This window comes from Paractinoplanes rishiriensis, from assembly GCF_016862375.1.
In the GTDB taxonomy this organism is placed as follows: Bacteria; Actinomycetota; Actinomycetes; order Mycobacteriales; family Micromonosporaceae; genus Actinoplanes; species Actinoplanes rishiriensis.
This window is the reverse complement of sequence record NZ_BOMV01000004.1, coordinates 1-52957: the sequence shown is the minus strand read 5'-3', so window position 1 is coordinate 52957 and position 52957 is coordinate 1. Positions and strand designations below refer to the sequence as shown.

The 52957-nt window shown below is 71.2% G+C and carries 47 protein-coding genes and 2 pseudogenes; 21 read left to right on the top strand and 28 right to left on the bottom strand.

The window, feature by feature from the left end; all coding sequences use genetic code 11:
- From Ari01nite_RS01980 to Ari01nite_RS01970, 3 genes and pseudogenes are all read right to left on the bottom strand, one after another.
- Positions 1 to 212: pseudogene (locus Ari01nite_RS01980) on the bottom strand (oxidoreductase); the annotation flags it as partial.
- Entirely contained in the window at positions 182 to 781 is a 600-nt protein-coding gene (locus Ari01nite_RS01975; RefSeq protein WP_203778780.1) for a sulfite oxidase-like oxidoreductase, read from the bottom strand. The gene Ari01nite_RS01975 and the pseudogene Ari01nite_RS01980, both read right to left, overlap by 31 nt.
- Positions 782 to 1075: 294 nt before the next feature.
- Positions 1076 to 2857, bottom strand: coding sequence for a S8 family peptidase (locus Ari01nite_RS01970; protein ID WP_239162411.1), 1782 nt, complete (start codon positions 2855 to 2857; stop codon positions 1076 to 1078).
- 97 nt (positions 2858 to 2954) lie between these two features.
- Between Ari01nite_RS01970 and Ari01nite_RS01965 the strand changes: the two genes are divergently transcribed.
- Positions 2955 to 3674 carry a hypothetical protein gene (locus Ari01nite_RS01965; RefSeq protein WP_203778779.1) on the top strand — a complete coding sequence of 240 codons (720 nt, stop codon included), beginning with the start codon at positions 2955 to 2957 and terminating at the stop codon, positions 3672 to 3674.
- Between the two features lie 49 nt (positions 3675 to 3723).
- Here the strand turns inward: Ari01nite_RS01965 and Ari01nite_RS01960 are convergent, their stop codons facing one another.
- Positions 3724 to 5676, bottom strand: coding sequence for a S8 family serine peptidase (locus tag Ari01nite_RS01960; RefSeq protein WP_203778778.1), 1953 nt, complete (start codon positions 5674 to 5676; stop codon positions 3724 to 3726).
- 95 nt (positions 5677 to 5771) lie between these two features.
- A complete protein-coding gene (locus Ari01nite_RS01955) occupies positions 5772 to 7373 on the bottom strand; it encodes a S8 family serine peptidase (protein ID WP_203778777.1) in 1602 nt (533 codons plus the stop codon).
- A 206-nt stretch (positions 7374 to 7579) separates the two neighbouring features.
- Here Ari01nite_RS01955 and Ari01nite_RS01950 point away from each other — a divergent pair, with 206 nt between their 5' ends.
- Positions 7580 to 8296 (top strand): hypothetical protein, encoded by a 717-nt coding sequence (locus tag Ari01nite_RS01950; protein ID WP_203778776.1) that lies wholly within the window; start codon positions 7580 to 7582, stop codon positions 8294 to 8296.
- A gap of 70 nt (positions 8297 to 8366) precedes the next feature.
- Here the strand turns inward: Ari01nite_RS01950 and Ari01nite_RS01945 are convergent, their stop codons facing one another.
- Positions 8367 to 10202: a glycoside hydrolase family 25 domain-containing protein gene (locus Ari01nite_RS01945; RefSeq protein ID WP_203778775.1), complete on the bottom strand. Its 1836-nt coding sequence runs from the start codon at positions 10200 to 10202 to the stop codon at positions 8367 to 8369.
- A gap of 380 nt (positions 10203 to 10582) precedes the next feature.
- On the opposite strand from Ari01nite_RS01945, the gene Ari01nite_RS01940 reads away from it, so the two are divergent.
- From Ari01nite_RS01940 to Ari01nite_RS01915, 6 genes are all read left to right on the top strand, one after another.
- On the top strand, positions 10583 to 11311 hold the full coding sequence (locus Ari01nite_RS01940; RefSeq protein ID WP_239162410.1) for an NUDIX hydrolase: 729 nt from the start codon (positions 10583 to 10585) through the stop codon (positions 11309 to 11311).
- Positions 11308 to 12246: a serine/threonine-protein kinase gene (locus Ari01nite_RS01935; protein WP_239162409.1), complete on the top strand. Its 939-nt coding sequence runs from the start codon at positions 11308 to 11310 to the stop codon at positions 12244 to 12246. The genes Ari01nite_RS01940 and Ari01nite_RS01935 overlap by 4 nt, the downstream gene beginning before the upstream one ends.
- 16 nt (positions 12247 to 12262) lie before the next feature.
- Positions 12263 to 13222 carry a hypothetical protein gene (locus tag Ari01nite_RS01930; RefSeq protein ID WP_203778774.1) on the top strand — a complete coding sequence of 320 codons (960 nt, stop codon included), beginning with the start codon at positions 12263 to 12265 and terminating at the stop codon, positions 13220 to 13222.
- A complete protein-coding gene (locus tag Ari01nite_RS01925; RefSeq protein WP_203778773.1) occupies positions 13219 to 14628 on the top strand; it encodes an adenylosuccinate synthetase in 1410 nt (469 codons plus the stop codon). Before Ari01nite_RS01930 ends, Ari01nite_RS01925 begins: the two co-directional genes overlap by 4 nt.
- Positions 14534 to 16369, top strand: a complete 1836-nt coding sequence (locus tag Ari01nite_RS01920) for a serine/threonine-protein kinase (protein ID WP_203778772.1) — start codon at positions 14534 to 14536, stop codon at positions 16367 to 16369. The genes Ari01nite_RS01925 and Ari01nite_RS01920 overlap by 95 nt, the downstream gene beginning before the upstream one ends.
- 152 nt (positions 16370 to 16521) lie before the next feature.
- Entirely contained in the window at positions 16522 to 16815 is a 294-nt protein-coding gene (locus tag Ari01nite_RS01915) for a DUF1540 domain-containing protein (protein ID WP_203778784.1), read from the top strand.
- A gap of 278 nt (positions 16816 to 17093) precedes the next feature.
- Here Ari01nite_RS01915 and Ari01nite_RS01910 read toward each other — a convergent pair whose 3' ends face one another.
- The 4 genes from Ari01nite_RS01910 to Ari01nite_RS01895 are packed head-to-tail and all read right to left on the bottom strand — an operon-like array spanning position 17094 to position 18328.
- On the bottom strand, positions 17094 to 17522 hold the full coding sequence (locus Ari01nite_RS01910) for a type II toxin-antitoxin system VapC family toxin (RefSeq protein ID WP_239162408.1): 429 nt from the start codon (positions 17520 to 17522) through the stop codon (positions 17094 to 17096).
- 40 nt (positions 17523 to 17562) lie between these two features.
- Positions 17563 to 17802, bottom strand: coding sequence for an AbrB/MazE/SpoVT family DNA-binding domain-containing protein (locus Ari01nite_RS01905; RefSeq protein WP_203778770.1), 240 nt, complete (start codon positions 17800 to 17802; stop codon positions 17563 to 17565).
- Positions 17803 to 17850: 48 nt separating this feature from the next.
- The gene (locus tag Ari01nite_RS01900) at positions 17851 to 18111 is read right to left on the bottom strand and encodes a hypothetical protein (protein ID WP_203778769.1); all 261 of its coding nucleotides are present in this window, start codon (positions 18109 to 18111) and stop codon (positions 17851 to 17853) included.
- 22 nt (positions 18112 to 18133) lie between these two features.
- Complete coding sequence (locus Ari01nite_RS01895; RefSeq protein WP_203778768.1) at positions 18134 to 18328, bottom strand: hypothetical protein; 195 nt, start codon at positions 18326 to 18328, stop codon at positions 18134 to 18136.
- 45 nt (positions 18329 to 18373) lie between these two features.
- On the opposite strand from Ari01nite_RS01895, the gene Ari01nite_RS01890 reads away from it, so the two are divergent.
- The 4 genes from Ari01nite_RS01890 to Ari01nite_RS01875 are packed head-to-tail and all read left to right on the top strand — an operon-like array spanning position 18374 to position 21213.
- A complete protein-coding gene (locus tag Ari01nite_RS01890; protein ID WP_203778767.1) occupies positions 18374 to 18757 on the top strand; it encodes a PPOX class F420-dependent oxidoreductase in 384 nt (127 codons plus the stop codon).
- A 17-nt stretch (positions 18758 to 18774) separates the two neighbouring features.
- Positions 18775 to 19362, top strand: coding sequence for a TetR/AcrR family transcriptional regulator (locus tag Ari01nite_RS01885; RefSeq protein ID WP_203778766.1), 588 nt, complete (start codon positions 18775 to 18777; stop codon positions 19360 to 19362).
- 10 nt (positions 19363 to 19372) lie between these two features.
- On the top strand, positions 19373 to 19789 hold the full coding sequence (locus tag Ari01nite_RS01880) for a hypothetical protein (protein ID WP_239162413.1): 417 nt from the start codon (positions 19373 to 19375) through the stop codon (positions 19787 to 19789).
- Positions 19790 to 19791: 2 nt separating this feature from the next.
- Complete coding sequence (locus tag Ari01nite_RS01875) at positions 19792 to 21213, top strand: multicopper oxidase family protein (protein ID WP_203778765.1); 1422 nt, start codon at positions 19792 to 19794, stop codon at positions 21211 to 21213.
- Here Ari01nite_RS01875 and Ari01nite_RS01870 read toward each other — a convergent pair whose 3' ends face one another.
- Positions 21214 to 21762, bottom strand: coding sequence for a CGNR zinc finger domain-containing protein (locus Ari01nite_RS01870; RefSeq protein WP_203778764.1), 549 nt, complete (start codon positions 21760 to 21762; stop codon positions 21214 to 21216).
- Between the two features lie 73 nt (positions 21763 to 21835).
- On the opposite strand from Ari01nite_RS01870, the gene Ari01nite_RS01865 reads away from it, so the two are divergent.
- A complete protein-coding gene (locus Ari01nite_RS01865; RefSeq protein WP_203778763.1) occupies positions 21836 to 23083 on the top strand; it encodes an MFS transporter in 1248 nt (415 codons plus the stop codon).
- Here Ari01nite_RS01865 and Ari01nite_RS01860 read toward each other — a convergent pair.
- Together Ari01nite_RS01860 and Ari01nite_RS01855 are read right to left on the bottom strand one after the other, a co-directional pair.
- On the bottom strand, positions 23041 to 23697 hold the full coding sequence (locus Ari01nite_RS01860) for a class F sortase (RefSeq protein WP_239162407.1): 657 nt from the start codon (positions 23695 to 23697) through the stop codon (positions 23041 to 23043). The genes Ari01nite_RS01865 and Ari01nite_RS01860 overlap by 43 nt on opposite strands.
- Positions 23694 to 24515: a DUF4397 domain-containing protein gene (locus Ari01nite_RS01855; protein ID WP_203778762.1), complete on the bottom strand. Its 822-nt coding sequence runs from the start codon at positions 24513 to 24515 to the stop codon at positions 23694 to 23696. The genes Ari01nite_RS01860 and Ari01nite_RS01855 overlap by 4 nt, the downstream gene beginning before the upstream one ends.
- A gap of 146 nt (positions 24516 to 24661) precedes the next feature.
- On the opposite strand from Ari01nite_RS01855, the gene Ari01nite_RS01850 reads away from it, so the two are divergent.
- The gene (locus tag Ari01nite_RS01850) at positions 24662 to 25240 is read left to right on the top strand and encodes an RNA polymerase sigma factor (RefSeq protein ID WP_203778761.1); all 579 of its coding nucleotides are present in this window, start codon (positions 24662 to 24664) and stop codon (positions 25238 to 25240) included.
- Positions 25194 to 25901, top strand: coding sequence for an anti-sigma factor (locus Ari01nite_RS01845; protein WP_203778760.1), 708 nt, complete (start codon positions 25194 to 25196; stop codon positions 25899 to 25901). The genes Ari01nite_RS01850 and Ari01nite_RS01845 overlap by 47 nt, the downstream gene beginning before the upstream one ends.
- Positions 25902 to 25937: 36 nt before the next feature.
- Here Ari01nite_RS01845 and Ari01nite_RS01840 read toward each other — a convergent pair whose 3' ends face one another.
- From Ari01nite_RS01840 to Ari01nite_RS01810, 7 genes are all read right to left on the bottom strand, one after another.
- On the bottom strand, positions 25938 to 27083 hold the full coding sequence (locus Ari01nite_RS01840) for a DUF5925 domain-containing protein (RefSeq protein WP_203778759.1): 1146 nt from the start codon (positions 27081 to 27083) through the stop codon (positions 25938 to 25940).
- Positions 27084 to 27167: 84 nt separating this feature from the next.
- Positions 27168 to 27608 (bottom strand): nitroreductase family deazaflavin-dependent oxidoreductase, encoded by a 441-nt coding sequence (locus Ari01nite_RS01835; RefSeq protein WP_203778758.1) that lies wholly within the window; start codon positions 27606 to 27608, stop codon positions 27168 to 27170.
- Positions 27609 to 27617: 9 nt separating this feature from the next.
- Entirely contained in the window at positions 27618 to 28775 is a 1158-nt protein-coding gene (locus Ari01nite_RS01830) for a VWA domain-containing protein (RefSeq protein ID WP_203778757.1), read from the bottom strand.
- The gene (locus tag Ari01nite_RS01825) at positions 28772 to 31030 is read right to left on the bottom strand and encodes a DUF5682 family protein (RefSeq protein WP_203778756.1); all 2259 of its coding nucleotides are present in this window, start codon (positions 31028 to 31030) and stop codon (positions 28772 to 28774) included. Before Ari01nite_RS01825 ends, Ari01nite_RS01830 begins: the two co-directional genes overlap by 4 nt.
- Positions 31023 to 32084: an ATP-binding protein gene (locus tag Ari01nite_RS01820; protein WP_203778755.1), complete on the bottom strand. Its 1062-nt coding sequence runs from the start codon at positions 32082 to 32084 to the stop codon at positions 31023 to 31025. The genes Ari01nite_RS01825 and Ari01nite_RS01820 overlap by 8 nt, the downstream gene beginning before the upstream one ends.
- Positions 32081 to 34882, bottom strand: a complete 2802-nt coding sequence (locus tag Ari01nite_RS01815) for an SWIM zinc finger family protein (protein ID WP_203778754.1) — start codon at positions 34880 to 34882, stop codon at positions 32081 to 32083. The genes Ari01nite_RS01820 and Ari01nite_RS01815 overlap by 4 nt, the downstream gene beginning before the upstream one ends.
- A 252-nt stretch (positions 34883 to 35134) precedes the next feature.
- On the bottom strand, positions 35135 to 36451 hold the full coding sequence (locus Ari01nite_RS01810; protein WP_203778753.1) for an EamA family transporter: 1317 nt from the start codon (positions 36449 to 36451) through the stop codon (positions 35135 to 35137).
- Between the two features lie 94 nt (positions 36452 to 36545).
- On the opposite strand from Ari01nite_RS01810, the gene Ari01nite_RS01805 reads away from it, so the two are divergent.
- Complete coding sequence (locus Ari01nite_RS01805; RefSeq protein ID WP_203778752.1) at positions 36546 to 37058, top strand: MarR family winged helix-turn-helix transcriptional regulator; 513 nt, start codon at positions 36546 to 36548, stop codon at positions 37056 to 37058.
- A 9-nt stretch (positions 37059 to 37067) separates the two neighbouring features.
- Here the strand turns inward: Ari01nite_RS01805 and Ari01nite_RS01800 are convergent, their stop codons facing one another.
- Positions 37068 to 38075 carry a glutathione S-transferase family protein gene (locus Ari01nite_RS01800; RefSeq protein WP_203778751.1) on the bottom strand — a complete coding sequence of 336 codons (1008 nt, stop codon included), beginning with the start codon at positions 38073 to 38075 and terminating at the stop codon, positions 37068 to 37070.
- Between the two features lie 103 nt (positions 38076 to 38178).
- Here Ari01nite_RS01800 and Ari01nite_RS01795 point away from each other — a divergent pair, with 103 nt between their 5' ends.
- Positions 38179 to 40215 carry a sensor histidine kinase gene (locus tag Ari01nite_RS01795; RefSeq protein ID WP_203778750.1) on the top strand — a complete coding sequence of 679 codons (2037 nt, stop codon included), beginning with the start codon at positions 38179 to 38181 and terminating at the stop codon, positions 40213 to 40215.
- Positions 40212 to 40850: a response regulator gene (locus tag Ari01nite_RS01790; protein ID WP_203778749.1), complete on the top strand. Its 639-nt coding sequence runs from the start codon at positions 40212 to 40214 to the stop codon at positions 40848 to 40850. Before Ari01nite_RS01795 ends, Ari01nite_RS01790 begins: the two co-directional genes overlap by 4 nt.
- Here the strand turns inward: Ari01nite_RS01790 and Ari01nite_RS01785 are convergent.
- A complete protein-coding gene (locus Ari01nite_RS01785; RefSeq protein WP_203778748.1) occupies positions 40839 to 41990 on the bottom strand; it encodes an MFS transporter in 1152 nt (383 codons plus the stop codon). The genes Ari01nite_RS01790 and Ari01nite_RS01785 overlap by 12 nt on opposite strands.
- Before the next feature lie 38 nt (positions 41991 to 42028).
- Between Ari01nite_RS01785 and Ari01nite_RS01780 the strand changes: the two genes are divergently transcribed.
- Both Ari01nite_RS01780 and Ari01nite_RS01775 read left to right on the top strand, forming a co-directional pair.
- Positions 42029 to 42478 carry a helix-turn-helix domain-containing protein gene (locus tag Ari01nite_RS01780; RefSeq protein ID WP_203778747.1) on the top strand — a complete coding sequence of 150 codons (450 nt, stop codon included), beginning with the start codon at positions 42029 to 42031 and terminating at the stop codon, positions 42476 to 42478.
- Positions 42479 to 42545: 67 nt separating this feature from the next.
- On the top strand, positions 42546 to 43592 hold the full coding sequence (locus Ari01nite_RS01775) for a calcium:cation antiporter (RefSeq protein ID WP_239162406.1): 1047 nt from the start codon (positions 42546 to 42548) through the stop codon (positions 43590 to 43592).
- A gap of 88 nt (positions 43593 to 43680) precedes the next feature.
- Here Ari01nite_RS01775 and Ari01nite_RS01770 read toward each other — a convergent pair whose 3' ends face one another.
- Positions 43681 to 44469: a LacI family DNA-binding transcriptional regulator gene (locus tag Ari01nite_RS01770; RefSeq protein ID WP_239162412.1), complete on the bottom strand. Its 789-nt coding sequence runs from the start codon at positions 44467 to 44469 to the stop codon at positions 43681 to 43683.
- 99 nt (positions 44470 to 44568) lie between these two features.
- Positions 44569 to 44727: pseudogene (locus Ari01nite_RS49555) on the bottom strand (LacI family DNA-binding transcriptional regulator); the annotation flags it as partial.
- A gap of 695 nt (positions 44728 to 45422) precedes the next feature.
- Here Ari01nite_RS49555 and Ari01nite_RS01765 point away from each other — a divergent pair.
- Positions 45423 to 46820: a DUF1996 domain-containing protein gene (locus Ari01nite_RS01765; RefSeq protein ID WP_203778744.1), complete on the top strand. Its 1398-nt coding sequence runs from the start codon at positions 45423 to 45425 to the stop codon at positions 46818 to 46820.
- A gap of 28 nt (positions 46821 to 46848) precedes the next feature.
- Here the strand turns inward: Ari01nite_RS01765 and Ari01nite_RS01760 are convergent, their stop codons facing one another.
- The 4 genes from Ari01nite_RS01760 to Ari01nite_RS01745 all read right to left on the bottom strand — a co-directional run bounded on the left by Ari01nite_RS01760 (position 46849) and on the right by Ari01nite_RS01745 (position 52167).
- On the bottom strand, positions 46849 to 47394 hold the full coding sequence (locus Ari01nite_RS01760) for a DUF305 domain-containing protein (protein WP_203778743.1): 546 nt from the start codon (positions 47392 to 47394) through the stop codon (positions 46849 to 46851).
- 88 nt (positions 47395 to 47482) lie between these two features.
- Positions 47483 to 48271, bottom strand: a complete 789-nt coding sequence (locus Ari01nite_RS01755; RefSeq protein WP_203778742.1) for an endonuclease/exonuclease/phosphatase family protein — start codon at positions 48269 to 48271, stop codon at positions 47483 to 47485.
- 18 nt (positions 48272 to 48289) lie between these two features.
- Positions 48290 to 48664, bottom strand: coding sequence for a VOC family protein (locus tag Ari01nite_RS01750; RefSeq protein ID WP_203778741.1), 375 nt, complete (start codon positions 48662 to 48664; stop codon positions 48290 to 48292).
- Positions 48665 to 48723: 59 nt separating this feature from the next.
- A complete protein-coding gene (locus tag Ari01nite_RS01745; protein ID WP_239162405.1) occupies positions 48724 to 52167 on the bottom strand; it encodes a galactose-binding domain-containing protein in 3444 nt (1147 codons plus the stop codon).
- Positions 52168 to 52957: the final 790 nt, after the last annotated feature.

Genomic DNA, 52957 nt, shown 5'->3' with positions numbered 1-52957 from the left:
CCTTCGGTCCACGCCGAGGCGATCGAATAGCTGCGCTGCGCGGTGTAGCCGTCGTCCGCGGTGAGCCGGACGTCGACGTGCTGGCCGGGCAGGTGACCGGGCCAGCCGGGCACGTCGAACACCAGCGTCCGCGCGGTCGGGGTCTCCCACCGTGCGGCCGCCAGCGTCGCGACCTGCCAGGTCAGTCGCCCTGGTACCGCTGCTCGAGCCATGGGTCTCCGTACATGTGGTAGCCGGCGGCCTCCCAGAAGCCCGGCTCGTCCTCGTGCATCAGCCGCAGGCCGTCGACCCACTTGGCCGACTTCCAGAAGTACAGGTGCGGAACGAGCATCCGGGCCGGACCACCGTGCTCCGGCGCAAGATCCTCGCCGTCGAAACTGTCGACGATCCACGCCTTTCCGTCCAGCAGATCTTCCAGGGGTACGTTCGTGGTGTACCCGCCGAAGCTGTGCACCATGGCGAAGTCGGCCGCGGTCTCGACCTCGTCCAGCAACGTGTCCAGCGCGACGCCGCGCCAGGTGGTGCCCAGCTTCGACCATTTGGTGACACAGTGGATGTCGACCGTCACGTCATCGTGCGGCAGGGCGGAAAACTCGTCCCAGGTCCAGCGGCGTTGCTCGCCCGTCTCGGTGGTCACGGTGAAGTGCCAGCGATCGAGCGGGACCCGCGGGGTCGGCCCGGCCGAGAGCACCGGGAAATCGTGCGTGAGGTATTGCCCGGGGGGTAGCCCGGGGATCGACTCGCGTCTGCGGCCGCCGAACCCACGGGAGATGATGCCCATGGTTCACGAGTAAACCGCATGATCATTTCAGCTACCAGCATTCCTGCCCAGTCGCCATCCCGCCCTTGGCCCTTACCGTCCGGCAATGCGGCGGCCCACTGACCCGCGCCGTCGCCCGGCTCCGCAGCGTCGGCGACAACCGGCCCGGGAACATATCCCCGATACATGCCGCTGGGCGAGGGCCGTCGCGCCGGGGCGGGCGACCGCTGTCGTCCCGGCGGAGATCTTGGCTGCCGGGCCACCGTTTCGGGTGGTGCCGGCGCCAAGAACTCCGGGCGGCGGGATGGCGGGAGCCTAGAACCGGACACTGTCGCTGATTCCGCCGGTGTAGCGGGCGGATTCCGGCACGATGATCCGGTACGTGGAGCCGGGCGGAAGTCCGTTGAGCCGGATGGCCCGCACGGCCGGGTAGGTGAAGATGGTCTGCCAGCCCTCGGCGGTCTGCCATTGAAGCTCGACAATCTGGTTGTCGAAGCCGTCGATGGCGACGGTGAGTTGCTGCGTTCCGGTCCGGACGGCGTAGACGGTGGACTGGATCTTGGTTGGCGCCGGCGGGGCCGGCTCGATCGGGGTCGGTGTGCTCGCGCCCGGTGCCGGCTGGCCCGGCGTGGGCTGGCCGCCCGGCGTGGGCTGGCCGCCCGGCGTGGGCTGGCCGCCCGGCGTGGGCTGGCCACCTGGCGTGGGCTGGCCACCTGGCGTGGGCTGCTCACTTGGCGCGGGCTGGTCGCCCGGCGTGGGCCGGCCTCCGGCGGCCGGCTGCTCGCTTGGGGTGGGCTGCTCGCTTGGGGTGGGCTGCTCGCTTGGCGTCGGCTCGTCGCTTGGCGTGGGCTGGTCGGCCGGGGTCGGCTGCTCGCTGGGTGCGCTCGGCTCCGGGGTCGGCTGGCCCCCGGCCGGCGGGGTCGGCTGCTCCTCGGTGGGCTGTTCTGCTGGGTGCGGGAACGCGGCGGTCAGGGCCTCGGCGGCGTCGATGCGGCCGTATCCGAAGTCGGGGTCGCGGCCCGGGGCGCCCAGGTCGACGGCCGAGGACTCGATCGCCTGCTCGATGCGGTCGGGGGTGAGGTCGTGGTCGGCGCTCTTGAGCAGTGCGGCCACGGCGGCCACGTGCGGCGCGGCCATCGAGGTGCCGTTCATGGTGCGGTAGCCGCCGCCCGGGACCGTGCTCACGATGCTGCTGCCGGGGGCGGCCACGTCGACGTACCCGCCCCGGTTGGAATACGGCGCCACCCCGTCGCCGGGCTCGGTGGCGGCCACGGCCAGCACGCCGGAGTCGGCCGCCGGCCAGGCGGTGGGGCTGCCCTCGCGCCGCGAGTTGCCGGCTGCCGCCACCACCACGATGCCCTTGCTGCGCGCGTACGCGATCGCCTCGGAGACCGCGCCCACCTGGCTGGTGGCGCTCACCGACATGTTGATCACGTCGGCGCCGTGGTCGGCCGCGTACACGATGCCGTTGGCCACGTCGGACATGTAGCCGCCGCCGTTCGCGCCGAGCACCCGGACCGGCAGGATGCGCGCGCCCGGTGCCACGCCCGCCACGCCCCGGTCGTTGCCGGTGAGCGCGGCGATGGTGCCGGCCACGTGCGTGCCGTGGCCGTTCGGATCGGTGCCGGTGCCCTCGGTGCCGGTGATGAAGTCGGCGCCCGGCAGCACCTGGCCGGCCAGGTCGGGGTGTGCGGCGTCCACGCCGGAGTCGACCACGGCGACCGTGACGTCCGTGCCGGTAGCGCGCGGCCAGGCCTCGGCGACCCGGATCGTTTCAAGATCCCACTGCCGATTCCGGTACGGGTCGGTGCCCGCGGCCCGGACCGGCACGTCGAGTTCGACGCCGACCGCCCCGGCGGCCCGCCGGCCGTCGACGATCAGCCGGACGGCGGACGCCCGGTCGGTGGCGGTGTGCGCGGTGACAACCGGCCTACCGGTGTGGTCGAGGGCGGTGCTCACCACCCGTACCGGAAAAGTGCGTGAGATGACCGCCGGGAGCAAGCTCTCCGGGGTTTGGTCCGTCGCTGGCGCCGGCGCCAGGCCCGTGGTCGCCACCGCGCCGATGGTCAGTGCGCTCAGCAGTGCCTTCTTGTTCACGGCCTGACGTTTCGGCCGGGGCGGCGCCGCGATGGGGGCGGTCAGGTTGCTTTGCCGTTTTAGAGCGGTTTGTCGGGTCGGATGGAATCATCAGAGCGTGACTGAGGGCGTCTATGTCTCCGAGCAGCATCAAGCGCGGCGCCGGCGGAAGATCGTGAGCGTCGTGGCCGGTGCGGTCGTCGTGCTGGGCGCGGGGTCCTACGGGGCGGCCACCTGGCTGGCCGGGCGGGACGCCACCGCGACGCGGGAACCGGGTGCGCTCGCGCCGCTCGTCTCCGAGCCGCCGATGGAACCCAGCGCCCCGCCGGAGTCACCGTCCGCGTCGCCCTCGATGGAGACGCCCGCGCCCGGGCTGGGTCCGGCCACCAAGGCCGGCGTGCGGCAGTCGAGCCGGCCGTCGCCCACCCCGTCGGCGCCCGTGATGGCCGACGAGGAGCTGGCAAGTGCCCAGGTCAGCCGCCTGATTCAGCCCCGGCCCGCGCGGTCCGGCATCAATGCCGCAAGCCAGGAGAACCGGGTGACCGTACGCCACGAGGTGACGCCGGACGGCGCGAACGTGCGCGTGGTGTCGGCGCGCTACGACCTGACCCAGTCGTGGCAGAAGCTGTGGGTGGCCGATGTCGGCCGGCCGATCGGCAGTGTCCGCTGCACCCAGAACTTCCGGGCCGACGGTCAGCCGGTCGACCAGGTCCGGCCGGGCCTGCTGCTGTGCTGGCGTACCTCGGCGGGGAAGAGCGTCGTCGCGATCGCCACCGGCCGGCCGCAGGAAACGTACGTGGCGGCGGTCGTCGAGCGCGAGTGGTCGGTCCTGCGCTGAACGGCAGAAACCCCCGGGACGTCGTTGTCCCGGGGTTTCCTGATCTTCCCTATGCCACCCGTACGTTGGGGCTGGTCAGGCCGGTCACCGTGGCGGTGTTGGCGACGACCACCCGGTACTGCGTGTTGCCGGGCAGGCCGGTCAGCGTCTGCTCCGGTGCGGTGGCCTTGAAGGTCGCGGTCGCCACCCAGCGGGACCTGTCGAGGCGCAGCACCTGGACCGTCTGGCCGGTGGCTCCGGTCAGTGCGATTTTGAGCGTGCGGGCGGCCGGGCTGGACACCGTGACGGCGGCCCGGACCGTGAAGTTCGAGACTCCCGAGTTGGTCTCCAGCGTGGTGGCGCTCGCCGGGACCAGCAGCTTCACCTGGAAATGACCGGTGGCCGGCTGGCTGAAGGTCACCGTGCCGGTCGGGCTCGTCATGCCGTCGGTCCAGGTCAGGGTCTTGCCGCCGGTGGGGAGGACGCCGATCCGGACCGGGGCGCTCGCGAGCGGCTTGCCGGACGCGGTGACGGTCCAGGTCACGGTGGTGGTCGTGCCGTAGACGACCGAGGAGGCCGACGTGACGGTCCGGATGGCCGGCTTGACCTTGGGAGCGGGCTTGGTCGGTGTCGGGGTCACCGTCTTGGTGGGCGTGGGGATCGTTGTCGCCGTGGGGCTCGTTGTCGGCGTGGGGCTCTTCGTCGGGGTCGGGCTCTTCGTCGGGCTCGGGCTGGGACTGGTCGTGGTCTTCGTCGGGGTGGGCGTCGGTGCGGTGGTGGTCTTGGTCGGGGTGGGCACCGTTGTGCTGGGAGCGAGCGCGTTCAGGGCGGCGACCGCGTCGATGCGGCCGTGACCGAAGTCGTTGTCCCTACCGGCCGGGCCGAGGTCGACGGCCGAGCCGGTCAGCGCCTTCTCGATGGCGTCCGGGGTGAGGCTGGGCTGGTACGCCTTGAGCAGCGCGGCCACCGCGGCCACGTGCGGGGCGGCCATCGACGTGCCGTTGTAGCTGGAGTAGCTGCCCTTCGCGACCGGGACGGTGCTGATGATGCCGCTGCCCGGGGCGGCCACGTCCACGTAGCTGCCGGCGTTGGAGTAGGAGGCCACCCGGTCGGCCGAGTCGGTGGCGGCGACCGCGATCACACCGGCGTCGGCGGCCGGGTAGTGCACCGGGCTGCCGCTCGACCGCGCGTTGCCGGCCGCGGCGATCACCGTGACGCCCTTGCTGCGGGCGTACGCGATCGCATTTGCCTGTGCGGTGTCCTGCCCGCTGCCGCCCAGCGACATGTTGATCACGTTGGCCCCGTGGTCGGCGGCCCAGATGATGCCCTTGGCGGTGTCCGAGGACCAGCCCGAACCGGTCGCGCTGAGCACGCGTACCGGAAGAATCTTGGCGTGCGGCGCGAAGGAGCTGACCCCGGCACCGTTCCCGGTCAGGGCCGCGATCGTGCCGGCCACGTGGGTGCCGTGCCCGTGCGGGTCGGTGCTGGCACCCTCGGTCCGGGCGACGATGTCGGCGCCCGGGAGCACCTGTCCCGCGAGGTCCGGGTGCGTGGACTCGACACCGCTGTCGATCACCGCGACCACGACGCCCGTGCCGGTCGACCGCTGCCAGGCGTCGGTCACCCGGATCTTGTTGAGATCCCACTGCTGGCTGCGGTAGGCGTCGGTCCCGGTCGGCGCGTCGAGTGCGGCGACCCGGGTGTCGAGCTGGACGCCGAGCGCGTTCTCGGCGGTCTGGCCGGCCTTGATCAGCGCGGTCGCGGTCTCCCGGTCGGTGGCCGTGCTGGTGGTGATCACCGGCCGCCCGGCCTTGTCGATCGAGGTGCTGACGACGCGAACCGGCTGGGCGGTCGAGACGGTCTCCGGGAGCAGCTGCGCCGGCGAGGCGGTGAGGCCGTAAGTGACCGGCTGCCACTCCGGCTCCGCCATGGTGTAACCGGCAGTGACGCCGACCGCCGTGGCGCCCGCGACGGCACCGACCGCGAGCGCACCGATCGCGTACCGGCGCAGGTGATTACGCATGGTGTTTCCCTACCTTTGCTGGGGGGTTGAGCCAACTGTCGGCCGGCCTGAGCGCTACTTGGTGATCACCGAGGAGCAGCTGGGTTGCGGGTCGCTCAGGCGACCTGGGCCACCTGGCTGATCAGGCCCGTCACGGCGGTGGTGTTGGGCACGACGACCCGGTATTTGCCGCCGGCGGTCAGGCCGGTGAACGTGTGCTCGCCGCCGGTGGGCACGAACGTGGTGTGGGTGATCCACCGGGCCCCGGCCAAGCGATCCAGCCGGAGCTGCAGCCCTGCCGTCCCGTTGTAGGAGACGACCAGCTCGCCCGGGTTCTCGCCGGCCGACAGGCCCGCCGTGGCCTTGACCGTGAAGGACGAGGTGGGGGAGTTGGCCGCGGAGCGGGTCACGGTGGCCGGCATCGACAGCTTGATCTGGAACCTGCCGGTGGTGGGCATCGAGTACTCGATCACGCCGTTACTGTCGGTAATTACATCGGTGAGGGTGAAGCCGAAGCCGGCCGGCGCGATAGCCAGCTGAGCGGTCTGCCCGGCGAACGGCTTGTTACCGGCCGTGACGACGTATCGCACGGTGGCGGTCTGCCCGTGGATCAGCGTGGTCGGCCCGTTCGTCGCCCGGATCACGGGGATGGCCCGGACCCGGTTCGGCTTGACGGAGGCGGGCCGGACCGGCGTGGGCAGCCTGGTGCCGGTGGCGACGGTCAGCGCGGCGTCCGCATCGACGCGGCCCCAGCCGAACTCGGTGTCCTTGCCCGGGTCGCCCAGGTCCTCGGCCGAGTTGGCAAGCACCAGCTCGACCTGGTCCGCGGTCAGCTTGGGCCGGACCGACTTGATCAGCGCGGCCACGGCGCTGACGTGCGCGGCGGAGGCGGACGTTCCATTGACGTTGCGGTAGCCGCCGCCGGTCGCGGTGGTCGGGACGTCCACGCCCGGTGCCGCCACGTCGATGTTCTCGCTCATCGTGGAGTAGATGGGCGTGGCGTCGGTGGAGCCGGTGGCGGCAACCGAGATCACGCTCGGCTCGGCGCCCGGATACTGCGGCGCGTTGCCTCGGACCCGGCTGTTGCCGCCCGCGGCCACCACCACGACACCCTTGCTGCGGGCGTACGCGATCGCGTTGGTCAGCACGCCGGCCCGGGTCGTCGTGGTGAACGACATGTTGATCACGGTGGCGCCGTGGTCGACGGCGTAGACGATGCCGGCCGCCGTGTCGGACGCGGTGCCGCCGCCCCACTCGTTCAGTACCTTGACCGGAAGAATCTTCACATCCGGGGCGATACCGCTGATCCCGACCTCGTTGCCGGTGGCCGCGGCGATGATGCCGGCGACCTGCGTGCCGTGCCCGTAGGTGTCGGTGCCGTCGTCGTCGGCGCGGGTGATCGTGTTGTAGCCCGGCAGCAGCTGGTCGGCGAGGTCCGGGTGGTCCGCGTCGACGCCGCTGTCCAGCACCGCGACCGTGACGCCGGCGCCGGTCGACCGGGCCCACGCCTGGGGTGCCTTGATCCGGGAGAGGCCCCACTGGTCGCCCCGGCTCGGGTCGTTGCCGGGGGGCACCGCGGCCGCGGTGACGATCGCGTCGGCCGCCTGCAGCGCCCGGCCTTCGGCCGCCTTCTGCTCGGGCAGTCCGAGCGCCGTGACGCCCGTGATCGTCCCGACGGTGAGCGCACCGATCGCAGCCCGGCGCAAGTGGTTCCGCATAAGTCTGACCTCCCCGTTGTGGTTCGAGGAGAAGAGTCGGCCGGACTGAGCGCCACTTGGGGATCCCCAGGTAGCAGGCAGGTTGCACCCAAACTCACAGAGCCTGTTCAGCCGTTTCAGGACGAAAAGTCCGATCCGTGGGGAACATGAAGGACTGAAGGGGGCCGCTGGGTCGGCCCGCAAGTCGAGAACCGGGGGATTTCGAGATGAGCGACAGCGACGGTGGTGCCAGCCGTCTGGCCGCGAGCGAATCCGGCAGCAAGGGGCGGCACGTCCGCGTGGCGGTCGGTGTGACCGCGGTAGCTGCCGTGCTGGGCGCTGCTGCCTACGTGACGACCGATCGACTCACCAGAGAGCAGGGGGCCACAACCGAGGTGGGAGCGTTGGCGTGGCCATCCGCGTCGGTCGGCATTCCGTCGGCCGGCGTCCGATCGGCGCCGGCGTCTGCGTCGGCGACACCAGCGAATGGGGAGATGAAGCCGTGGGCCAGTATGTCGCCCGAGGAACAGAGGCGGATTCGGCAGAAGATCGACGCGGCACACAAAGCGATGGCAAAGGACGGCGTGAAGATCACCCGGCCGTTGGACGGGAAGAAGGCGACGGGCGACGCCATCACACGGACCGGAGGATCTCTGAGTCAAGACGAGGGCATCACCCGGGTCACCACCGCCAAGTACGACCTGACCGGGCAGAAGGAACTGCGCTGGGTGGTGGACGGCGGCAAGAAGACGGGCACGGCCACGTGTACCCAAAAGTTCCGGTTCAGCCGCGACAAGCCCGCGACGGAGCGACCCAACATGCTGATGTGCTGGCGTACCTCGGCGCAACGCAGCGTTGTGGCGGTCACCGTCGTCAAGGAGGGCAAGCCTTCCACCGAGGCGAACCTCAAGGTACTTGCTCGCGAGTGGGGAAAGCTCGGCTGAGCTCGACAACACGGCGGCCCGGAGTCAGACTCCGGGCCGCCGCGTTTCGTTGGTCAATAACAGGGTGGGATCAGAAGGTCGCGACCGTGACGGTCGAACCGCTCGAGACCACCGAGTAGTTGTAATCGTCCTCGTTGAGGTCGTCGGACGTGTTGACTACCGTGACGGTGTAGACGCCCGCAGGCACGGGGTCGCCCGTGAGGCTGAAGTCACCAACTCCCACGTCGAACGAGTCCTCGAGCACCATCGTGCAGATCAACTCGTCATCGCCGATGGGCAAAACGTCCTCGCACTCGGAGACCGCGGACTCGGCTTCGACATCGAGGTCCACGCTGAAGTCCTGGCTGGTCCAAACGTTGTCGGTCAGCATGATGTGCGCGTCAGCGGCGTCCTTGTCCGTGGCGAGTGCGCCGAACGTCAGGCCGGTGAATCCTGCGCCCATGATGTCGATCGTGGTGTTCTCGTCGAAGGGCAGGAGGTTCGGCGTAACGGTGATGCCGTATTCGTAGGTGAACAGCGGAGTGACCAGATCGACGGCGGTCGTCTTGGTGCCGGCCGCGGTGGTGATCGACAGGGTGACCGGTCCCGGAGCGTGCGGCGTCGTGACTCCGGTGATCGACGTGTCGTTGAGGGCCTTGACGTTGTTGAGCGGGCTGCCGCCCAGGGACGCCTTCAGAGTCGCGCCCTCGGAGGTCGGAATTCCTTCGAGATCCGTGAACGTCACGGTGGTGCCGCCCTGCGCCGGACCGGCTCCGGTCGTGGTCTCCGCGTCCGCCACCTCGAGGACCGGTGCGACCGTGTAGAGCGCCGGTTGGGCGACGATGGCACCCTCGTCGGCGCCGTAGATGCAGGCCAGCCACGGCGAGGTGGCAGCGTGCGCGACGACCTCGACTTCGGCGGGCACCTCGACAGCCACCTTGCCGGACGAGATCTTCGTTACCGTGCCCTCGAACGGGTCCGTCGGGGTGCCGACCGGGTCGGTCGCGGGACAGCTGTTCCTGGTGAACAGCACGATCGGAGAGGGACCGGCCAGCGTGTTCAGCGGAAGCGCCACGGTGATGAAGTTGCCGCCGCCGGACGAACCCGCGCTCGGGGTTAGCGTGGCGGACGGAAGCGTCGTGGCGTACGTCGAGTAAGTGGCGTGGCCCTTGCCCAGCAGCACACTGGTGTTGTTCGCGACGCCGTTGTAAACGCACACGGTGTAGCCGGTGCCTGAGGTCAGGGTGGTCGGCACCGTGATCGTGGCGGTGTTCACGTTGGTCTTCGTCGAGGTGGCCGTGATGTTGCCCGAGGACGTGTACTTCTCGGGGCAGGTACCGGTCGTGGTGAAAATGGTGCCGACGGCGGCGTTGGTCCCGATGAAGTTGGTCTGCACCATCGTGATCTGGTTGCCACCGGCGGTGGTTCCGGTGACCGCGCTCAACGGGGCGAAGGGAACGGCGGTCAGCACGCCCGAGGTCAGACCCGACGAGACGAGGTCCGGGTCGCTGCCGGCATCGATACCGTCGGGATCGAGGCCATATGTGCAGAGTTTGTACGCACCGGCGGGCACCGGTGCCGTAACCAAGGTCGCCGCGTTGTCGCCGACTCGGGTCAGGGTCCCGGCGTTGTACACCGGGTTCGTGGCGCTCGGGTTGACGGCGGCCGGCTGCGCTGCGCAGGTCGGTCCCGTGCCGCCGATGAGGCGGGCGGTGTACGTGGTGGATGTGAGGAACGCACCGGTTCCGGCGAGCCCCACCGACGTGCCGCCCTGAGTCCCGATGACCGAGGGCGTCGGCGTGAGGGTGACGTTCGTTGCCGCGAGAGCGGCGGCTGGTGCGACGAACACGGCCGCGGCAGCCGTCGCCGTCGCGAGGGCGCCGCCCGTGAGCAGCCGGGCGCCGTTTCTGTTGCGAGACTTACGCATGCGAGGTCCTCCTACGGTTCCTGCGAACCGTTTTGTGGAATGGGTGAGCCCGCACGGTCTAGGACGGCGGGCCGTCTCGCCGGAAGCGTAACTATTTGCAGCGGGACAATCGCGGAGACTGGCGAAAGTTGCTCTCTTTTGCTTTCGCTTCGGAACTGGCCTCTATCACATTCCCGCGACCGCGTCCGGAAAACGGGACTCTTAGCGCGGTCTGATCTCTTTCGTCAAGACGTTTCAAAACAAAATGCGATGTGGTCGGAGCGCTGATATGTCCCATGCCCGGGTTCGTCGAGCGTACATGGGTTGCGCACAGCCCTAGATCAGGCTAGGTTGTTCTCATATCGAGTAAGACTCAGACCGAGAACAACGGAGGCGCGAGGGTGGGGGAAGCGGAGTTTCTGGCGGGCTACGACCCGCGGGACTATCCGGCCGTCGCCGTCACGGTCGACGTGGTGGCGCTGACCATCCGGGCCGGGGGGCTGTCGGTGCTGCTGGTCGAGCGGGCCGAGCACCCCTTTGCCGGCCACCGGGCGCTGCCCGGCGGGTTCGTCCGGGACGAGAGTCCCGACGCCGCGGCGCTGCGGGAGCTGACCGAGGAGACCGCGCTCGGCCGGGTGCATCTCGAGCAATTGCGCACGTACGGCGAACCGGGCCGTGATCCGCGCATGCGGGTCTTCTCGATCGCCTACCTCGCGTTCGCGCCCAGCCTGCCCGATCCGCTCCCGGGCGGCGACGCGGCCGGCGCGGCCTGGGTGCCGGTCGAGCAGGCCGCCGGCCTGGCCTTCGACCACGACGCGATCCTGGCCGACGGGCTGGAGCGGGCCCGGGCCAAACTGGAGTACACGCCACTGGCGACCGCTTTCGTGACGGACGAGTTCACCATCGCCGAGCTGCGGCAGGTTTATGCCGCGGTGTGGGGCGAGGATCTGCACGCCGGCAATTTCCACCGCAAGGTGCTGTCGGTTCCCGGTTTTCTGGAGAGCACCGGCGCCGTTCAGGAAAAAGGGGGGGAACGCGGCGGGCCGCGCGCCAAGCTCTATCGGGCCGGTGACGCCAAACTTCTGCATCCGGCACTGCTCCGGCCGACCCGCGAGGACGGCGTCCGATGATGACGTTCGCCGAGGCGGTGGCGCGGGTGCGGGCGGCGGGCAGCTACGCCGATCTGAAAGGCGCCGCGAGCTATCGGGAATGGGCCCGGATTCTGCATCCGGACGTCGCCCCGGAAGGGCTGCGGGCGACGGCCACGACCGCCTTCGGCAGGCTTTCCGGGCTTTATGCGGAACGCGACGGGACGGTACTGCGGACACCGCGCGGCGAGTATCGGGTCGGTGCCGTCGTCCATAGTGGCGACATCGCGGATCTGGCTGGGACCCGCGGTGGCGGCGCTCTGGTCAAACTGCCCCGGGAACCGCGGGACAACGATCTGATGGCCGCCGAGGCGGCCGCTCTGCTCCGGCTGCGGGATGGCGACCCCACCTTTCGGCCGTACGCTCCGCGGCTCATTGACAGTTTCCGGCACGAGGACGGTTCCCGGGTGCAGCGGACCGTGAACGTGCTGGAACGGCTCGACGGTTTCGTGCCGCTGAGCGATCTGCGCCGGACCATCGATCCGCGCGACGCGGCGTGGATGTTCCGGCGATTGCTGACCGGGCTCGGCTGGGCCCACCGGGCCGGGGTCGTGCACGGTGCGGTCCTCGAGGAACACGTGCTGATCCATCCGGCGGAGCACGGCCTGGCGCTGGTCGACTGGTGCTATTCCGGCGAGCGGGTCGTCGCGGTGGTCAAACACCGTCGCGACGCCTATCCGCCCGAGGTCTTCACGGACCGCCGCAACACTCCGGCCACCGACGTCTACATGGCCGTCGGCCTGCTCAGACGGCTGGTCGGCGACGGTCTGCCGGCGGCGCTGCAAAGGTTCGCCGACGGCTGTTCCTACGACGCCCCGCGGATGCGCCCGCAGGACCCCTGGGCGCTGCTCGGCGAGTTCGACGAACTGCTGCACAAGCTCTACGGGCCGCGCACGTTCCGGCCCTTCACGGTTTGACGGGGAGGAGAAAGAAATGGGAAGTGGACGATGGTCAACCGACGTCTACACGGCCGCGGCCAACTACCGCGCCGCCAGCGGGACGAGCGCTTTCGCGTACAGCGACGGCGGCGCCCGGAAGGCGCACCCGGCCCTCGACCCGAAAGGGGTCACCGAGCGGGAGAGCCGGGACAGCGAAGAACACCCGCTCAGCACGCCGATCGCCGTTCTGTTCGACGTGACCGGATCGATGGGCGGGGTGCCGCGGGTGCTCCAGACGAAACTCCCGCAACTGCTCGGCCTGCTCACCCGCAAGGGATATGCGACCGACCCGCACATCCTGTTCGGCGCGGTCGGCGACGCCACCTGTGACCGGGTGCCGCTCCAGATCGGACAGTTCGAGTCGGACAACCGGATGGACGAGGATCTGGCCCGGATCGTGCTGGAGGGCGGCGGGGGCGGGCAGAAGCGGGAATCGTACGAGCTGGCCATGTACTTCATGAGCCGGCACACCGCGCTCGACTCGGTGCCCAAGCGCGGCCGCCGCGGTTACCTGTTCCTGATCGGCGACGAGATGCCCTATCCGCGGGTCAATCCCAAGGAGGTACGCCGATTCATCGGCGACGATCTGAAAGAGCCGATTTCCACCGAGGCGCTCATCGCCGAGTTGCAGCGCAGTTTCGAGGTGTACTACCTGATGCCGGCCGCGGCCGGCTGGGGCGGTGACGCCGAGATCCTCACGCGCTGGCGTGAGCTGCTCGGACAGAACGTGCTCGAGCTGGACGACCTGGATGCGGTGTGCGAGACCATCGCGCTCACGGTGGGTCTCGGCGAGGACTCCATCGACCTGGACGAGGGACTCGCCGACCTGGTCGAGGTGGGTTCGGCGCACCACGCGACGGTCGGCAGGGCGCTGGCTCCGCTCCAGCGCAGCGCGGTCGTGCGCGGGCCGGCGCTGCCGGTGGGCACCGGCGAGCCGGGGAACGAACGGCTGTGACCGAGCACGTCGCAGTCGTCGACCTCGGCTACGGCGACGCCGGTAAAGGCACCGTGGTGGACGCCCTCTGCGCGTCCGCCCCGGTGCGGGCGGTGCTGCGCTTCAACGGGGGAGCGCAAGCCGCGCACAACGTCGTCACCGAGACCGGCCGGCACCACACCTTCGCCCAGTTCGGGTCGGGCACGCTGCGCGGCGTGCCGACCCACCTCACCCGCTTCGTGGTCGTCGATCCGTTGGCGCTGGCGGCCGAGGCGACCGCGCTGGGTAATCCGTACTCGTTACTGACGGTGGACGGGGACGCGCTGCTCGCCACTCCGTGGCATCGCGCCGCGAATCGGCGCAAGGAGCGCCGGCGCCGGCACGGTTCGTGCGGCATGGGCGTGGGCGAGGTGATGGCGTACGCGCTGCGGCACGCCGGCGCCCCACGGGTGGCCGACGTGCTCTCCCGCCCGCGACTGCGCCGCCGGTTGGCGGCCGTGGCCGACGCGTTGGGGCCCGCAGCGTCGCAGCCGTCCGGACCTTCCGGTGGCGCTGCGCCGCGGTCGGCCGGCATTTCGCTGGACGATGTCGTCGACGCGTTCGTTGCCTTCGGTGAGACGGTGCGGATCGTCGACGGGTCGTTCACGGATCGGCTGCTCGCCGAGGGGCCGTGCGTGTTCGAGGGCGCACAGGGCGTACTGCTGGACGAGTGGCGCGGCTGGCACCCGCACACCACCTGGTCGACCACGACGTTCGCGAACGTGGCCTCGCTGTGTCCGTCGTTCCTGCGGCTCGGGGTGGTGCGCACCTACACCACACGGCACGGCGCCGGTCCGTTCGTCACTGAGGACAAAACGCTCGAACTACCGGAAATGCACAACGGTGCCGGCGAGTGGCAGGGCGCGTTCCGGGCCGGTCATTTCGACGCGGTGGCCCACCGGTACGCGGTCGAGGTGGCCGGCGGTGTCGACGCGCTCGCGGTCACCCACCTGGACGTGCCGGGCCGCTGCCCCGGTTTGCGGATCTGTGTGTCGTACACGCTCGAGGGTTTGATCTGGCCTCGGATCGTGCCGGGACCGGACCGCGACCTGGGCTACCAGCAGGGGCTGACCGCGCTGCTGGAGCGGGCGCGACCGGGCGCGATGCGGCGGCCGGACGACTGGGCCGGCGAGATCGGCGCGCTGCTCGGAGCGCCCGTCGCGGTCCGCTCGTACGGGCCTGCGGCGTCCGACAAGAAGCTCCGTCTGCCCGGGTTCCCGGCGGGGTCGGCTCGTTCCACAACGGATTGCCGGTCCGGTATGGACGGTCGCCGGCCCCCGATACACTCCCGGCATGTCCCAGGGCGCGGTTCGAATGGTGGCCGGCCGCTATTCCTTGGTGCGGCAGCTGGGGCAGGGCGGCATGGGGGTCGTGTGGCAGGCCCGTGACGAGTTGCTTCACCGCGACGTGGCGATCAAGGAGATCTACCTGCCCTCCAGCGGCGGCAATCCCGCCGATTCCGCCGACCCGCTCACCCGGCGGGCGCTGCGAGAGGCGCAAGCGGCCGCCCAGCTCCGCCACCCGGCCATCATCACGGTCCACGACGTGGTCACCGATGACGGGCGGCCCTGGATCGTCATGGAGCTGATCGGCGGCCGCTCCCTGGCCGAGGTCATCGGAGCGCAGGGGGTGCTGGCCACGTGGCAGGCCGCCGAGATCGGGCTGCGGGTGCTGGAGGCACTCCAGGCGGCGCACCGGCAGGGCGTCCTGCATCGCGATGTCAAGCCGGCCAACATCCTGCTCGACGACCAGCGGGTGGTGTTGACCGACTTCGGCATCGCCGCCATCGACGGCGCCACCGTGCTGACCAGGACGGGTCAGATGGTGGGCTCCCCGTCCTACCTGTCGCCCGAGCGGATCAACGGCCGGCCCGCGACCCCGGCCGCTGACCTGTGGGGCCTGGGAGTGACCCTGTACGCGATGGTGACCGGCCGCTCGCCGTTCCAGCGCGAGGACACCCAGGCCACTCTCGCCGCCGTGCTGACCAGCCAACCCGGCACGCCCGCCCACGCCGGGCAACTGTGGCCCGTGATCAAGGGACTGCTGGTCAAGGACGTCGACCGGCGGCTCACCGCTGACCAGGCAGCTCCCCTGCTGGCCAACGCCGCACAGCCACCGGCCACCATCGAGCCGTCGCGGCAACGGCGCAAGCGCAAGCGCCAGTTCGCACCGGAAACGGTCGCGGGGACCGCAGTCGCCCCACCACACACGATTGCCGCGCCCACGGCGCTGCAGCCGGTCCAGGGGAAACCACCCGGCGCGAAACAGCCCGCCACCGCGGCGGCGACTGTCGGATCCGAGGCGGCGACTGCCGAATCCGAGGCGGATCCCGTCGGCCGCCCCCCGACCACGGTGGTGCACCAGGACAGGGCCGGCCGCGCCCCGGCAAGCCCGACCACCGTCGCGTCGGACGCGGTTACCGCGGGCACGATCGCGGTGGACACGGTTACCACGGACGCGGTTGCCGTCGACAGGGTCTCCGGGCCGCCAGCGGCGCAGTCCACCGGGCGGGCCGCCACCGGCCGACGGATGATCGCGGCTGCCGCCGCGGTAGCCGGAATCGTCGTTCTAACCGTGACGGTGACCCACCTCATCACCCGGCCCGACGAGGGTGTGGCAGCCCGGCCCACGGCGAGCGTCGCCGCCGCGGGCAGCCCGCCGGTATCGGTGAGCCCGTCGCCCAGCTTCCCGCCCGGCGTTGATCCCTGTCTGGTGGGGACCTGGCGGATCACCGAAAACCAGGTGTGGGGCTTGATCGACAGCACCCGCGTGTTGTACAGAGGTGGCGCGGACGTCCTCATCACCTATCGGGCCGACGGAACCTCGTTCACCGACTACAACAAGATGAAACCGCGGGTCACCCGCTACCGCGGCGCCACCTGGTCGGACGTCGTGCGTGGCACGATATCCGGCCGCTATCACGCCGAGGACGGCGCGATCACCAGCACCAGAACCAAGTCGAGCGCGGTGGACACGCTGCGACGCAACGGAAAAGTCGACGTCAAGGGGCCGCTCGCCTTCTTCCCCGAGCCGTCTCAATACCGCTGCACCGGCGACGACCTCTACCTCTACAGCGCCCAGGGCAACTTCTCCAACCAGTTGGTCCGGGTCAGCGGCCAGCCGTCATAGCTGCCCGATTCCCGGCACGCCGCCAGCCCGCCATTCATCGGCTTAGGAATGCCTTACCTAAAGAAATTTGATCGTGGTGACGCCGTGGAATTGGACGCGGAATGGTTTATCGTCGAGTGGTACCGATGTGGCAGAACCAGGAGGCCTTCGACATGACTCAGATGATGGAAATGCCGCGTGTTCAGACCTGCACGGTGAGCGCATGCGGTTACAACCACGACGGCTGTACGGCCTTCGCGATCACCATCGGCAGCGCGCGCTCGGCCGAGTGCGACACCTTCGTCGACACCGCCGACAAGGGCGGCATCGGCAAGGCGTTGGCGCAGGTGGGGGCATGCAAGCGGGCCGACTGCGTGCACAACACCAACCTCGAGTGCGGCGCCCCCGCAATCGTCGTGGGCGAGTCCGGCGAGAAGGCCGACTGCCTCACCTACGAAGCAAAGTAAGCCTTCCCTAAATTCGCGTCCGTCGCCTCCAGGTGAGGCGACGGACGCGTTTCTTTCCCGTTTCCGCCGCGCAAATTTAGGTGAGCCATACCTTCGCGCGCGCCCGAGTTCCAGCCGGCCACGAGCCGATCCTCAGAATATGATTCCGAGTTAAATGTAACCGGCAGCGTCACCGGCCGGCCGGCGTATCCTCTCGTGGCCTTCCGCGAGATCAGCACGTCCGCTCGGCGGACGCCGGGCCTGGTGTTCCAGCACGGACGCAAGGGGCGCCCGACCACCTACCGGGTTGACGCCTGACGGTACCGAGTGTCCGGCGCGACGACGTTCAGCTTCGGAAAGTACGTGCGATAGCGCGCACCGTCGCGGGTAAGCAGCCGATAGCCACACACGGCGGCGTGAGCGCCGATGTAGAAGTCGGCAAGTGGCGAGGTCTTGGTTCCGCCTTGGCGCCGATATCGGACGTATGCCTTTCCGGCCAGGAAGCCTGCGCTGTACGGCAGGTCCTCGCGGAGGAAGTCCGCTGCCGGGACGGCAGCGTCAACATCCTCAATGCGGTCGAACCGGATGGAGATCTCGGCATAGACGATCGGGTTGATCACGAGTACGCCGGCATCTCGGGACGCGGCCAGTGCGGTGCCGGACCAGGACGACCAGGCCGGGTCTTCGGTGAAGACATCGAGAAGAACGTTGGAGTCGACCAGCGTCACGCTCTCGGTGGGAGCCCGGGCCGGCACCAGGCGGGGTCGTTCACTCACCACGCAGCAGTTCCATCAGTTCATCCGTGGTCATGCCCTGCGTTTCCTGCGCGGTGCCGCGACCGCGCAGGTGCTCGATGAGCCGTTCGCCCCGGCTGCGGGAGCCTTCGACCCGGACGATTCGCAGAACGCCGTCCTGCTCCACGACGTCAATCTCATCTCCCTCGTGGAGGCCATGTTTGGCACGTAGAGATGCCGGGATCGTGACCTGGCCCTTGCTGTTCAGCTTCATCTGCCGGCCTCCGTATTACGTAATACCCGTATCCCGAGATACTACCGCTCAGCGGGTCAGGGCCCGGGTGACGGCGGCGGCGTCGAACGGGGCGGAATCAAACTCGGCGGCCGAATCCAGGTCGAGCCACTCCAGCCGCTCGTCGTGGTCGGGGTGATCGGGCGCCGGTCCGGCCGCCTTCTTCCGTTTCGCCGGCAGCTTGGCCGGGCCGCCCAGCAGCAGCTCGAACGGAACCGGCCCGCTGTCGCCGGTGTGCGCGGCGGGCGGGCCGCGACGGGGCGGGCAGGGCCCGCATCCGGGCCGCAGCAACGGCGCGAGTTCGCGAAAGTCGTCATTCTCGGCCGGTGCCGACGGACCGAGCTCCCGATCGTGCTCCGAGCGCGCGTCCAGCGGCCAGGTCGGGCACGATGCCGTCGGCCAGGGCCTCCGCGAAGCCGTCGCCGGCCAGTTCGCCCGCGGCCCTGAACATCGCCCCGTACAGCTCCGCATCCAGCGGGTCCTCGCCGGAGCAGGCCCGGACGGGCATGGGCTATCTTGTAAGTAGGTACTTACTTACGAGGAGGGGAAAATGATGGCGATGTCGCTGGAACAGCTGGGTGCGGAACGGACTCTGCTGCTGGAGACGCGGAAGCGGGATGGCAGCTGGGTGGGCACGCCGGTCAATCTCGTGGTCGAGAACGGGCGTGCCTACTTCAAGTCCTACGACGCGTCGGGGAAAGCCAAGCGCCTGCGGAACTTCCCGGACGTGTGGGTGACGCCGTGCACGTTCCGGGGGAGGGTGCGTGGGGAGCGGGTCGCCGGCCGGGCTACCTTGCTCGACGGTGACAGTGCCGCGGCCGGGCGGGCGGCGGCGTTGCTGGCGCGCAAGCATCCGCTGCTGCAGGGGCGGATGGTTCCGGCGTTTCACCGGCGCCGGGGGTATCGGACGCTGTTCTACGAGCTGGAGCTGAGCTGAGTACCAAGGACGCGATCGTGGCGGCCGCCATGGAGATGTTCGGGCGGCAGGGATACCACGCCACGACGATCGCGCAGATCGAGGCGGCGGCCGGGCTCTCGGCGGGGGCCGGCGGGCTTTACCGGCATTTCAAGAGCAAGCGGGCGCTGCTCGAGTGGGGGCTGGACCGGCAGGCGGAGGCGGGGCGGCCGCTGCTCGCGTACCTCTCTCTTGATGATCTTCCGGGGGATCGTCGGGAGCGGTTCGTCGCGGTGGCGCGGGCGGGGCTCGCACGGCTCGATCAAGAACGGGACGTCAACCGGCTGCTGGTGCGTGACCTGGCTTCCTTTCCCGACCTACTTGACCGGGTACGCGAGCGGGAACTGCGCCGGGTGCACGAGGCGGTGACCGGGTTCCTCCGCCGCGAACTGCCCGAAGCGGACGATCCGGCGGCCCTGGCGGCGGTGGTGATGGCTGCGGTCAGCCACTACTGGATCATGTTGGACGTGTTCGGTGGACGGCATCCGCACGAGGTGGATGCTGAGCGCTTCCTGAGGGTGCTCGCCGAACTTGTCGTACCCGCGGTGCAGGATGTACCCGGCAGCAGCGGACCCGAAGGGGAGTGACGTGCGCGCAATGTACCGGATTCTCGCCATGCTGATCGCGATCGGCGTGGTGGTGCAGGCGGCGGCGATTACATACGCCATGTTCGACATCGCCCACAAGACCGACGACGGTCAGGTGTTCACCAAGGACACTCAGAGCGGCGGCATCGAGCTGCACGCGACCGTCGGCATGATGGTCTTCCCGCTGATCGCGCTGGCGCTGCTGGTCGTGTCGTTCTTCGCCGGGATTCCCGGCGGGGTGAAATGGGCGGGCATCACCTTCGCGGTCACCCTCCTGCAGGTGGCATTGGCGTACGCGGGCAAGCCCGTCCCGCTGATCGGCGTGCTGCACGCGCTCAACGCGTTCGCGCTGGCAGCGGTCGCGTCCCTGGCGATGCGGCAGGCCCGGCTGGCCGGTGCGGCGCCGGCTCAGGCTGCACCGGCCTGACCGTGCGCCAGTCCGTCAAGATCGCTGTCGCGGTGGCGGCCACGGCGGCGATCCTCGGCCCCCTGGGCTGGTTCTGGCAGGACAGCCTCGTGCCGTCGACGTACGACATGGCGGCCATGGGGGTGGTCGACTACGGCGGCGGGCCGGCGACCGGGCATGCGCACGGCGCCGGCGGGCTCGACGTGTCGACGCTGCGTGGGCCCGCGACCGGCACGCCCGACGTCGCGGTCACGCTGACCGCGCGGGAGAAAGACGGGCGCTACACGCTGAATGACACCTCGCCGGGTCCTGAGATCCGCGCGGTGCGGGGCCAGCTGATCCAGGTCACGCTGGTCAACGACAACGTGGCCGAGGGCACCACGTTGCACTGGCACGGCGTCGACGTGCCCAACGCCGAGGACGGCGTCGCCGGCATCACCCAGGATGCGGTTCTGCCCGGCCGCTCGCACGTCTACCGCTTCGTCGCCGTCGACGCGGGCACCTACTGGTACCACTCCCACCAGGTCTCCCACGAGCAGGTGCGGCAGGGCCTGTTCGGGCCGCTGGTGATCACTGACCCGGCCGAGCCGCCGGCCGCGGTCGACCAGGTCGTCACGGTGCACACCTATGACGGCCGCCGGACGGTCAACGGGGTCGCCGGAGTGGCACCGTTGGCGGCACCCGCCGGCCAGGTCGTGCGGGCCCGGGTGATCAACACCGACGCCGGGCCGATGCGCGCCTGGGTGTCCGGCGCGCCCTACCGGATCGTGGCGATCGACGGCCGCCCGGTGCACGGACCCGCCGACGTCGACGGCCGTTCGGTCATCGTGACCGCCGGTGGACGGATCGACATGCAGTTCACGGTCCCGGCCGGCGGAGCGGCCCGGATCGAGGCGGGCGCGGGCGCGGCCCTGACCATCGGTAACGCGCCGGCGTCGCCCGAGCCCGCCGCGCTGGTCGACCTGCTGTCCTACGGCACGACCGCGCCGCTCGGGTTCGACCCCGGCAGGGCCACCCGCACCTTCGACTACCGGATCGGCCGCCGGCCCGGCTTCCTGGACGGCAGGCCGGGGCTGTGGTGGTCGGTCAACGGCAAGCTGTTCCTGGACGTGCCGATGTACATGGTCAGCACCGGCGACGTGGTCCGCATGCGGATCTCCAACAGCAGCGGCGAGGTGCACCCGATGCACCTGCACGGCCATCACGCGGTGGTGCTGAGCCGCGACGGGGCGGCCGCGACCGGCAGCCCGTGGTGGTTCGACTCGCTCGACGTGGGCGACGGCGAGAGTTACGAGGTCGCGTTCGTGGCCGACAACCCGGGCATCTGGGCCGACCACTGCCACAACCTGCAACACGCGGCCGACGGGCTGCTGGCCCACCTGGCATACACCAACGTCACGACCCCGTTCCGGGTCGGCGGCGACGCCGGCAACAGCCCCGAATAGCTAACGCCGCGACCGGCGCCGCTCGGTGAGACGGCGCGATTTCGCGTGCGTGCCGCAGTCGTCCATCGAGCACCAGCGGCGCGAGTTGTTGCGGCTGCGGTCGAGGAAGAGCCAGCCGCAGCCGCCGTCGGCCAGGGGGCACGTGCGCAGGCGGCTCAGGTCGGCGTTGCGTACCAGGTCAATCAAGGCATTTGCCAGCCGGTCGCCGATCACCAGGGCCGGATCGGTGCCGAGGTGCAGTGTCGCCGATCCGTGCGGGCCGGGGATCAGCCGGGAACGCTCGATCGCCGCGGCCCATCGGCGGAGCAGCACGTCCAGCTGCTGTCCGGCCAGGACCGGGTCGATCAGCGCCCGCAGGGCCAGCACGTCCGCGAGAGCCGCCGCCGACGGCTCGGCCGGCTCGTCCGCCTCGATCACTCCGGCCAGGCGTGCCCAGCGCACCAGGGCCTCGGGGTCGGGCAGGTATTCCTCCTCGACCGCGCCCGGCGGTCGGGGCGCCACCGTGTTGGCCAGGTCGAGAGCCGGGTGACCGCCGACGATCGAAAACATGTCTCCACCATAACGCGAAACGGTGGTAGCGTCAGCCCTTGCTACCACCAAAACCCAGTTAAGGGGGAAGCGGATGCGGGCCCGGCTGATCCTGGCGGCACTCGCCGTCTCGACATTCCTGTACGTGACCACCGAAACGCTGCCCATCGGCCTGCTCCCGCAGATCGCCGGCGGCCTCGGCGTCCACCCGTCCGGCGTGGGGTTGCTCGTCACCGCGTACGGCCTGGTGGTGGTGCTCGCCACGATCCCGCTGACCCGGCTCACCCAGCGCTGGCCACGGCGCCGGTTGCTCACCACGGTGCTGCTGATCGCGACCGTCGCCACGGTGGTCTCGGCGCTCGCCCCGAACTATCCGGTGCTGCTCGCCGGCCGGATCGCGGCGGCGCTCAGCCAGGCGCTGTTCTGGGCGGTGGTCACCCCGGCTGCGGCGGCGCTCTTCCGTCCGCAGGTCAGAGGCAAGGCAATCGGGATCCTGTACGCGGGCAGCTCGGTCGCGCCTCTGCTGGGCGTGCCGGCCGGCACCTGGCTGGGCCAGCAGGCCGGGTGGCGGTTGCCGTTCCTGGCCCTGGCCGGCCTGGCCCTGACCGTCTCGGTCGTGATCGTCACGCTGATGCCCGACCTGCCGCGCGGCACCAGCGACGCCGAACGCGGCACCGCCCCCGACGCCGGCCGGTACCGGGTCGTGGTGGCGGCCACCGCGATCAGCGTGACCGGGGCCCTCACCGCGTTCACCTGCGTCACCCCGTACCTGACCTCGGTGGTCGGCCTCGACGAGGCGGCGACCGGCCCGGTCCTTCTCCTGCGCGGCGCGGCCGGCCTGCTCGGCGCGGTGCTGGCCGGCTTCCTGGTGCAGCGGTACGCGCGGCATCTCATGGCGGTGCTCGTCGGCGTGCAGGCACTGGCCCTGGCGGCTCAGTACCTGCTGGCCGATTTCGTGGTGCCGGCCGTGCTCGCGATCGCGGTCGCCGGCCTGGTGCTGTCCGGCCTCACCACGGTCCTCGGTGCCCGGGTGCTCGAGGTGGCCCCGGCCGGCACCGACCTGGCCTCGGCGGGCATGTCCACCGCGTTCAACGTCGGCATCACGGCCGGTGCCCTGCTCGGCAGCTACCTGCTGGCGGTCGCCGACATCCGGGCGTCCGCCCTGGTGGCGGCGCTGATCAGCGGCGTGGGCCTGGCGGTGGCCGCGGCGGAGGGGCGCTTCGCCCGGCCGCAGCCACGGTCCCTGGCCGGCTGCTTCGCCCACTCTCCGGACTGGTCGCAGGCGTCCTGGCGATGGTCTCATCCGCGGGGGACGGCCGTGACCACCACGTTGTCGCGGTAGTGGCGGGTGTCCTCGTCGAACGGGCCGCCGCAGGTGATCAGGGTGAGCCGCGGCGCGCCGTCGCGCACGAAGTAACGCTCCAGCGGGATCGCCGCCTTGCGATAGGTCTTGCGCGCGGTCACCTCGAATGTCCGCTCGCCGCGGCCGTCGGCGAGCGTGATCAGGTCGCCCGCGGCCAGGTCGCGGAGCCGGAAGAAGGCGCCCCGGCCCTCGGCGGCGCTGTCCACGTGGCCGGCCAGGACGATCGAGCCCGCGGTGGCCTCGAAGCCGGGGCCGTACCGGTACCAGCCAACCCGATCGACCTTGCGCGGGACGGCGAAGTCGCCGGTCTTCGTGTCGATGCCGACGGCGTCGACAGCGGCGTCGAGGCGCAGCTTGGGAATGCGGATCCGGTTGGGCGTGCGCGGTGGGGGAGCCGACTGGCCGGAGCCGACCGGTGTCGCCGCCTCCGGCGACACACTCGGCAGCGGGATCGCAGCGCGCCCGAAGTCGGCAGCCGGCTCGTCCCGGCAGGACCTGATCAGGAACCCGCCCACCAGGACAAGACCGACTACGAGCGCGAGGACGCGCCCCGGGTTGCCCCGGAGCGCACCACCGCCCAGTCGCACACTCACCGGCGGGTGCCGGCAGCGGTCCGTCGCGCCAGCGCCAGCAGGATGAGGACCACGCCCACGCCACCGAGCCCGTACCAGGCCGTGGCCATCCCCGGCGCGGCCGCGCCGCCGTCGCCGCTCGGCACCCCGCCCGGCGCCGAGTGCAGGCCGCCGATCGACTGGGTCACGATGTCCAGCGTCTTCTCCTCGGCCGAACCCACCGCGTACACGATTGTCGCGGTGCCCTCGCGCAGGTCCAGGTCGGCCGGCCCGAGCACCCGGGTGTCGGTCCCGGCCAGCACCACGTCCGCCGGCACCGTGCCGGCGTCCACGTCCGCCTTCGCCTCCTTCGGGTTGGTGAGATCGCGGAAGACCGGCTGCCCGCCGGCGCGTACATCCACCGCCGGCGCCGCGGCCGTGTGCCGGACGATCAGCCGGGCCTTGCCGGCCGCGACCCGCCCGGTGTCGTTGGCGAACGGCGTGAGCACCGGCTTGCCGTCGCTGCCCAGGTGGGCGACCAGGCTGAGGTTGGCGCCCCCCGGCACCGCGGCGTCGTCCACGGTCAGCAGCGCCTCGCCGATCGGCTTGCCCGGCGCGGTGAGCGCGATGTCGTAGTCGCCGGCCGGCAGTTCCAGCGGCCCGGCGACCTTGCCCGGCTGGAAGTCCGGAATCGTCTTCTCGCCGTTCACGTACACGTCGACCGGCTGACCCGGAATGCCGTGCACGACCGAAACCTGGGCGTTCGCGGCGGCCGCGGCCGGGGTGGCGCCGAGGCTGCCGGCCGCGAGCAGGCCGACCGCGCCGGCCAAAGCGAAGCGGCGAAGGTGCAGGATACGCATCGAGACTCCCTGAACGGATCGTCGTGGATGAGGTTCGCCCGGTCCTTCGTCTCGGCGGCGGCGGTTGGATGCGGCGGATTTCCGGTGCATCCAACCGGCACCCGCCCAGCGAAATACCTGGCGAACCACGTGCGGAAGGGAGGTCGATGAGCACGGACGAGGAGCTCGCCGCGCGCCTGCGCGACGGCGACGACAAGGCATTGCGCACGGCGTACGACCGGCATGGCGCCGCCGTGCTTTACCTGGCTCAACGGTTGCTCGGCAACCGGGCGGACGCCGAGGACGTCACCCAGCTGACGTTCGTCGCGGCCTGGACCGGGCGGGACATGTTCGACCCGCAGCGCGGGACGCTGCTCGGCTGGTTGCTGGGCATCGCCCGGCGCAAGGCGGTGGATCGGTTGCGCTCATCGGCGCGCGAGGGCCGGGTGACGGAGACCGTACGCGCTCAGCACGCGCCCCCGGACGAGCCGGAAACCCCGGAACGTATCGTCGACCGTCTCGTGGTCGCCGACGAGCTGAGCCGGTTGCCCGACGAGCAGCGCCGCACCCTGGAACTGGCGTTCTTCGACGACCTGACCCATCCACAGATAGCCGCCGTCACCGGGCTCCCGCTCGGCACGGTCAAGAGCCATATCCGCCGCGGCATGGCCAACCTGCGACGTCGTTGGGAGGTGGACGGTGCAGCATTTGGATCCCGAACGACTGGTCCTTCTCGCGTTGTCTGAGGACGACCCGATGGCCCCCGGCGAGACCGGCCACCTGGCCCAGTGCGCCGCCTGCCGGTACGAGTTCGAATCGCTGCGCACGGTGTCCGACCTGGGTGCCGAGGGCGAGGAACTCCGTGATCTGCCGGTCCCGCCCGGACACCTGTGGGAGGCGATCGAGGCGGAGATCAGCCCGGCGGTGGTCCGGCCTCCGGCGGTCCGGGCCGTACGCCCGGCCCAGCGACCTCGTCGCTGGCTCGCGCCGGTGCTGGCCGCCGCCGCGGCCGCGGCGGTCGCGGTCGCCGGCACGGTCACGGCCGTCCGGCTGGTCGACCGGGCGCCGGCCGAACGGGTCACCGCCCGCGCGACGCTGACGCCGCTGCCCACGGTCCCGGCCTCGGCGTCCGGCACGGTGCGGGTGCTGTCCGACGGGCAGATGCGGATCGACGTGCGGAATCTGCCACTGACCCGGGGCTTCCACGAGGTGTGGCTGATCGACCCGGACGACGTCACCAAGATGGTGGCGATCGGCAACCTGGCCGACCGGTCCGAGGTGGCGCTGCCGGTGCCACCCGGCATCGACCTGAACCGCTACCGGCTGGTGGACGTGTCGGACGAACCGCACGACGGCGACGCCGCCCATTCGGGCCGCAGCCTGCTGCGCGGCACGCTGACGAATTGAGATCCGGGGTGGTGGCGCACGGGCCACCACCCCGGCCTACAGATACATGCCCGTGGGCGGCGTGCTGGTGGGTACCGTCACGGGCTGGGCGCCGGTCCGCAACGCGTACAGCTCAGCAAGTGTGGCCCCCTCCGGGCCGATGCCGCGCGGTGAGCCCAGCCATGCAGCCGCCTCGGCGTAGCGGAGCCGGCCCACCTCGATGCTGGCCAGGCAACGCCCGGGCCGGACCACCGCGGGGTGCAGGGTCGCGAGATCCTCGTTGGTGGTGATCGCGATCAGCGCGTTGCGGCCCTGGCCGAGCAGCCCGTCGGTGAGGTTGAGCAGGCGGGACAGCGACTGCCCGGCGCTCGCCTTGGCCTCGCCGCTGATCAGCTCGTCGCAGTCCTCCAGCATGAGCAGGCGCCAGCGCGGCTCGTCCTCGTCGCCGCTGCCCAGGGCCACGCTCATCAGGTACGCCGGGTCGCTGAACAGCCGCTCCGGGTCGAGCACGCAGTCGACCTGGCACCACGACCGCCACTGCTGGGCCAGTGCCCGCAGCGCGGTGGTCTTGCCGGTGCCCGGTTCGCCGTGCAGCAGCAGGAGCCGCCCGTTGACCACCGAGCCGTCCAGCTCCATGAGCCGTTCCAGCGTCTGCGCCACCGGTCCCGCGTAGTTGGCCCGGATCTTGGGCCACGGCGCCGCGTCGATCTCCCGTTGCACGCGGCGCGGACCGTGCGTCCCGAAGTGCCAGAACCCGATCGGCACGCTGTCCTCGGCCGGTGCCGGCTCCTCGGTCGCGTTGGCGGTGGCCGTCTCGAGCACCGACTCCGCCAGTTCGGCGGTGACCGCGGTGACCGTGACCCGGGCCCGGCGGCTCTGCTTCCAGCGGGTGACGTGCAGCGTCCAGCCGTCGCCGACGCTGAGCCGGCCCTGGCCGTCCTCCTCGACCGCGTCCCGGATCACCCGGGCGCCGTCGGTGGCGAGCGGGGCGTCGGCGCGCACATTTTCCAGGTATTTCGTGCGGCCGAACGGCTCCCGCCCGGTGACGAACGCATCGAGCGCCAGCAGGTCGACGACGTCCACCAGGCGGTCCCCGTCGTCGACCGACGCGGCCAGCGGCAGCGAACCGTGCGCCGGCAGTGGAACCACCGGCTCCGCGGCTCGCCCCGCATGCCGGTCGACCGACTGATGGGGAGTACGCATGTTGCGATGATCGGTCTTCGGGGCCTCGAAAGCACCTGGTTTTCCCGAGGTTGGTCCGATCGGGAGCGTCCTATTCCGTGCGCCTCATTCCGGCAGCCGGGTCAGGACGAACAGCGGGATGATCCGGTCGGTCTTCTTCTGGTAGTCGGCGTAGTCGGGGTAGGCCGCGACGGCCCGCTCCCACCACACTTCGCGCTCCTCGCCCTCGATCTCGCGGGCCAGATAATCGTGCTTCTCGGTCTCGTCCTGGACCTCGACCCGCGGGTTGGCGCGCAGGTTGTAGACCCAGACCGGATTCTTCGGCGCCCCGCCCAGCGACCCGACCGCCAGGTATTCGCCCTCGTGCTCGACCCGCATGAGGGGCGTCTTGCGCAGCTTGCCGGACTTCGCGCCCACCGACGTCACCACGACCACCGGCATACCGCGCAGGGTGGTCGCCTTGACGCCGCCGCTCTCCTCGTACTTCTCGGCCTGATCCCGGGCCCATCCGGACGTGCTCGGGGCATATTCTCCGCTCAATGGCATTTATCCAGTCTAGGCACGACCCCCGGATCTCTCGGCGAATGCCTTGAGGTCACGGCGCTCGATCGCGGCCGCCATCAGATCCGGGAACGCGTCCGGCGTGCAGGCAAAGGCGGGGACACCCAGCGCCGCGAGCGCCGCCGCATTGTCGTGGTCGTACGCCGGAGCGCCCTCATCGGACAGCGCCAGCAGCACCACCACCTGCACCCCGGCCGCGGTCATCTCGGCGACCCGGCGCAGCATCTGCTCCCGGACACCGCCCTCGTACAGGTCGCTGATCAGCACGAAGATGCTGTCCCGCGGTCTGGTGATCAGCTGCTGGCTGTAGGCGATCGCCCGGTTGATGTCGGTGCCGCCGCCCAGTTGCGTGCCGAACAGCACCTCCACCGGGTCGCTGAGCTGCTCGGTGAGGTCCACCACCGCGGTGTCGAAGACCACGAGGGAGGTACGCAGCGACCGCATCGAAGCGAGCACCGCCGCGAACACGCCCGAGAACACGACCGACGCCGCCATCGACCCGGACTGGTCCACGCAGAGCACCACGTCCCGCTGCACCGCGGTGGTGCGCCGGCCGTAGCCGACCAGCCGCTCCGGGATCACGGTGCGGTGCTCGGCCTGGTAGTGCTTCAGGTTGGCCCGGATCGTCTTGTCCCAGTCGATGTCGGAGTGCCGGGGCCGGTTGATCCGGGCGGCCCGGTTGAGCGCACCGGTCACCGCCGCCCGGGTCTTCTGCTCGATCCGTTTCTCCAGCTGCTCGACCACCGTGCGCACCACCTGGCGGGCCGCGTCCTTGGTCTGCGCCGGCATGACCCGGTTGAGCGAGAGCAGCGTGCCGACCAGGTGCACGTCGGGTTCCACGGCGGCCAGCATCTCGGGCTCGAGCAGCAGCCGGGTGAGGTCGAGGCGCTCGATCGCGTCCGACTGCATGACCTGCACCACCGTGCTGGGGAAGTACTCCCGGATGTCGCCGAGCCAGCGCGCCACCTTGGGCGCCGAACTGCCCAGCCCGGCCGAGCGCTTGCGGCCCGGCTCGCCGTCGCCCTCGGCGGCGTCGTAGAGCGCGGCAAGCGCCGAGTCCATCGCGCCGTCGCGGCCCTCCGCCTTGCCGAGCGCCTCCTCGGCCGGCCCGCCCAGCACCATCCGCCAGCGCCGCTGCCGTTCCTCGGTCATCCCGCCTCCCCGGTGGTGAGGTCGCGCCCGAGCAGCGCGCTGAGCGTCGGCAGCACCAGATCGGCGCGGGCCGGGTCGAAGCCGAGCCCGCCCGGCGCGGCGCCGGTGGCGGCCCGCGCGCCGGCGATCCGCTCGCCGATCGCCCGGCGCTCGCCGCTGTCGAAGGCGCCGAACGTCCGGCGCAGCAGCGGCAGGACGTCGTCGAACGCGGCGGCCGGAATGTCGGCCAGCCAGTCGTCGAGCAGCGCCAGCAGCGCCTCGTCGTGCACCAGCAGCAGGCCGCCGCCGGACAGGAAGCCCTCCACCCAGGCGGCCGCGTGCGCCGGCGGCGTGCCCACGGTCAGCGGCAGCCGCAGCCGGCGGCGCACCTCGGCCGCGTCCAGGCGGCCCGCGTCGAGCAGCAGCCGGGTGAGCCGCCCGGCCAGCAGCCCGTGCAGGTCGGCCCGCCCGGCCAGCGAGGCGAGGGTGGCCAGCCAGCGGTCCCGCATCTCGTCGTCGGCGAGCAGCCCGACCGCGGCGTGCACCCCGTCGATCCGGTCCCGCAGCAGCTTGGCGGCCTCGTCGGACACCGAGCCGGCCGCCGACGGCAGCCCGGCGCACACCCGGGCGAGCAGGCTCGCGGTCACCGTGGCGAGACCGGCCATGTCGGTACGCCGGACGTCGCCGTACCGCAGCGTCCGGGCCAGCGCCGGAATGGCCGCCATCAGGTGGTTGACGTCGGCGTCCAGCGCGGCCCGGGTGTCCAGCGCGGACAGCACCGGCGGATAGGCGCCGGCCAGGTCGGCGAGCAGGCACGTCTCGACCAGCGCGGTCACCTCGGCCAGCGTCTCGGCGTCGGCCGCGGCCCGGGTCACCCTGGCGGTGGCGGCCGCGACCACGGTGGTGCCGAACATGCTGCCCTCGACCAGCCGCACCGCGAACTCGGGCTGCCACCGCAGCCGCCACTCCTCGCGGAACGTGCCGGTGCCGCGCCGGGCCGCGACCGGCTCGCCCCACGGCACGTCGATGGTCCGCAGCTGGTGCAGCAGGCGGCTGCGCCGCAGATCGGTCTCCTTACGCAGGTCGAGATCGAGCGCCCGCTCCAGGGCCTCCGGCTTGAGCCGGCACGCGCGCTGCTGCGCGGCGAGATCCTTGGCCAGCGGTACGCCCGGCATGTCCTCCGGTACGCCGCCGAGCCGCTCGCCCACCACCAGCTTGCTGCTGATCAGCTCGACCCGCAGCCGTTCGCCGTCGCACATCACCGCCTCGGCCGCCTCGGTCACCTCGGCCAGTCCGGCGAGCGGCCGCCCGCGCAGCGTCGCCAGTGACTCGGCCAGCCTGGTCGCCTCGATGACGTGTGCGGACGAGGTCGGCACGCCCTCATTGCGCAGCACCCCCGCGGCGTCGACCAGCCAGCGCGGCACCACCTCGTCGGCGGCCGTGAAGAGATGGTGGTACCAGCCGGGGGAGCGCACCCCCGCGCCGTAGCCCGACCAGGACGCCAGCCGCCCGTAGGTCCACGGCACCCAGGTGAAGGCCACCTTGGCCTTCCGGCGGCCCCGCAACAGCGCGGTGTCGTCCTTGGCCGAGATCTTGCGGGTCAAGGCCGGCACGTGCCAGGCGCCGCACACCACCGCGATCTCGTCGTGCGCCTTGCGCACGTCCCGCAGCACGGTGCGCATGTACGCCTCGCGAACCAGGTCATCGGGATCCTCGGGCGCGGAGTCCCGGATCGCCGTCATGGCCTCGGCAATCGCCTCGAACGCCGGCATGCCCCGGTGCTCGACGACGTCCTCCCACCAGCGCTCGGGATCGTCATAGCCGGCCGCCGCGGCAAGCTCCCCGATCGGATCGACCGGCCGCCGCGGCTCCGCGGACTGTTCCGCCTCCGCGGACTGTTCCGCCTCCGGGCCGGCGTCGCCCGGCGCCGGCCCGTCGGCCGGCGGCGGCTTGACCTCTCCGCTCAGGCGATAGGCGAATGGCAGGTCGAAGAACCGCACCGGCACGCCCTGCTCAACCGCCCACCGGATCGCCTGCCACTCCGGCGAGAACACCGCGAACGGCCAGAACGCCGCCCGCCGCGGGTCGTCGGACGCGTAGCCCAGCAGGGCCACCGGCGGCTCCAGGCCCACGTCGGCCACCCAGCGCACCAGCTCGTCGGCCTCCGGCGGCCCCTCCACCAGCAGCACGTCCGGCCGGTGGCGGGCCAACTCCTGCACTACGGCGCGGGCCGAGCCCGGACCGTGGTGCCGGATGCCGTAGAGCCGCTCAGGCATCGCGGGCGGCCCGGTAGAAGTCGAGCCAGTCGGTGCGTTCGCGCACCACGGTTTCCAGGTATTCGCGCCACACCACGCCGTCCGAGACCGGGTCCTTCACGACCGCGCCGACGATGCCGGCGGCCACGTCACCGGCGTGCAGGGTGCCGTCGCCGAAGTGGGCGGCCAGCGCCATCCCGTTCGTGATCACCGAGATGGCCTCGGCCGTGGAGAGCGTGCCGGTCGGCGACTTGAGCTTGGTGCGGCCGTCCTCGGTGAGGCCGGTGCGCAGCTCCCGGAAAACGGTCACCACCCGGCGGATCTCCTCGAGCGCGGTCGGCACCTCGGGCAGGTCGAGCGACCGGCCGAGCTGGGCGACCCGGCGGGCGACGATCTCGACCTCGTCGTCGGCCGAAGCCGGCACCGGCAGCACCACCGTGTTGAAGCGGCGCCGCAGCGCGCTGGACAGCTCGTTGACCCCGCGGTCGCGGTCGTTGGCCGTGGCGATCAGGTTGAACCCGCGCTGCGCCTGCACCTCGGTGTTGAGCTCGGGCACCGGCAGCGTCTTCTCGGACAGGATGGTGATCAGCGCGTCCTGCACGTCGGACGGCACCCGGGTGAGCTCCTCGAGCCGGGCGATCGTGCCGGTCTGCATGGCCCGCATGATCGGGCTGGGCACCAGCGCCGCGTCGGTCGGCCCCTCGGCGAGCAGGCGTGCGTAGTTCCACCCGTACCGGATCGCCTCCTCGGCCGTGCCCGCCGTGCCCTGCACGAGCAGGGTCGAGTCGCCCGAGATGGCGGCCGCGAGGTGCTCGGACACCCAGGTCTTGGCCGTGCCCGGCACGCCGAGCAGGAGCAGCGCCCGATCGGTGACCAGGGTGGCGACCGCGACCTCGACGAGCCGGCGCGGACCCACGTACTTCGGGCTGATCTTGGCGCCGCCGCCCAGCAGGTAGGTCACCACGGCCTGCGGGGAGAGCCGCCAGCCGGGTGGCCGGGGCCGGTCGTCGGCCGCGGCGAGCACGGCCAGTTCCTCGGCGTACTGGTCCTCGGCGTGCGGGCGCAGAGCGGTCACTCGAACTCCTGAAACATCTCGTGGCGGAAGGTGAGCGTGCGGGCGAGGTCGGCCACCGGCCGCACCCGCGACTGGTCTGCCGGCTCCTGATCGAGCTGCAGGGCAAGGCGGGAAACCCAGGTCTCGTACGCCGGCGGCATCGCCAGCGCGGCGGCCCGGCAGAGTTCACCGAGCTGCCAGCTGTGCCGGTCGGTGCGGGCCCGGTGCGCGATGGTCTCGAGCACGGCCACCGACAGCTCGTCGGGCCAGCGGCCGGGATGAATGGAGAGCAGCCGGTGCGCCATGCCGTCCTCGCGGCGCAGCGCGTCGGCGGCCAGCCGGCCCAGCTCGTCCGGCGGGAGAACGAGGTGCAGATCCCAGCGGACCGACTCGCGCAGGGCGCCGGACGCCGCGCCGAGCAGCGCCGTGGCCCAGCCCGGGTCGGTCTGTGCCACCGCGGCCCTGGCCCAGCCGTGCAGCAGCGCCGCCTCCCAGTCGTGGCCGCTCGCGAGCCGCAGCATGGTGGCCGGCGCGGACCAGGTGTCCAGCGGCGCGCCGGCGACGATCTCCTCGAGCAGCCAGGCACTCACCCCGAGACCCCGGGCCGGCGTGGCGGCGACCCCGTCCCGCCGCATGCCGGGGTCGAGATCCTCGGGCGGCGTCACCACGAGCCGCCCGCCCTCAACCCGAACCGCGGCCCGGGCCCGCCCCGCCATCCGCGCCCGCAGCGCCGACCCGGGAAGCCGGCGCAACAGGTCGAGCGCCGCCTCGCGCACCTCGCGGCGCCGGTCGTCGAGCGCCTGCTCCAGGAACGGGTCGTCGGCCAGGCTCAACCCGGTGTCGAGGGCGGCCACAAACCGGGCGCGGTCCTCCGAGGACTCCTGCTGCCACGTGGCGGTCACCAGCTCCCGGGCGCCGTCGGGGTCGCCGCGCCGCAGCGCGGTGAGGATGCCGAGCCGCTCGCCCAGCGTGCCGGTCACCCAGCCGGGCGGCCCGCTCGGGCCGGTCGGCGCGCTCGGGCCGGGGCCGTCGAACAGCAGGGGGACGGCGCCCGCCTCGTCGGTCAGCCAGCGCCAATCGGGGCGCATGGCGGCCAGCCAGGAGCCACGGCGGCCGGCGACGCGGGCCAGCGCGGGACGGATGATCGAGTTGCGGCGGCCCGCGTCGAGCAGGGCCGGTAGGGCGACCGGCGGCACGTGGCCGCCTCGGTCGGCGGCTGCGGCCAGCCACTGGGCGAGGAGTTCCTGGGCCAGCTGGGCGCCGCCGGGCACGCCCTCGCCGAGGATGCGGATCAGCCGGACGCCGGCCGCGGCGGGCAGCGCCGGGGTGGTCTCGGCGGGAGCGGGGGACAGCGGCGCGCGGCCGGTGGCCGGTGCCACGCCGGCTCGCCGGCGGGTCAGCGCGACGGCCGCCGACTCGAGCAGGGTGCCGGCGCCGGTCCAGGGGCGGCGGTTGGTGCCGACCAGGGCGGCGGCGAGCAGGTCGGGTGGCAGCTCCGGCCGGCGCGGTGCGCTCGGGTCGGGCTGGGGCGGGGCGGCCGGCACGTAGAGTCCGTCGACCCAGGCGGCCAGCGGACGCAGGCCCGACGGGGACCACTCGGCGGCCACCGTGGCGGGCGTCGCGCCGGCCGCGGCGAGCAGCCACCAGGGCTCGCGGTGCCCGGGCGCCAGCGGCAAGGCCGCACCGGTGCCGTCGACCAGCCAGCCGTCGCCGTCGGGGGTCACCCCGGCGAGCAGGACCGGTGCGTCGTAGCGCCACGGCTCGGCGGCGATCGTGGCCGCCCAGCCGCCGAGCGCCTCGCCGAGCGGGAGGGCGCCGTCCGGTGCGCGGCACGGCTCGGCCGCGCTGATCCGATCGGCGACCAGGGCGCGCAGCGGTGCGGCGCCCGGATAGAAGGTCAGCTCGCCGCGGAACTCGGTGCCGGGCACCAGATCGGCGATCAGCGGCTGCCCGGGTGCGGCGAACGCGAGTACGAGCGCGAACCGGCCGGTCGACGAGCCGCGCAGCCAGGTGCGCCGGGTGGTCAGCGCGCCGTCGTCGGTCTCGATCTGGCCCAGCACCTGCCACCGGTCGGCCACCCGCGGGCCGGCGAGCACGTCGTCGGTGGCGACCGGGAAGCCGACCCGGGAGCGCACCGTGGCGGCCAGGTCGGGCGGCAGGCCGGCCAGGCGGTCGTAGCCGGTGACCAGCAGCCGCAGGAGGGCCAGCTCGCCGAGCAGCCGATCGGCCCACTGCGACCCGATGCCGGCGAAGCCACCGAGCCGGCGGACCGCGCCGGCGGCGGTCGGTGCCTGTGCATCGACCAGGCGCGCGGCCATCGCCTCGAACGGCTGGTGCCCGGCTCGCTGTGCCCCGGCCAGACCCTGCCGGACCTGGTCGTCGAGCCAGCGGCTCAGCTCGGCCATGCCGCCGGCCACCCGCTCGGCGCGCTGCTCGGCCCGTTTGGCCGCGGCCGCCGGATCGGGCGCGGACGCGGCCCGCGGCGCGGCCTTGGCGGCGGCCCGGGCGGCCCGCGCCGCCTGCCACTCGCGGGCGAAGTCGGGTGCCGGCGCGCCGGACACATCGGACTCGGCCCAGAGCAGCAGCAGGCCGAGAGCGTGTTTGCAGGGGACCTTGCGGCTCGGGCAGTTGCACCGGAACGCGGGCCCGGACAGGTCGACACACACCTGATAGCTGCGGCAGAGTCCCCAGAGGACCTCGTCGAGCATGCCGGTGGCGGACCAGGACCCCGGCCCGGCGAGACCGCGCGCGGCCCTGACCGAGGGGGCGTCCGGCGCGAGCGTCTCGACCTGAGCCGAGGACCATTTCTCAACGGGCACGGGCCAAACCCTAGACGTGCCCTACGACATTTTCGGTCCTCCGTAGCGGTGGTCAGTAAGGTGAGACCGGCCGACCGAGGGGGAGCAGGGATGAGAGTTGCGATCTTCGGGGCGACCGGCATGGTCGGCCAGGGCGTCCTGCGCGAGAGCCTGCTGGCCAAGGACGTCGAGCAGGTGCTTGCCGTCGGCCGTACGCCCACCCGCCTCACCCACCCCAAGCTGCGCGAGGTGGCCCTCACCGACTTCGCCGACCTAGCGCCGATCCGCGACCTGCTGGCCGGGTGCGACGCCTGCTTCTACTGCCTGGGCGTGTCGTCGGTCGGTATGGACGAGGCCCGGTACACGACGGTCACGTACGACTACCCGATGGCCACGGCGCGCACGTTTGCCGAGGTCCGGCCGGAGGTCTGCTTCATCTACGTCAGCGGGGCGGGCACCGGCGCGAACAGCCGGCAGATGTGGGCGCGGGTCAAGGCGCGAGCCGAGCGGGAGATCCTCGAGCTGCTGCCCAACGGGTACGCCTTCCGGCCGGGCATCATCCAGCCCACCCACGGCGTGCGGTCGAAGACCCGCCTGTACAACGCCGGCTACACCGTGCTGGCGCCGCTGATCCCGCTGCTCGAACGGGTCGCGCCCGGCCATGTCACCACCACCGACCGGGTGGGCCGGGCCATGCTGCGGGTCGCGCGGGTCGGCTTCCCGCGGCGCGTCATGGAAAACGCGGACCTGCGCTGAGCGCTGGCCCCACACCACCGCGCCGAACGCCAGCACCATGCCGGCCACCTGCGCCGGAGTCAGCCGCTGCCCGAGCACGGCCCAGCCCAGCGCCGTGGCGACCACCGGGGAGAGCAGCCCGAGCAGCGAGATCCGGGCGGCCGGCAGGCGCTCCAGACCCCAGAACCAGATCGAGTACGCCAGGGCGGTGCCGACCACCGACAGGTAGGCGTACCCGGCCAGGTTGCCCACCGTCAGCGCCGGCGGCAGGCCCTCGGCCAGCAGCGTCACCGGCACCAGCAGCAGCCCACCGGCGGCCAGCTGCCAGCCGGTCGCGGTCAGCAGCGGCACATCCGGGCGGCCCCACCGCTTGGTGAGCACCAGGCCGAGCGCCATCGAGGCGGTGCCGGCCAGCCCGGCCAGCAGGCCGAGCGCGTCCATCCGGGCGGCCGCGGTGAGCACGGCGAGGGCCACCCCGGCCGCGCCGGCCAGCCCCGCCAGGACGGTGCGCAGCGCGACCCGCTCGGTCAGCAGCAGCACGGTCAGCCCGGCCACCAGGAGCGGCTGGGCCGCGCCGAGCACCGCGGCCACGCCGCCGGGGAGCCGGTAGGCGCTGACGAACAGCAGCGCGAAGAAGACGCCGATGTTGAGGCCGCCGAGCACCGCCGAGCGCCACCACCAGTCGCCGCGCGGCAGCCGGCGGGTGAGCGCGAGCAGCAGCAGCCCGGCCGGCAGCGCGCGCAGCACGCCGGCGAGCAGCGGGCGGCCCGGCGGCAGCAACTCGGTGGTCACGACGTAGGTGGTCCCCCAGACCGCGGGGGTGAGAGCGGTGACGAGCAGGACCGGCGGGCGCATCGCGGACTCCCTCGATGGAAAGTATCTCGACGTCAAGATAAAACCTCAGCGAGTCTCTTGTTGTCAAGAAGCTCGCCATCGAGACAATGGAGGGATGGCGCACAACGACGGAGTCGATCAGATCGTCGAGCAGTGGGCGCGGGAGCGGCCCGACCTCGAGACCACGGCGATGGCCGTGTTCGGCCGGATCTTCCGCCTCTCCCGGCTGGCCGGCGATCACATGGAACGGACGTATGCCACCTTCGGGCTGGGCCGCCCCGAGTTCGACGTGCTGGCCACGCTCCGGCGTTCGGGCGCGCCCTACGAGCTGTCACCGGGTGCGCTGGCCGCGTCGATGATGCTCAGCACCGGCGGCACGACGGCGCGTCTGGACCGGCTGGAGAAGGCCGGCCTGATCGAGCGGCACCCGTCGCCGACCGACCGGCGCAGCGTCCTGGTCCGGCTCACCGGCACCGGCTTCGACATCGTCGACCGGGCGGTCGCGGTCGGGCTGAGCGAGCAGCAGCGGATGCTCGCCCACCTGTCCGAGGCGCAGCTCAGCCGGCTCGACGAACTGCTGCGGGAGGCGCTGAGCCCGCCGCCCGGCAACCCGCTCGGTGCCGGCTGAGCGGCGGTCTCAGCCGGTCGCCCCGTGCCCGGCCGGCACCTCCTCGCCCGGCCGGGGCGGTGGCGGCGGCGTGCCGTCGCCGAACGGCCGGCCACCCAGCCGATCGCGCCCGTGCTCGCCGAGCCAGGTGCTGAAATCCGGCCCGGCCGGCACGATCCCGGTCGGGTTGATCTCCCGGTGCACCTCGTAGTAGTGCCGTTTGATGTCGGCGAAGTCGATGGTGTCGCCGAAACCCGGCGTCTGGAAAAGATCTTTGGCGTACGCCCAGAGCACCGGCATCTCGCTCAACTTGGCCCGATTGCACTTGAAGTGGCCGTGGTAGACCGCGTCGAAGCGGACCAGCGTGGTGAACAGCCGCACGTCCGCCTCGGTGATCGTGTCGCCGACCAGGTAGCGGTGCCCGGCGAGGTGCGCCGAGAGCTGGTCCAGCCGGTCGAACAGCCGGTGGTACGCCTTCTCGTACGCCTCCTGGGAGCCGGCGAAGCCGGCCCGGTAGACGCCGTTGTTCACGTCGGCGAAGACGTGCTTGTTGACCCGGTCGATCTCGTCCCGCAGCGCGGCCGGGTACAGCTCCGGCGCGCCCGGCCGGTGGTGTTTCGCCCACTCCAGCGACAGGTCGAGCGTGATCTGCGCGAAGTCGTTGGTGACCACCCGGCCGGTCGGCACGTCCACGATCGCCGGCACCGTGATGCCCTTGTCGTAGTCCGGGAACCGGGCGAAGTAGGCCTGCTGGAGCCGCTCGATGCCGAGTACCGGGTCCCGGCCGTCCGGGTCCAGGTCGAACGACCAGCTGCGCTCGTCGTGGGTCGGGCCCGCGACGCCCATCGACAGCGCGTCCTCGAGGCCGAGCAGGCGCCGCACGATGATCGCCCGATTGGCCCACGGGCACGCCCGGCTCACCACCAGCCGGTAGCGGCCGGGCTCCACCGGATAGCCGTCCCGGCCGTCCGCGGTGATCCGGGTGGCGATGTAGCGCTGGTCCCGGCTGAATTCCCCCGACGGATTCACGTAAGCCATTTCTCCATCGTGCCCCCGCGGTGCACGTTCAATCGCGATGTCCCGGGTGACCCGGGACATCAGCCCGCTGACCACGGGACGCCCTGCCTGCGACGATGTCGGCGTGAAGAGGGCAACGACCGTCGCGGCCGGCGTGCTGACCATCTCCGCGGCGCTGATCGTGGCCGCTTCCGTAGTCGATCTGCAGGTCCCGGGCGAGCACCGGGCGGCGACCGAGACCGACATGGCCTGGACCGCCGGCATCCCCGGCCTCGGGCTGGTCATCCCCGGCGCGCTGCTGATGCGGCGGCTGCCCGGGCACCCGGTCGCGTGGGTGCTCTGCCTGTCCGGGCTGCACTGGTGCCTGGACGGCGCCGCGGCGAGCTGGCTGGCCTACGCGACGTACACCGACCGGCCCGGCGCGTCGTTCGCCTTCTGGATCTATCAGCGGCTCGGCGCGTCGCTGCTGCTCTGGTTGCCGCTGCTGCTGCTCATCTATCCGTCCGGACGCTTTCCCGGCGGGCGCTGGCGGATCGCCGGCCGGGCCAGCCTCGCCCTCACCGGCCTGCTGCCGGCCGTGGTGCTCTTCGTGCCGTCCGCGATCGCGCAGGCGCGGGCCGGCACCCCGATGCCGGCCGCGTTCGAGGGCCTCGACCTCGACCCGGCCTCCTTCCCGCTGCCGGCCGGCTGGTGGGAGGCGCTGCTCGGGACGGCCTGGCTGACGCTGCCGCTCGGCATGATCGTGCCGTTCCTGGTGGTGGTCCGGCGGTACCGCGGCGCGCTCGGCGACGACCGGCTGCGGATGCGCTGGCTGCTCTGGGCCGCGGTGGTCGACCTGCTGGTGATGGGTTCGGCGCTGGTGGTGCCGTCGATCTCGGACATCGCGCTGGGCCCGGCGGTCGGGCTCACCGGGGCGGCGATCGTGGTGGCCCTGGTGCGGCCCCGGCTGCTCGACGTGGACCGCCTGCTCGGCGGCACCGTGCTCTACGGTGCCATGGCGATCACCGTCCTGCTGGTGGACGCCCTGGTGCTGAGCCTGACCGGCGCCTTCCTCGGCCGCCGGATGCCCGAGCAGGACGCGGCCGTGGTGGCGATGCTGATCGTGATGCTCGGCTACGGACCGCTGCGGCACCGGCTCTGGCTGGCGATCCGGCGGTTCGTGCTGGGCCTGCGCGACGACCCCTACCGGGTGGTGGCCGGGCTGGCCGAGCGGCTGGAGCAGTCGTCGACGGCGTCCGGCGAGCTGCAGGCGGTGGCCGAGGCGGTGGCGCGGGCGTTCCGGTCGCCGTACGTGGCCGTCGAGGTGGACCGGCCCGGCGGCGAGCGGGTGGTGGCCGCGTACGGTGAACCGTCCGGGCCGACCGAGGCGTTGCCGATCAGCTACCGCGGCGAGACGGTCGGCCGGGTGGTGCTGCCCGCCGACGGCCCGCGTGCCGCGCTCTCCGCCCAGGACGAGCGGCTCCTCGGCGACATGGTCCGGCAGGCGGCCGTCGCGGCCCGCGCGGCCCACCTCGCGCAGGAGTTGCAGCGCAGCCGGGAGCAGATAGTCGCGGCCCGCGAGGAGGAGCGCCGGCGGCTGCGGCGCGACCTGCACGACGGTCTCGGCCCCACCCTCGGCGGGGTCGGCCTGCGGATCGACGCCGCCCGCAACATGGCCGCTCGCCAGCCCGCCGAGGCGGACAAGCTGCTCAAGCAGGCCCGCGAGGACGTCACCGCGGCGGTCGCCGACGTGCGGCGGCTCGTGCACGACCTGCGGCCGCCCGCACTCGACGACGTGGGCCTGCTCGGCGCGGTCCGCCAGCAGGCCGCGCGGCTGCGGGCGCCGGGGCTGACCGTGACGGTCGACGACGCCGAGGGGCTCGACGGGTTGCCGGCCGCGGTCGAGGTGGCGGCCTACCGGATCGCGTCCGAGGCGCTGACCAACGTGGCCCGGCACGCGCGGGCGACCAGCTGCCGGGTGCGCCTGGTGATCGAGGACGGTGCGCTCGTGGTCGAGGTGACCGACGACGGGGTGGGCATCCCGGCCGGCACGCCCAGCGGGGTCGGCCTCGTCTCGCTCCGGGAACGGGCCGCTGAGCTGGGCGGGAACTTCCGGATAGAGTGCCCGGACGGCCGTGGGACGGTCGTCCGCGCCGAACTGCCGATGGGGGTGCTGGTGTGATCCGCGTGCTGGTGGCCGACGACCACCCGATCTTCCGGGACGGCCTGGCCGTGCTGCTCGCCTCGGTCGAAGGCATCGACGTGGTCGGCACCGCGGCCGACGGCGTCGAGGCGGTCGAGGCCGCCACCCGCCTGCAGCCCGACGTGGTGGTGATGGACGTGCAGATGCCCCGGCTCAACGGCGTCGAGGCGACCCGCCGGCTGGCCACCGAGGCCCCCGGCGTCGGCATCCTGGTGCTGACCATGTCCGAGGACGACGGCACCGTGTTCGCCGCGGTCCGGGCCGGCGCCCGGGGCTATCTGGTGAAGGGCGCCGAGCAGGAGGAGATCGTCCGGGCCATCACCACGGTCGCGGCCGGCGGTGCCGTGTTCGGCGCCACCCTGGCCCTGCGGATCGCCGAGTTCTTCGCTGCCGGGCCGCCCGCGCCGACCGACGCGTTCCCCCAGCTCACCACCCGCGAGCGGGAGATACTCGAGCTGCTGGCCGCGGGCCGCTCGAACGCGCAGATCGCGGCAACCCTCTATCTGTCGCCCAAGACAGTCCGCAACAACGTCTCCAACGTCTTCGCCAAGCTCCAGGTGGCCGACCGTGCCGAGGCGATCGTGCGGGCCCGGGAGGCGGGGTTAGGCCGCTGAGGGCAGCCGGCGGAGCGCGACGCCACCGCTGATCACCGTGATCCCGGCGGCCACCACCGCGCTCCCGGTCATCGACAGCTGTGCGGCCAAAGCCGGTCCGGCCGCCGCGCCCACCAGCGTCGCCAGCGCCTCCGCGCTCAGCAGCGCCGCGCTGACCCGGCCCAGGACCTCGTTGGGCGCCGTCCGCTGGAGTGTCGTGTTCGCCGTACCCAACGCGGTGGATCCGGCCACGCCGATCACCACGGCCGCGGGCACGGCGGCCGCCAGCGTCCCGGCCGAGAACAGCAGCGCGTAGCCCACCGCCGTACCCGTCAAAGCTCCGCCGAGAAGCCGGCCGGCCGCGACCCGGTCGACCAGCAGCCGAACCAACGGCGCCCCCAGCAGGAACCCGACCCCGAGCGCCGACATCACCACCCCGGTCTGCCGGCTGCCGCCGAGCACGCTGATCCCGTACGGCACCAAAAGCGCACTGAGCCCGGCATTCGCGCCCAGGAACAACCCATTGACCAGCATCAACGTCCTGGCGAGCGGTAGCGAGCGCAGGGCCACCAGCCCGGACCGCAGCGACGCGCGACGACCGGCGCCCGACGAGCGCCGGGTCAGCCCGACCGCGACCGTCGCCAGCAGATACGCCCCGATGTTGAGCCAGGCCACGAGCGTCAGGCCCGCCGCCGCGTACAGCAGACCTCCGAGCGGCGCCCCGACCAGCCGGACCATCCCATCGGCCAGGCCATTGAGCGCGTTAGCGCTGGTCAGTCGCTTCCCGACGCCGACCAGGGCGGGGGTGTGCGCCTGCGCGGCCGGCCGGAAGACCGTCGTCCCGATGCTCTCCGCGAGCAGCGCGAGGTAGACCAGCCAGATGTCGCCGGGCTCGCGCACCAGCAGCAGCAACGCGACCGCGCCGGCCCGGCCGACGTGCGCGCCGACCATGACCACCCGGCGGTCCCAGCGGTCGGCGCAGACCCCGGCGACCGGGCCGAGCAGCAACGGCGGCACGAACTGCGCGGTCAGGGTGAGCCCGGTCGCGGCCACCGACCCGGTCAGGACGAACACATGCGCCGGCACGGCGACGACCAGCAGCCACACGCCGAGCTGGCTGACCAGGCGCCCGGACCAGAGCAGCCAGAAGTCGGTGCCCATCCCAGGAGAATAATTGTATGAGGTAGTATTCTGACAAGATGGAACACGAAATCGGTCAGCGGCTGCGGTCGTTGCGCGCCGCCCGGGGCCGCACCGTCGCTGCCGTCGCCACCGAGGCCGGCCTGTCGGTGCCGTACGTGGCAAACCTGGAGAACGGCCGGGGCAACCCGACGCTGGACGCGCTGAACCGGATCGCGAACGCGCTGGGCGTCCAGGCCCGGGTCGAGTTCGTGACCGGGGCCAGTGCTGAGGTGCGCACCCCGGTGCCCGCGACCCTGGTACGGCTGGGCCGCAGCACCCGGTTCCGCCGGGACATCGCGCTGATCGCCGAGGCGAACGGCGCCGACCCGGCGACGCTGGCCGCGCGCGTGCTCGACGTGCTGGCCGGCCTGGCCGCGATCACCGGGCGCGAGCTCACCGAGCCGGACTGGCACCGGCTGCTGGACGCACTGATTCTGGTGACGTTGCATCCGCGCGACCGCGGGTAGCCGATAGTTGGCAGAGGGGGCCAAGATTCGTAATTTTCTCAATCAATGGACCGCGTACGCGCCGATCGTGGCCGTAGTCGCGCTGATCCTCACCTGGGGACGGGACCTGCCGTCCGCGCTCGTCGTGATCGTGGCGGGGCTGCTCTGCATCGCGGTCCTGGCCGCCGTGCACCACGCCGAGGTGGTCGCGCACAAGGTCGGTGAACCGTTCGGCTCGCTGGTCCTCGCGGTGGCCGTCACGATCATCGAGGTGGCCCTCATCGTCACCCTGATGATCAGCGGCGGCACCAAGACCCAGTCGCTGGCCCGGGACACCGTCTTCGCCGCTGTCATGATCACCTGTAACGGCCTGCTCGGGCTGTCGCTGCTGGTCGGGGCCATGCGCCGGCGGGTGGCGGTGTTCAACTCCGAGGGCACCGGCGGCGCGTTCGCGACCGTCACCATGATCGCCACGCTGAGCCTGGTGCTGCCCAGCTTCACCACGAGCCGCTCGGGTCCGGAGTTCTCGCCGGCCCAACTGGGCTTCGCCGCGGTCGCCTCGCTGGGCCTGTACCTGCTGTTCGTAACCGTGCAGACCCGCCGCCACCGCGACTACTTCCTGCCGATCACCACCTCCGGCAAGGTCATCGACACCGAGGAGCACCTCGACCCGCCGTCCACCCGGGCCGCGATGATCAGCCTGGGCCTGCTGCTGGTCGCGCTGATCGGCGTGGTCGGTCTGGCCAAGGGCGTGTCCCCGGCGATCGAGGCAGCGGTCGACGGCGCCGGGCTGCCGCACGCGGTGGTCGGTGTGGTGATCGCCATGCTGGTCCTGGCGCCGGAGACCATTGCGGCCGTACGCGCAGCTGCCCGCGACCGCATCCAGACGAGCCTCAACCTGGCGCTGGGTTCGGCCATGGCGAGCATCGGCCTGACCATCCCGGCGATTGCGATCGCGATGATCTGGCTGCCCGGACCGCTGCTGCTCGGCCTCGGTGGTACGCAGATGGTGTTGCTGCTGCTTACGGTCGTGGTGGGCACGCTGACGGTGGTGCCTGGGCGGGCCAATGTGCTGCAGGGCGGCGTCCATTTGGCCCTGCTGGGGGTGTTCCTCTTTCTGGCGGCGAGCCCCTGATCTGTCAGGCGGACTGTCGCGTTTCTGGCGGCGAGCCCCTGCTCTGTCAGGCGGACTGTCGCGTTTCTGGCGGCGAGCCCCTGATCAGTCAGGCGGACTGTCGCGGCACCAGGGCCGGCTCGTAGATCACCGACGAGACGCGCATTGCCGGGTCGTCGATGCGGGCGAGCAGCAGCCGCGCCGCCTCGGCGGCCATGTCTTCGAGCGGGTGCCGGACCGTGGTCAGCGCCGGCGTGGCCGCCACCGCGGCGCTGCTGTCGTCGAATCCCACGATCGCCACGTCGTCCGGCACCGCGCGTCCCGCATCCCGCAGGGCCAGCAGCGCACCGAGCGCCATCAGATCGTTCGCCACGAACACCCCGTCCAGATCGGGGTGCCCGGCGAGCAGCGTGCGCATGGCACTTTCGCCGCTGTCCTGAGTGAAGTTTCCCGCCGCCATCGGCACCCACCCGTGCCCGTGCCGCGCCATGGTCCGCCGAAAACCGGAGATCCGATCCGAACTGGCCGGCACCTCCGCCGGCCCCGAGATCATCCCGATCTGCTGGCACCCCCGCCCCAGCAGGTGCTCCGCCGCCAGCGATGCCCCTGTCTCGTTGGCGAGATCCACGTAGTCCACCGGCACCGCGTCCCCCGGTCGCCCGATCATGACCGCCGGCACCCCACCGTCCACGAGCATCCCCGGCAACGGATCAACCGCCGGCAGCGACAGCACCACCACCCCGTCCGCCTGCCCGTTCCGCAGGTCACCCACGAGCCGCCGCCGGCCGTCCTCGGTCCCCACGATCTGCAACGCGAGCTGAACCCCCGACCGCCGTAACACGCTCATCAGCCCGCCGACCACCCGCCCGAAGTAGGGATCGGCAAAAAACCGGCTCATGAACGGATCATCATCATGCGACTCGGAGTCCGACACGATCAGCGCCACCGTCCCGGTCCGCCGCGTGACCAGCGACCGAGCCATCCGATTCGGCACATACCCCGTCTGCCCCACCGCGTTCCACACAACTTCGTGCAACTGCGGATCAACATTCCGAATCCCATTGATAACCCGCGAAACCGTAGCCCGCGAAACCCCCGCCACCCGAGCCACATCCTCAAGCGTCGGCAGCCGCTCACCCACGCGCCCACGTTGCATGAGGCTTTATAGCACAGGTGGAGAGCGCTCTCCGCCCTCCTTTGTCTCATGCTTCACGCCCGGCTGCGGGGCACGCCTTGGCGTCTGGGGCCCGATCTTGGTGGCCTGACCACCGGATGCGGTGGTGTGCGGGTCAAGGTCTGTTGGTGGCGGCTGCCGGTCTGATCGCGTGCGGGTTGGGGCGTGCTTGCTGCGAGCTTGGGTGGCGCGCCACCGTCTTCATGGTGCGGTCTCATCAGGTCCCGGTATGGCGCTAGTGCAGGCTTTGCCACAATGTCGCCTGCTGGTGCTCGTTCAGGCCTTTCGCCACAATCGTCGCCTGCTGGTGCTCGTCCAGGCCTTTCGCCGCAAATGTCGCCTGCTGTGCGCGTGCGCGACGTGATGTTGTTGATCTGCTGTTCAGGATTAGTTCAGGGATGACCGTAGGTCGCCAAGATCTGGGCCCGGCGGCCCAAGGCATGTCGAGCGCCGGCGGGGGCGAAGGGTTTGCCGCCGGGGCAGTGGTCGGGTCGCGGCTGGGGCAGCCGGTGGGCCGGATCGGTGCGGGCGCGCCGGGTTTCAGGGCGTCTTCTGGTTCCGGAACCCGGTGGCATTGACGGCGGTCTGGGTCGGGCGTAAGACTTCGGAAAGCGCTCTCCAAGTCTGCCTCGGCGACCCCGCGTTGGGGCGGCCTCGTCTATCCCCGTGGAGAACCCATGACATCCAGGCAAACACGACTTCGGCGGGTTGTTGCGCCGGTTGCCGCCACCCTTGTGACCGCTGGGCTGGTGCTCGTTGGTGTGGCGGCGGCTCATGCGGCCGACACTCTGCTCTCGCAAGGTAAACCGGCACTGGCATCTACCAGCGAGAACGGCGGTGCGCCGGCGGCGGCGGCCGTTGACGGGAACACCGGCACGCGGTGGGGGAGTGCCTGGGCCGATCCGCAATGGCTGCGGGTCGACCTCGGCGCCACGGCGACTGTCTCGTCCGTACAGCTGATCTGGGAGGCGGCGTACGCACGCGCGTACCAAATCCAGACCTCGGCGGACGGCAGCTCCTGGACCACGATCCACAGCAAGAGCAATGGTGCCGGAGGCACCGAGACGATCGGCTTAAGCGGCGTCGGGCGATATATCAGGATGTACGGTACGGCGCGCGCGACCGGCTACGGCTACTCGCTGTATGAGTTCAACGTGTACGGCACCTACACGAACCCGCCGGCCCAAAGCGGTTACATCCCCGCAAATCCGCCCGTGACCGGCGTGGTCCCGTCGACCCAGACGCCGCCGGCGCAGAACCCGCCGTCGACGCACCACGAGTTCCAGGCGAACTGCTACGTCAGCCGAGGCAACGTCAACGACGACCCGATCGTGTTCCCGAACCTGCCGGGCGCCTCGCATTCCCACACGTTCATGGGCAACACCACCACGAACGCGTCGACCACCCTGGCCAGCCTCCAGGCGGGTAGCACCTCCTGCATCACGCCGGGTGACAAGACCGGTTACTGGATGCCGACGCTGCTCAACGCCGACACTGCGGTCCAACCCGTCGGGCGTCAGGTCATCTACTACAAGTCAGGCGTCATCGACTACCGGAGCGTGCGCCCGTTCCCGCCGGGATTGCGTTACGTAGTGGGCAGCCCGTCCGCCACGCTCGACGAGTTCCGGAACAACCCGGGTGCGGTCGAGGGCTTCGAGTGCGGTGACAGCGCGTTCAACTGGGACGTCCCGGCGAACTGCCCGGCCGGCACCCAGCTCAACCTCCGGTATCAGGCGGCCAGCTGCTGGGACGGCCGCTACCTGGACACGCCGGACCACAAGAGCCACATGGCGTACCCGGTCCTCGGGGTCTGCCCGATGTCACACCCGGTAGCCGTGCCGATGATCGAGTTCAAGATGGCGTGGCCGGTCAGCGGGAATATGTCGGCCGTGCGTTTCTCGTCCGGTCGCGGATATTCGTTCCATTACGACGTGTTCAACGCGTGGCATGCGCCCACCCTCGCGGCGCTCGTTACGCACTGCATCAACGGCGGGCTTCAGTGTGATCCGCGCGGATTCGACCTCTACAAGCCGGACCGCGGCGCCGCTCTCAACGAAAACTACGAACTGCCTTAAGCCGTACGCCGCCTGGCCGCTGATGCGGTCAGGCGGCTTCCTTAATGGTCGCGAGCGCCGCATCCCGGGTCCGGATCACCTGCAGTGCCAAAGCTCGGGTCTGTGGTTCGGCGCCCGAATTCTCTTCGCTGCCGGCTAGTTGACGGCTCTGCGTCAAATGCTCCTCGAGCGCCCGCAACACCAGGGTGTCGAACTCCTCGCCGGTCGCCTTGGCAGCCTTGCTCACCTGATCGGGAGTCACCATTCCGGGCATCGGCATGCTCTTGTGCGGGTTGACCCGGGGCAGTCCGGCTTGCGCGTGCAACTCGCGCAGCGCGGACAGTTCGGCCTCGGTGAACGCCTGCACCTGGAGCGCCACGGCCTGCACGTCGGGGCTGCCGCTGCGGGACGGCACGAGTTCGAGCAGGGGGAGCAGCGACTCGTCCATCGCGATGTTGATCTCGATCCAGGCGCGGTCGGTGCCGCCGAACTGGATGACCGGGCTGGGGGTCGGAGCCGGTGGATCGGGCTGCAGCAGCGAGCAACCGGCCAGGGCCAGGAGGCTGGCGAGAAGGACCCGGGCAACGGCTTTCACGTTGGCGAGTCTTACGTTTTCGCGAGTCTGTGTCAACAAATTCGATATTGATGAAGAGCGATCTATGAAACGTACCTGGTAAATATTTTCAGGGTTCCATGTCAACGCCGACCGCATAGTGATCCGAGGGATAGACGCCCTCGATCGGGCGGTCGCCGGCGAGGAACGCGCCGGACACCGCGACGGCCGATCCGGGCCGCCCGGCGCGGGCCAGGACATGATCGATCCGGCGGTCCAGTTGCTTCACGGCGTCCCGCGGCGCGTACGGCAGCGCCGAGTCGAGGGTGACCGCGGCCGGGTCGGCGCCCGCCTCGGACCAGGTGTCGACCATGGTGTCCAGCAGCGGCGTCAGCTCCTCCTGGCCGGGGCCGGCGTTCAGGTCGGCCAGCAGCAGCACCGGCAGCGGGCCGTCCAGCCGCTGGTCGGCGGCGAGCGCGGCCAGGCTGCGGCACTGCGCCCGGTGGTCGGCGGCGTACCGGGCCTCCCACTCGGTGCCGGCCACGATCACGTGCAGCGGGCCGCGCGGATGGTCGATGGTGGCGAGCAGGGCGTACGGCGTCGAACCGCCGCGCTGCTCGTGCGGCAGTTCGTGGCGTTCGGCGGCCAGGATCGGCCAGCGGCTGACCAGGCCCAGGCCGATCGCGATGCCGGGATGGTCCGGGTATTCGACCGAGGGCAGGGACAGCGGCGCCCAGGCCGCGTGCAGGTCGCGGGCGGCCGCCAGACGGCGCGGCTGGTCGGTGCCCTCGCCGCACCAGCTCTCCACCAGGCCGAGTATGTCCGGCCGGTACGTCCCGAGCGTGGCGGCGATGCTTTCCTCACGTTCCCGCCAGTTGCCACCGAAGCGGCCCCAGACATTCCAGACCATGACGCGCATCAATGCACAGTAATGGATTCAGGCCTTCTGCCAGAGCCCGATCAGATTTCCTTCCGTGTCGTGGAAATAGGCGCTGAACCCGGCGGTGCCGATCTGTTGCCGGCCGATCGCCACCTTGCCGCCGAGCTTTTCCACCCGGGCCAGCGCGTCGTCCAGATCGTCGACCCCGACCGTGATGACCGGTGCCGTGATCGGTCCGTGGCGGTGCAGCATGCCGCCGTTGATGCCGCCCGGTTCGGCCGGCGCGCCCTCGTCGTTCGTGGGCGTGGTCTTGACCATCGTGTACTGGTAGTTCGGCATCGAGTCGAGATCCCAGCCGAACGCCTCGCGGTAGAACGTGGTGGCCCGCTCGCCGTCGTCGAACGGCACCTCGAAGTGGATGACCTTGTCCATGACAGGCAGCCTATTCCTGGCGGGGCCGGGCCGGGTATCACCCGGCCCGGCCGAGATGCTCAGATGCGGTAAACCCCGAACTCCCAGAGCGAATAGCCGTACGCGGTGGCCCTGGCCTGCCCGGACATCCGGACATAGCGGCCCGTGCCGGAGACGTTCAGGGCGTCGAAACCACCGTCACCACTGCTGGTCGCATGGATCGTGGTCCAGTTCGAGCCGTCCGTGGAGGTCTGGATCTGGTACCCGGTGGCGTACGCCGCCTCCCACGCCAGTTGCACGTGGTTGAACGATTGCACCGAACCGAGGTCGACCTGAATCCAGGCGGTGTCGACCCATTCGCTCGCCCATCGTGTGCCGTAGTCGCCGTCGGTGGCGTACGACGGCAATTGCGGGCCGTTCGTGCCGGTCGGCTGATGGGTGGACGCGGTGGCCGGCTTTCCGCGGCTCAGATTCGTTCCGCCTACCGTCGGCGGCACGACCCGGATCGACTTCTGTTCGATGCCGACGTTGCCGTGCCCGTCGAAGGCATAGACGTACACCTTCCAGACGCCGAGCCGTTCCGGGGCCCGCGCGGTGAACGAGCCGTTCCCGTTGTCGGTGAACGTCACGTTCGTGAGCCCGGTGCCGCCGCTGAGGTACTTGTCCGAATACATCAGGTTGTAGCGGATCAGGTCGCCCTGCGGATCGGTGGCGCTGGCATTGACCGTGAACGTGCCGCCGGCCGGCACCGCGGTCTGCTGGGACACCGACATGGCGGTGATTTCCGGGGGAGTGTTCGCCGGATTCTGGCCGGTGTACGCCTTCGCCAGCGAGTAGTAGCCGTGCCGCCGCCAGCCGCCGGTGAAGGTGTTGAGCCAGATGCCGCCGAAGTCGTTCTCCAGTCCGTAGTGGAACTCGGTGGCGCCGAGCGCCACGCCCGGGTGCGCCGCGATCGCATTCCAGTTGTACGTGTAACCGTCGCGCTTCTGCAGATCGGTGGGCTCGGTCGGCACCCCGTTCACGTCGTTGGGCACCTCCCATTCGCCAGCCGGGCCGCCCTCGGTGACGATGTACGGCTTCTGGTAGCCGCCGGACACCCAGTCGTTGTAGACGTTGCCGATCGCCCCGTACGAATTGACCGCAAGCAGATCCAGATCGGGGGCGTGCTGCCGGTAGTACGGCCACGCACCGGTATAGGCGTCCGTCGACGTGACCGGGTGGTTCGGGTCGGCCGCGTGAATGGCCTGCGCGACCTGGTTCACGAATTTCGCGTACCCGACCCGGCGGGCCTCCACCTCGGCGGCTGAGAGGCCGTGATCCTGCATGGTGAGGATGACCTCGTTGCCGACATCCCACATCAGCACGCCCGCATGGTTCTTCAGGGCATTGACCCGGTTCACTATCTCGGCCTTCACCGAGTTCATGTACGCGGTGTCGTTCACATAGTCGGCGCCCTGGTTGAGCCAGTGCCCGACGATCACCTTGATGCCCTGCTGCGCGGCCCGGTTGAGCAGTGCCGGAGTGTTAGCGTCGTCCACGCCCCAGATACGGATCGTGTTGACGCCCATGGCGCGGAGGTCCCGCATGTATCCGTCGGCGGCGGCCTGCGGCGGGCCGTAGGTCAACCCCTTGATCTGGTACGGGGAGCCGTTCACCTGCAGCTGCCAGTTGCCCTGCGTGCCGGCGACCCGCACCACGCTCGGTCCACCCGGGGTGGCCGGATCAGTCATCGCGGCCGGGGTGGTGCCGTTCGCCCGGGACACCGTGACCGAGTCGACGCTGAGGATGCCGCCCGGGGTCGTCTCCGCTGCCGGGGTGGTGCGGCCGGCGATCGCGTTCGGCAGCGAACCGCCGATGGCCAGGTCGAGCCGCAGGAAGAAGCCGTGGTGCACGGCCGCCCGCCAGGCCGAGACGCCGACCTGCGACTGGCGCACCACCCAGGTCTGCCGGCCGTCCAGATAGAACCGGATCTCCTCGTCGGTCTTCGTCCGGTCGATCACCTGCGCGTACTCGTGGTAACCGGACTGGCAGCCGGTGCAGCTCGCCAACCCCGAAGAGCGACCGTTGTACTCGGCGCACGGCCCGTCCGGCGCGGTGCCGCAGTGCAGCGTCTGCGCCAGTTGATCGCGCCCGTTGACGTCGGTCATGATGTCGGTCTCGCCGATGCCCGGCCAGTTCGTGTAGTTGCCGCGGAAGCCCGCACCGGTAGCGCGGAAGGCGGGCCAGTAACCGAGCGCGTTGGCGACCGAGGGCTGTTTGAGTACGGCCGCGAAGCGGGTGAGGGTCCCCGGTAGCGGTTCGAAGTCAGCGCGCTGTGTCTCGAGCCGGCCCGAGGTCCAGTTGCCGTCACCGTCGCGCAGTGCCCGGATGTTGAGCTTGCCGGCGCCGTCGAGGTGGACGTTCGCGGTGCTCGCCGAGGCGGTCTCGACCTCACCGGTGCCCCAGTTGGCGGCGCCGCCCGGATAGCTGGTGCCGGTCCGCATCAGCCAGTCGGTCGCGTTCGGCGAGGAATTGGCCGGTCCGTCGAAATTGTCCTGCCAGACCGTGGTAAAGCCGGGCTGCCCAGTCGGCGGAGTGGTCGGTGGGCTGGTCGGCGGCGTGGTGGGTGTCGTCGTGCCGGCTGTGAAGATCCGGAACTCGAACAGGGAGTAGCCGTAGCTGCTGCCACGGACCGTGCCGTACATGCGCACGTAGCGTCCAGTCCCACTAAGTGTGAGTGTCTCGGTGCCGCCGGCACCGGTGCTGGTCTGGTGGGCGGTGGTCCAGGTGGTGCCGTCGGTCGAGGTCTGGATCTGGTACGCGCGGCCGTAGGCACCTTCCCAGACGAGCACGACCTGGCAGATCGTCTGATTGCTGCCGAGGTCGACGCCGATCCACTGCGGGTCGCTGAACTCGCTCGACCAGCGGGTCTGTGCGTTGCCGTCGACCGCGTTGCCCGGCGCCACGTCCGCGCCCTCCTGCGACGAAGCGGTGGCGGGCCGTCCCTGTGCCACGTTGGTGGTGCCACAGGCGGCCGGCGCCGAGGTCGACCCGTACACCTTGAACTCGAACAGTGAGTAGCCGTAGCCGCTGCCACGCGCCGTGCCGTACATGCGCACGTAGCGTCCGGTCCCACTAAGTGTGAGTGTCTCGGTGCCGCCGGCACCGGTGCTGGTCTGGTGGGCGGTGGTCCAGGTGGTGCCGTCGGTCGAGGTCTGGATCTGGTACGCGCGGCCGTACGCCCCTTCCCAGGCCAGGACGACCGAGCTGATGGTCGCGGTGACGCCGAGGTCGACCCGGATCCACTGCGGATCACCGAACTGGCTCGACCAGCGCGTCGCCGCGTTGCCGTCGGTGGCGTTGGCCGGGGCGACGTCCACCCCTTCCTGCGACGAGGCGGTGGTCGGTGTGCCCTGGGACAGCAGCGTTTCGGCCGCCTGCGCCCCGCCCTGAACGACCGCCAGGTAGGCACAGATCAGAGCCGCGACAACGAGGGGAATGAGGTGCCGCCACGACAGGCGGGGCGGAGCAATGAGCGGATTCACGGCAACTCCCGGGGAGTAGAGCGACCAGAGCGGGGGGAAAGCGCTCTCCGTCAGTGCGCGAAGTGTTACGCCGAGCTTTCAACCATGTCAATACCAACGCCGGCTGCCTGCCCACTCACCCTCGACAATTCGGTCTATTAGCCACCCGTCCTTGACAGGTGCCACGTCAGGAGCGCACGGTGAAGTCTTACTTGGAGAGCGCTCTCCAAGCATGTGGCCGGCGGCTGGCACCCTGTCGCCGGCCACACCCCTCGCCAGCGGACATCAGCGCCACAGGTAGAACGAGGTCCGCGGCCGCGCATCGCATGCCGGTGCCACGTCCGCGGCGGGCATCGGGCAGCGCATCGTGGGACCGCTTTCCCCACCGTGGCCGCGGTCTGGAGAAGTGGACAGTCATCTCATTAGGTCGCCCCACTCGGCCGGATGAAAGCCTCAACCCCGCCATAACGCCCGACGAGGGGTGGACCTTGTCGATCTCCGGTTCACCCGACAGTTCCCCCGGGCAAGGGAGTTCGACAAGATCGCGGTGTGTGGCCGCACTGGCGGTTCTTCTCGGCGAGGCCCGGCTGGCGGTTCTTGTCGGGCAGTTCAGCAGGCGGTTTTTGTCGGGGCGGCCCGGCTGGCGGTTCTTGTCGGGCAGTTCAGCAGGCGGGTCTTGTCGGGGCGGCCCGGCTGGCGGTTCTTGTCGGGGCAGTCCAGCTGGCGGCTTCTCGGCGTGGCCCTGTTGGCGGCTTCTCGGCGTGGCCCTGTTGGCGGCTTCTCGGCGTGGCCCTGTTGGCGGCTTCTCGGC

Excerpts from the sequence above, each read along its gene's own strand:
- Ari01nite_RS01890 (WP_203778767.1), top strand. The coding sequence starts at position 18,374 with ATGGCGATGTCGCTGGAACAGCTGGGTGCGGAACGGACTCTGCTGCTG.
- Ari01nite_RS01920 (WP_203778772.1), top strand. The coding sequence starts at position 14,534 with ATGTCCCAGGGCGCGGTTCGAATGGTGGCCGGCCGCTATTCCTTGGTG.
- Ari01nite_RS01755 (WP_203778742.1), bottom strand. The coding sequence starts at position 48,271 with ATGCGCGTCATGGTCTGGAATGTCTGGGGCCGCTTCGGTGGCAACTGG.
- Ari01nite_RS01825 (WP_203778756.1), bottom strand. The coding sequence starts at position 31,030 with ATGCCTGAGCGGCTCTACGGCATCCGGCACCACGGTCCGGGCTCGGCC.
- Ari01nite_RS01930 (WP_203778774.1), top strand. The coding sequence starts at position 12,263 with ATGGGAAGTGGACGATGGTCAACCGACGTCTACACGGCCGCGGCCAAC.
- Ari01nite_RS01955 (WP_203778777.1), bottom strand. The coding sequence starts at position 7,373 with ATGCGGAACCACTTGCGCCGGGCTGCGATCGGTGCGCTCACCGTCGGG.
- Ari01nite_RS01905 (WP_203778770.1), bottom strand. The coding sequence starts at position 17,802 with ATGAAGCTGAACAGCAAGGGCCAGGTCACGATCCCGGCATCTCTACGT.
- Ari01nite_RS01915 (WP_203778784.1), top strand. The coding sequence starts at position 16,522 with ATGACTCAGATGATGGAAATGCCGCGTGTTCAGACCTGCACGGTGAGC.
- Ari01nite_RS01895 (WP_203778768.1), bottom strand. The coding sequence starts at position 18,328 with ATGCCCGTCCGGGCCTGCTCCGGCGAGGACCCGCTGGATGCGGAGCTG.
- Ari01nite_RS01800 (WP_203778751.1), bottom strand. The coding sequence starts at position 38,075 with ATGGCTTACGTGAATCCGTCGGGGGAATTCAGCCGGGACCAGCGCTAC.
- Ari01nite_RS01805 (WP_203778752.1), top strand. The coding sequence starts at position 36,546 with ATGGCGCACAACGACGGAGTCGATCAGATCGTCGAGCAGTGGGCGCGG.
- Ari01nite_RS01810 (WP_203778753.1), bottom strand. The coding sequence starts at position 36,451 with ATGCGCCCGCCGGTCCTGCTCGTCACCGCTCTCACCCCCGCGGTCTGG.
- Ari01nite_RS01835 (WP_203778758.1), bottom strand. The coding sequence starts at position 27,608 with ATGCCATTGAGCGGAGAATATGCCCCGAGCACGTCCGGATGGGCCCGG.
- Ari01nite_RS01870 (WP_203778764.1), bottom strand. The coding sequence starts at position 21,762 with ATGTTTTCGATCGTCGGCGGTCACCCGGCTCTCGACCTGGCCAACACG.
- Ari01nite_RS01975 (WP_203778780.1), bottom strand. The coding sequence starts at position 781 with ATGGGCATCATCTCCCGTGGGTTCGGCGGCCGCAGACGCGAGTCGATC.
- Ari01nite_RS01780 (WP_203778747.1), top strand. The coding sequence starts at position 42,029 with ATGGAACACGAAATCGGTCAGCGGCTGCGGTCGTTGCGCGCCGCCCGG.
- Ari01nite_RS01765 (WP_203778744.1), top strand. The coding sequence starts at position 45,423 with ATGACATCCAGGCAAACACGACTTCGGCGGGTTGTTGCGCCGGTTGCC.
- Ari01nite_RS01830 (WP_203778757.1), bottom strand. The coding sequence starts at position 28,775 with ATGACCGAGGAACGGCAGCGGCGCTGGCGGATGGTGCTGGGCGGGCCG.
- Ari01nite_RS01855 (WP_203778762.1), bottom strand. The coding sequence starts at position 24,515 with ATGCGTATCCTGCACCTTCGCCGCTTCGCTTTGGCCGGCGCGGTCGGC.
- Ari01nite_RS01840 (WP_203778759.1), bottom strand. The coding sequence starts at position 27,083 with ATGCGTACTCCCCATCAGTCGGTCGACCGGCATGCGGGGCGAGCCGCG.
- Ari01nite_RS01785 (WP_203778748.1), bottom strand. The coding sequence starts at position 41,990 with ATGGGCACCGACTTCTGGCTGCTCTGGTCCGGGCGCCTGGTCAGCCAG.
- Ari01nite_RS01865 (WP_203778763.1), top strand. The coding sequence starts at position 21,836 with ATGCGGGCCCGGCTGATCCTGGCGGCACTCGCCGTCTCGACATTCCTG.
- Ari01nite_RS01945 (WP_203778775.1), bottom strand. The coding sequence starts at position 10,202 with ATGCGTAAGTCTCGCAACAGAAACGGCGCCCGGCTGCTCACGGGCGGC.
- Ari01nite_RS01950 (WP_203778776.1), top strand. The coding sequence starts at position 7,580 with ATGAGCGACAGCGACGGTGGTGCCAGCCGTCTGGCCGCGAGCGAATCC.
- Ari01nite_RS01880 (WP_239162413.1), top strand. The coding sequence starts at position 19,373 with ATGTACCGGATTCTCGCCATGCTGATCGCGATCGGCGTGGTGGTGCAG.
- Ari01nite_RS01960 (WP_203778778.1), bottom strand. The coding sequence starts at position 5,676 with ATGCGTAATCACCTGCGCCGGTACGCGATCGGTGCGCTCGCGGTCGGT.
- Ari01nite_RS01750 (WP_203778741.1), bottom strand. The coding sequence starts at position 48,664 with ATGGACAAGGTCATCCACTTCGAGGTGCCGTTCGACGACGGCGAGCGG.
- Ari01nite_RS01770 (WP_239162412.1), bottom strand. The coding sequence starts at position 44,469 with ATGAGCCGGTTTTTTGCCGATCCCTACTTCGGGCGGGTGGTCGGCGGG.
- Ari01nite_RS01850 (WP_203778761.1), top strand. The coding sequence starts at position 24,662 with ATGAGCACGGACGAGGAGCTCGCCGCGCGCCTGCGCGACGGCGACGAC.
- Ari01nite_RS01935 (WP_239162409.1), top strand. The coding sequence starts at position 11,308 with ATGATGACGTTCGCCGAGGCGGTGGCGCGGGTGCGGGCGGCGGGCAGC.